This is a genomic window from Polaromonas jejuensis NBRC 106434, assembly GCF_001598235.1.
GTDB classification, from domain to species: domain Bacteria; phylum Pseudomonadota; class Gammaproteobacteria; order Burkholderiales; family Burkholderiaceae_C; genus Polaromonas; species Polaromonas jejuensis.
In genome coordinates this window covers 223,588-279,007 of sequence record NZ_BCYO01000005.1, presented here as the reverse complement: position 1 = coordinate 279,007, position 55,420 = coordinate 223,588, and the positions used below count along the sequence as shown (strand labels likewise).

56 protein-coding genes and 1 pseudogene (2 of these 57 running past the window's edge) are annotated in these 55,420 nt (G+C 63.4%); 25 read left to right on the top strand and 32 right to left on the bottom strand.

All coding sequences use genetic code 11. The annotated features are described in order from the left end of the window. From PJE01S_RS08920 to mltG, 4 genes are all read right to left on the bottom strand, one after another. Window positions 1-302, bottom strand: partial view of a PilZ domain-containing protein gene (locus PJE01S_RS08920; protein WP_068832891.1) — the 5' portion only. It extends 79 nt beyond the left edge of the window; 302 of the gene's 381 nt are visible here — the first part of the coding sequence; its start codon is at window positions 300-302; its stop codon lies beyond the left edge, outside the window. 61 nt (window positions 303-363) lie between these two features. Next, complete coding sequence (locus PJE01S_RS08915; RefSeq protein ID WP_068832890.1) at window positions 364-1,488, bottom strand: DNA polymerase III delta subunit-related protein; 1,125 nt, start codon at window positions 1,486-1,488, stop codon at window positions 364-366. A gap of 1 nt (window position 1,489) precedes the next feature. Beyond that, the gene (gene tmk, locus PJE01S_RS08910) at window positions 1,490-2,191 is read right to left on the bottom strand and encodes a dTMP kinase (protein ID WP_068832888.1); all 702 of its coding nucleotides are present in this window, start codon (window positions 2,189-2,191) and stop codon (window positions 1,490-1,492) included. A 5-nt stretch (window positions 2,192-2,196) separates the two neighbouring features. Further along, on the bottom strand, window positions 2,197-3,210 hold the full coding sequence (gene mltG, locus PJE01S_RS08905; RefSeq protein ID WP_084389439.1) for an endolytic transglycosylase MltG: 1,014 nt from the start codon (window positions 3,208-3,210) through the stop codon (window positions 2,197-2,199). A gap of 86 nt (window positions 3,211-3,296) precedes the next feature. Here mltG and ygfZ point away from each other — a divergent pair, with 86 nt between their 5' ends. Together ygfZ and PJE01S_RS08895 are read left to right on the top strand one after the other, a co-directional pair. Then, entirely contained in the window at window positions 3,297-4,259 is a 963-nt protein-coding gene (gene ygfZ / locus PJE01S_RS08900) for a CAF17-like 4Fe-4S cluster assembly/insertion protein YgfZ (RefSeq protein WP_068832887.1), read from the top strand. 30 nt (window positions 4,260-4,289) lie between these two features. Continuing rightward, window positions 4,290-5,207, top strand: a complete 918-nt coding sequence (locus PJE01S_RS08895; RefSeq protein WP_084389438.1) for an NRDE family protein — start codon at window positions 4,290-4,292, stop codon at window positions 5,205-5,207. A gap of 21 nt (window positions 5,208-5,228) precedes the next feature. On the opposite strand, the gene PJE01S_RS08890 is transcribed toward PJE01S_RS08895, so the two are convergent. The 3 genes from PJE01S_RS08890 to PJE01S_RS26170 are packed head-to-tail and all read right to left on the bottom strand — an operon-like array spanning window position 5,229 to window position 7,191. Next, on the bottom strand, window positions 5,229-6,086 hold the full coding sequence (locus PJE01S_RS08890; protein ID WP_068832885.1) for a YbgC/FadM family acyl-CoA thioesterase: 858 nt from the start codon (window positions 6,084-6,086) through the stop codon (window positions 5,229-5,231). 10 nt (window positions 6,087-6,096) lie between these two features. Next, complete coding sequence (locus tag PJE01S_RS08885; protein WP_068832883.1) at window positions 6,097-7,059, bottom strand: alpha/beta hydrolase; 963 nt, start codon at window positions 7,057-7,059, stop codon at window positions 6,097-6,099. Next, complete coding sequence (locus PJE01S_RS26170; RefSeq protein ID WP_281178583.1) at window positions 7,060-7,191, bottom strand: hypothetical protein; 132 nt, start codon at window positions 7,189-7,191, stop codon at window positions 7,060-7,062. A 71-nt stretch (window positions 7,192-7,262) separates the two neighbouring features. Here PJE01S_RS26170 and gbd point away from each other — a divergent pair, with 71 nt between their 5' ends. Both gbd and PJE01S_RS08875 read left to right on the top strand, forming a co-directional pair. Continuing rightward, complete coding sequence (gbd, locus tag PJE01S_RS08880) at window positions 7,263-8,399, top strand: 4-hydroxybutyrate dehydrogenase (protein WP_068832881.1); 1,137 nt, start codon at window positions 7,263-7,265, stop codon at window positions 8,397-8,399. 76 nt (window positions 8,400-8,475) lie between these two features. Continuing rightward, entirely contained in the window at window positions 8,476-10,581 is a 2,106-nt protein-coding gene (locus tag PJE01S_RS08875; protein WP_068832879.1) for a D-(-)-3-hydroxybutyrate oligomer hydrolase, read from the top strand. A 104-nt stretch (window positions 10,582-10,685) separates the two neighbouring features. On the opposite strand, the gene PJE01S_RS08870 is transcribed toward PJE01S_RS08875, so the two are convergent. Further along, on the bottom strand, window positions 10,686-11,822 hold the full coding sequence (locus PJE01S_RS08870) for a patatin-like phospholipase family protein (protein WP_068832876.1): 1,137 nt from the start codon (window positions 11,820-11,822) through the stop codon (window positions 10,686-10,688). Window positions 11,823-11,996: 174 nt separating this feature from the next. Continuing rightward, a complete protein-coding gene (locus PJE01S_RS08865; protein ID WP_068832874.1) occupies window positions 11,997-14,366 on the bottom strand; it encodes a Tex family protein in 2,370 nt (789 codons plus the stop codon). A gap of 197 nt (window positions 14,367-14,563) precedes the next feature. On the opposite strand from PJE01S_RS08865, the gene PJE01S_RS08860 reads away from it, so the two are divergent. The 3 genes from PJE01S_RS08860 to PJE01S_RS08850 all read left to right on the top strand — a co-directional run bounded on the left by PJE01S_RS08860 (window position 14,564) and on the right by PJE01S_RS08850 (window position 16,146). Beyond that, entirely contained in the window at window positions 14,564-15,070 is a 507-nt protein-coding gene (locus PJE01S_RS08860) for a hypothetical protein (RefSeq protein WP_068832872.1), read from the top strand. Between the two features lie 72 nt (window positions 15,071-15,142). Further along, window positions 15,143-15,634 (top strand): GNAT family N-acetyltransferase, encoded by a 492-nt coding sequence (locus PJE01S_RS08855; protein WP_068832871.1) that lies wholly within the window; start codon window positions 15,143-15,145, stop codon window positions 15,632-15,634. Continuing rightward, complete coding sequence (locus tag PJE01S_RS08850) at window positions 15,634-16,146, top strand: hypothetical protein (RefSeq protein ID WP_068832869.1); 513 nt, start codon at window positions 15,634-15,636, stop codon at window positions 16,144-16,146. Before PJE01S_RS08855 ends, PJE01S_RS08850 begins: the two co-directional genes overlap by 1 nt. 244 nt (window positions 16,147-16,390) lie before the next feature. Here the strand turns inward: PJE01S_RS08850 and PJE01S_RS08845 are convergent, their stop codons facing one another. Beyond that, window positions 16,391-16,951: a methylated-DNA--[protein]-cysteine S-methyltransferase gene (locus PJE01S_RS08845; RefSeq protein ID WP_068832867.1), complete on the bottom strand. Its 561-nt coding sequence runs from the start codon at window positions 16,949-16,951 to the stop codon at window positions 16,391-16,393. Between the two features lie 194 nt (window positions 16,952-17,145). Here PJE01S_RS08845 and serA point away from each other — a divergent pair, with 194 nt between their 5' ends. Further along, window positions 17,146-18,375, top strand: coding sequence for a phosphoglycerate dehydrogenase (gene serA / locus PJE01S_RS08840; RefSeq protein ID WP_068832865.1), 1,230 nt, complete (start codon window positions 17,146-17,148; stop codon window positions 18,373-18,375). Between the two features lie 96 nt (window positions 18,376-18,471). Here the strand turns inward: serA and PJE01S_RS08835 are convergent, their stop codons facing one another. Continuing rightward, the gene (locus PJE01S_RS08835) at window positions 18,472-19,065 is read right to left on the bottom strand and encodes a thioredoxin domain-containing protein (RefSeq protein WP_068832863.1); all 594 of its coding nucleotides are present in this window, start codon (window positions 19,063-19,065) and stop codon (window positions 18,472-18,474) included. Window positions 19,066-19,358: 293 nt separating this feature from the next. Here PJE01S_RS08835 and PJE01S_RS08830 point away from each other — a divergent pair, with 293 nt between their 5' ends. The 6 genes and pseudogenes from PJE01S_RS08830 to PJE01S_RS08815 all read left to right on the top strand — a co-directional run bounded on the left by PJE01S_RS08830 (window position 19,359) and on the right by PJE01S_RS08815 (window position 23,048). After that, entirely contained in the window at window positions 19,359-19,688 is a 330-nt protein-coding gene (locus PJE01S_RS08830) for a P-II family nitrogen regulator (RefSeq protein WP_068832861.1), read from the top strand. Between the two features lie 40 nt (window positions 19,689-19,728). Continuing rightward, on the top strand, window positions 19,729-19,983 hold the full coding sequence (locus PJE01S_RS08825; RefSeq protein WP_084389437.1) for a DUF2933 domain-containing protein: 255 nt from the start codon (window positions 19,729-19,731) through the stop codon (window positions 19,981-19,983). Between the two features lie 20 nt (window positions 19,984-20,003). Further along, window positions 20,004-20,264: pseudogene (locus tag PJE01S_RS24415) on the top strand (Rieske 2Fe-2S domain-containing protein); the annotation flags it as partial. 60 nt (window positions 20,265-20,324) lie between these two features. Next, complete coding sequence (locus PJE01S_RS08820) at window positions 20,325-21,236, top strand: F510_1955 family glycosylhydrolase (protein WP_068832857.1); 912 nt, start codon at window positions 20,325-20,327, stop codon at window positions 21,234-21,236. Then, window positions 21,229-21,360 (top strand): hypothetical protein, encoded by a 132-nt coding sequence (locus PJE01S_RS26165; RefSeq protein WP_281178582.1) that lies wholly within the window; start codon window positions 21,229-21,231, stop codon window positions 21,358-21,360. The genes PJE01S_RS08820 and PJE01S_RS26165 overlap by 8 nt, the downstream gene beginning before the upstream one ends. Before the next feature lie 44 nt (window positions 21,361-21,404). After that, window positions 21,405-23,048 (top strand): multicopper oxidase family protein, encoded by a 1,644-nt coding sequence (locus PJE01S_RS08815; protein ID WP_068832855.1) that lies wholly within the window; start codon window positions 21,405-21,407, stop codon window positions 23,046-23,048. A 33-nt stretch (window positions 23,049-23,081) separates the two neighbouring features. On the opposite strand, the gene PJE01S_RS24410 is transcribed toward PJE01S_RS08815, so the two are convergent. The 3 genes from PJE01S_RS24410 to PJE01S_RS08805 are packed head-to-tail and all read right to left on the bottom strand — an operon-like array spanning window position 23,082 to window position 25,439. Next, a complete protein-coding gene (locus tag PJE01S_RS24410) occupies window positions 23,082-23,270 on the bottom strand; it encodes a copper-binding protein (RefSeq protein ID WP_084389436.1) in 189 nt (62 codons plus the stop codon). A 55-nt stretch (window positions 23,271-23,325) separates the two neighbouring features. After that, window positions 23,326-24,636 (bottom strand): sensor histidine kinase, encoded by a 1,311-nt coding sequence (locus PJE01S_RS08810; protein WP_157090271.1) that lies wholly within the window; start codon window positions 24,634-24,636, stop codon window positions 23,326-23,328. Window positions 24,637-24,647: 11 nt separating this feature from the next. Continuing rightward, complete coding sequence (locus PJE01S_RS08805) at window positions 24,648-25,439, bottom strand: response regulator transcription factor (protein ID WP_068832851.1); 792 nt, start codon at window positions 25,437-25,439, stop codon at window positions 24,648-24,650. Window positions 25,440-25,928: 489 nt separating this feature from the next. On the opposite strand from PJE01S_RS08805, the gene PJE01S_RS08800 reads away from it, so the two are divergent. The 4 genes from PJE01S_RS08800 (at window position 25,929) to PJE01S_RS08785 (ending at window position 30,211) form a co-directional block, all read left to right on the top strand. Beyond that, on the top strand, window positions 25,929-26,651 hold the full coding sequence (locus PJE01S_RS08800; protein ID WP_157090270.1) for a hypothetical protein: 723 nt from the start codon (window positions 25,929-25,931) through the stop codon (window positions 26,649-26,651). Between the two features lie 101 nt (window positions 26,652-26,752). After that, window positions 26,753-27,160 carry a hypothetical protein gene (locus PJE01S_RS08795; RefSeq protein WP_068832847.1) on the top strand — a complete coding sequence of 136 codons (408 nt, stop codon included), beginning with the start codon at window positions 26,753-26,755 and terminating at the stop codon, window positions 27,158-27,160. 91 nt (window positions 27,161-27,251) lie between these two features. Continuing rightward, a complete protein-coding gene (locus tag PJE01S_RS08790) occupies window positions 27,252-28,952 on the top strand; it encodes a DUF4384 domain-containing protein (protein ID WP_084389435.1) in 1,701 nt (566 codons plus the stop codon). A gap of 23 nt (window positions 28,953-28,975) precedes the next feature. Next, the gene (locus PJE01S_RS08785; RefSeq protein WP_068832845.1) at window positions 28,976-30,211 is read left to right on the top strand and encodes a tetratricopeptide repeat protein; all 1,236 of its coding nucleotides are present in this window, start codon (window positions 28,976-28,978) and stop codon (window positions 30,209-30,211) included. A gap of 94 nt (window positions 30,212-30,305) precedes the next feature. On the opposite strand, the gene PJE01S_RS08780 is transcribed toward PJE01S_RS08785, so the two are convergent. The 18 genes from PJE01S_RS08780 to PJE01S_RS08695 all read right to left on the bottom strand — a co-directional run bounded on the left by PJE01S_RS08780 (window position 30,306) and on the right by PJE01S_RS08695 (window position 50,010). Continuing rightward, a complete protein-coding gene (locus PJE01S_RS08780) occupies window positions 30,306-31,208 on the bottom strand; it encodes an SDR family oxidoreductase (protein WP_068832841.1) in 903 nt (300 codons plus the stop codon). Window positions 31,209-31,235: 27 nt separating this feature from the next. Next, window positions 31,236-31,688, bottom strand: coding sequence for a GNAT family N-acetyltransferase (locus tag PJE01S_RS08775; protein WP_068832839.1), 453 nt, complete (start codon window positions 31,686-31,688; stop codon window positions 31,236-31,238). Then, the gene (locus PJE01S_RS08770; protein ID WP_068832837.1) at window positions 31,685-32,632 is read right to left on the bottom strand and encodes a glutathione S-transferase family protein; all 948 of its coding nucleotides are present in this window, start codon (window positions 32,630-32,632) and stop codon (window positions 31,685-31,687) included. Before PJE01S_RS08770 ends, PJE01S_RS08775 begins: the two co-directional genes overlap by 4 nt. A gap of 25 nt (window positions 32,633-32,657) precedes the next feature. Continuing rightward, window positions 32,658-34,376, bottom strand: a complete 1,719-nt coding sequence (locus tag PJE01S_RS08765; RefSeq protein ID WP_068832835.1) for an acyl-CoA dehydrogenase family protein — start codon at window positions 34,374-34,376, stop codon at window positions 32,658-32,660. A 36-nt stretch (window positions 34,377-34,412) separates the two neighbouring features. Continuing rightward, window positions 34,413-35,429, bottom strand: coding sequence for an NADP-dependent oxidoreductase (locus PJE01S_RS08760; protein WP_068832833.1), 1,017 nt, complete (start codon window positions 35,427-35,429; stop codon window positions 34,413-34,415). A gap of 98 nt (window positions 35,430-35,527) precedes the next feature. Further along, window positions 35,528-35,977 (bottom strand): PaaI family thioesterase, encoded by a 450-nt coding sequence (locus PJE01S_RS08755; RefSeq protein WP_068832831.1) that lies wholly within the window; start codon window positions 35,975-35,977, stop codon window positions 35,528-35,530. A 129-nt stretch (window positions 35,978-36,106) separates the two neighbouring features. Next, a complete protein-coding gene (locus PJE01S_RS08750; RefSeq protein ID WP_068832829.1) occupies window positions 36,107-36,898 on the bottom strand; it encodes an SDR family oxidoreductase in 792 nt (263 codons plus the stop codon). Window positions 36,899-36,920: 22 nt separating this feature from the next. Further along, a complete protein-coding gene (locus PJE01S_RS08745) occupies window positions 36,921-37,205 on the bottom strand; it encodes a Dabb family protein (RefSeq protein WP_068832827.1) in 285 nt (94 codons plus the stop codon). Then, entirely contained in the window at window positions 37,202-37,432 is a 231-nt protein-coding gene (locus tag PJE01S_RS08740; protein WP_068832825.1) for a hypothetical protein, read from the bottom strand. The genes PJE01S_RS08745 and PJE01S_RS08740 overlap by 4 nt, the downstream gene beginning before the upstream one ends. After that, entirely contained in the window at window positions 37,432-39,264 is a 1,833-nt protein-coding gene (locus PJE01S_RS08735; RefSeq protein WP_068832823.1) for an acyl-CoA dehydrogenase, read from the bottom strand. Before PJE01S_RS08735 ends, PJE01S_RS08740 begins: the two co-directional genes overlap by 1 nt. A 124-nt stretch (window positions 39,265-39,388) precedes the next feature. After that, a complete protein-coding gene (locus PJE01S_RS08730; protein ID WP_068832821.1) occupies window positions 39,389-40,564 on the bottom strand; it encodes an acetyl-CoA C-acyltransferase in 1,176 nt (391 codons plus the stop codon). Between the two features lie 34 nt (window positions 40,565-40,598). After that, a complete protein-coding gene (locus PJE01S_RS08725) occupies window positions 40,599-42,707 on the bottom strand; it encodes a 3-hydroxyacyl-CoA dehydrogenase NAD-binding domain-containing protein (RefSeq protein WP_068832818.1) in 2,109 nt (702 codons plus the stop codon). A 198-nt stretch (window positions 42,708-42,905) separates the two neighbouring features. Further along, window positions 42,906-43,601, bottom strand: a complete 696-nt coding sequence (locus PJE01S_RS08720) for an ABC transporter ATP-binding protein (protein ID WP_068832816.1) — start codon at window positions 43,599-43,601, stop codon at window positions 42,906-42,908. A 2-nt stretch (window positions 43,602-43,603) separates the two neighbouring features. Further along, the gene (locus PJE01S_RS08715) at window positions 43,604-44,461 is read right to left on the bottom strand and encodes an ABC transporter ATP-binding protein (RefSeq protein ID WP_377372361.1); all 858 of its coding nucleotides are present in this window, start codon (window positions 44,459-44,461) and stop codon (window positions 43,604-43,606) included. After that, on the bottom strand, window positions 44,458-45,750 hold the full coding sequence (locus PJE01S_RS08710) for a branched-chain amino acid ABC transporter permease (RefSeq protein ID WP_068832814.1): 1,293 nt from the start codon (window positions 45,748-45,750) through the stop codon (window positions 44,458-44,460). Before PJE01S_RS08710 ends, PJE01S_RS08715 begins: the two co-directional genes overlap by 4 nt. A 9-nt stretch (window positions 45,751-45,759) precedes the next feature. After that, window positions 45,760-46,713: a branched-chain amino acid ABC transporter permease gene (locus tag PJE01S_RS08705; protein WP_068832812.1), complete on the bottom strand. Its 954-nt coding sequence runs from the start codon at window positions 46,711-46,713 to the stop codon at window positions 45,760-45,762. A 93-nt stretch (window positions 46,714-46,806) separates the two neighbouring features. Further along, a complete protein-coding gene (locus PJE01S_RS08700) occupies window positions 46,807-48,057 on the bottom strand; it encodes a branched-chain amino acid ABC transporter substrate-binding protein (protein ID WP_068832962.1) in 1,251 nt (416 codons plus the stop codon). A 324-nt stretch (window positions 48,058-48,381) separates the two neighbouring features. Further along, the gene (locus PJE01S_RS08695) at window positions 48,382-50,010 is read right to left on the bottom strand and encodes a 3-(methylthio)propionyl-CoA ligase (protein WP_068832810.1); all 1,629 of its coding nucleotides are present in this window, start codon (window positions 50,008-50,010) and stop codon (window positions 48,382-48,384) included. A gap of 247 nt (window positions 50,011-50,257) precedes the next feature. On the opposite strand from PJE01S_RS08695, the gene PJE01S_RS08690 reads away from it, so the two are divergent. The 7 genes from PJE01S_RS08690 to PJE01S_RS08660 form a co-directional block, all read left to right on the top strand. After that, window positions 50,258-50,956 (top strand): Crp/Fnr family transcriptional regulator, encoded by a 699-nt coding sequence (locus PJE01S_RS08690; RefSeq protein ID WP_068832808.1) that lies wholly within the window; start codon window positions 50,258-50,260, stop codon window positions 50,954-50,956. A gap of 43 nt (window positions 50,957-50,999) precedes the next feature. Next, window positions 51,000-52,490 carry a protein adenylyltransferase SelO gene (locus PJE01S_RS08685; RefSeq protein ID WP_068832806.1) on the top strand — a complete coding sequence of 497 codons (1,491 nt, stop codon included), beginning with the start codon at window positions 51,000-51,002 and terminating at the stop codon, window positions 52,488-52,490. Between the two features lie 31 nt (window positions 52,491-52,521). Further along, a complete protein-coding gene (gene msrB, locus PJE01S_RS08680) occupies window positions 52,522-52,932 on the top strand; it encodes a peptide-methionine (R)-S-oxide reductase MsrB (protein ID WP_068832804.1) in 411 nt (136 codons plus the stop codon). A gap of 280 nt (window positions 52,933-53,212) precedes the next feature. Further along, window positions 53,213-53,839 (top strand): septation protein A, encoded by a 627-nt coding sequence (locus PJE01S_RS08675; protein WP_068832803.1) that lies wholly within the window; start codon window positions 53,213-53,215, stop codon window positions 53,837-53,839. A gap of 29 nt (window positions 53,840-53,868) precedes the next feature. Continuing rightward, entirely contained in the window at window positions 53,869-54,147 is a 279-nt protein-coding gene (locus tag PJE01S_RS08670; RefSeq protein ID WP_157090277.1) for a BolA family protein, read from the top strand. 101 nt (window positions 54,148-54,248) lie between these two features. Further along, window positions 54,249-55,034: a foldase protein PrsA gene (locus PJE01S_RS08665; protein ID WP_068832960.1), complete on the top strand. Its 786-nt coding sequence runs from the start codon at window positions 54,249-54,251 to the stop codon at window positions 55,032-55,034. Window positions 55,035-55,094: 60 nt separating this feature from the next. Then, window positions 55,095-55,420, top strand: the 5' portion of a protein-coding gene (locus PJE01S_RS08660; protein WP_157090268.1) for a 5-formyltetrahydrofolate cyclo-ligase family protein. It continues 67 nt past the right edge of the window; the window shows 326 of its 393 coding nt (coding positions 1-326); its start codon is at window positions 55,095-55,097; its stop codon lies off the right edge, out of view.

Sequence of the window (55,420 nt, the reverse complement as noted above, 5' to 3'; positions counted from 1 at the left end):
TTCTCGTCGGATGGAAACCGCACACCGACGCCCTGGGTGCGGTTGCCCGCCGCCCGGGGGGGCGTGACCCAGGCGACTTTGCCGGCCAGCGGATAGCGCTGGATGTCCTCGGGAAGGGTCAGCAACACGTAAATATCATCACCCAGCTGGTACCCGCGCGTCGTGGGAATGAAGACGCCGCCTTCGGTAAACAAGGGAATGTAGGCCGCGTAAAGCGCCGCCTTTTCCTTGATGGCCAGCTGAACAACACTGGGCCGGGCGGAGCTTGCGGCGTGGGAACTGACGGGCGGCGTTGGATTCATGGCGCTAGTTTATCGGTTTGGCCAGCTGGCGGGGATGCATTTGCTGCGCTCGCCCAGCGCCTTATCTGGCATTGAGCGCCAGCCGGGCGCGGCTGACCAGGGATTCCAGCATCAGGCCCGGGTTGTACGGATGCTCCACGGTGCGGGCGATGGCGCTCAGCTCCTTAGCCCAACTGGCCAGCGCATAAAGGCTGCCGCTGGCCCTGCCCGGGGCCGCCGCTGCGGCCGAAGGAAGGTCTTTAGCGCTAAAGAACCGTGGTGACGCGCCCATTCTGACCGCCAGCACGTCGTGGCAAAGCTTTTGCAGGGCATCCACCGCCTGGGCGGGCGCCCAGTCAGCCAGGGCGCTGACATCACCGCGGGCCATGGCTTTGGGCAGGGCCTGCCAGTGCTGGGCGGCGTCCCCCGGGGGGCTGTTTTGGGCCCAGCTCAGCGCGTCAGCGGGGCGCCCGCCGGCCGCCACCAGCAAGGTCTGCAGATCAGCGGGCTCGGGCGCACGGGCCGCCTTTTTGGCGCTGCCTTCCGACTCGCTTTTTGCCATCTCCTGCTGGAGCCAGGCGCGCGCCTGCTCAAAATCGGGCCACAGCATGGTATGGCCCAGGCAACGGCTGCGTATGGTGGGCAGCAGCTGGTGCGCGGCTTCGGTGGCCAGAATGAACTTGACGGCGCCGGGCGGTTCTTCCAGCGTTTTGAGCAAGGTGTTGGCGGTGACGTTGTTCATGCGCTCGGCCGGAAACACCAGCACCACCTTGGTCGTGCCGCGCGAGCGCGTGAACTGGGTGAATGACACGGCTTCGCGCGCCGCATCCACCTTGATTTCCTTGCTGGGCTTGCGTTTTTTGCTGTCCAGTTCGTCCTGGGTTTTTTCGTCCAGCGGCCAGCCGAGCATCAGCGACAGACTCTCGGGCATCAGCATGCAGAGGTCGGCGTGGGTGTGCACGTCCACGGCGTGGCAACTGCCGCAGTGGCCGCAAGCGCCTTGGCGCCTGGGCTGTTCGCACAGCCAGGCACGGGCCAGCGCCAGCGCCAGTTCAAACTGGCCCAGACCCGATGGTCCGCTGAGCAGCCAGGCATGGCCGCGCTGGACCAGCAAGCTCTCCAGCTGGGTTTGCAGCCACGGCGCCAGAGGCGGGTTTGTGCCCGGCCCGTGGCCCGGGGCCACGTTCGGGCCGTTTGCATGGGCCATGTCACTCATGGCAAGCCGGCCCTTCCAGCCAGCCCTTTTCGACGATCACCTGCCGCACGGCCTGCCAGACGTTTTCGCGGGTTTGCGAGGCGGCAATGCGGGCAAAGCGTTCCGGATGGCCCTGCTGGCGATCGGCATAGCCTTGCGCCACGCGGCGGAAAAATTCCACCGGCTGGGCCTCAAATTTGTCTGGCACGCGCGCATCCGCCAGCCGCAGCGCGGCTTCTTCGGGAGGCAGGTCAAACCAGACCGTGAGGTGCGGCTCGATCACGGTTTCGACCTCGGGTCTCATGGGTTTGTTGCCGGCCGGGTCGCCGAGCAAGCCCTCGTCGGACTGCACCCATTGCTCCAGGGTCGACAGCACATTCAGGTCAAAACCGCGCCCCGCGCCCTGGTAGGCAAAGCTGGCATCGGTAAAGCGGTCGCAGAGCACCACATCGCCGCGCAGCAGGGCCGGTGCAATCACGTTCACGAGGTGGTCGCGCCGTGCCGCAAAAATCAGCAGGGCTTCGGTCAGCGGGTCCATGGGGTCGCCCAGCACCATGGCGCGCAGCTTTTCGGCCAGCGGTGTGCCGCCGGGTTCGCGCGTCAGCGTGACCGCCCTGCCCTCGGCCCTGAAGGCGTTGGCCAGACCGGCAATGTGCGTGGACTTGCCCGCGCCGTCTATGCCTTCGAAGCTGATGAAAAGGCCGTGCATGGTCATACTGTTTATTGCCCCCGTATGTATTTGTTGACGGCGCGGTTGTGCTCGTCGAGGCTGGCGCTGAAATGGCTGCTGCCGCTGCCGTCATTGCGCGCCACAAAATAAAGCGCCTTGGTAGGCGCCGGCTGCACGGCTGCCAGCAAGGCGGCTTTGCCCGGCATGGCGATCGGCGTGGGCGGCAGACCGAGGCGGGTGTAGGTGTTGTAAGGCGTGTCGGCCAGCAGGTCGCGTTTGTGCAGGTTGCCATCAAATTTTTCGCCCAGGCCGTAAATCACGGTGGGGTCGGTCTGCAAGGGCATGCCTATGCGCAGCCGGTTGCTGAACACGCCGCCAATTTGGGCGCGGTCGGAAGCCTTGCCGGTTTCTTTTTCCACGATGCTGGCCAGGATCAGCGCCTGTTCCGGCGTTTTCAGCGGCGTATCCGGATTGCGCTGCGCCCAGGCCGCGTCCAGCCGCTTGTCCATGGCGCGCGCGGCGCGCTTGAGGACCGCCAAGTCGCTGGAGCCCTTGGCATAGGTATAGGTGTCGGGGAAAAACCGGCCCTCGGGGTGCTGGCCCGGCCTGCCCAGCTTTTCCATGATGATTTCGGGTCCCAGCCCAGCTGTTTCGGGGGTGAGCTGCTCTGCTTTTTGTAGCGCTGTGCGGACTTGCGTAAATGTCCAGCCCTCCACCAGCGTGACATTTTTAAGGGTCTCCTCGCCGCGCACCAGCATGCTCAGCAGCTTGCGCGGCGTGGTGCCCGGCACCAGTTCATAGCTGCCGGCCTTGATCAGCCGGGCCTGCCCCGAAAAACGGAACCAGGCTTGCAGCAGCGGTGTGGGCACATCGGCGCCGCTGGCCACCACCACCGCGGCAACGCCGCTGGCGGGTGTGCCGGGCTCGATTTCAAGGTCCACCACCTGGCTGCCCGGCTGCAGGCGCAGGGGCATGGGTTGGTGCAGCCACCACAAAGCCGCACCCAATAGCAGGAGGGCGCCGGTAAAAACGAGAGTCAACAAACTTGTAAAGACACGACGCACAACCCAACTACCTTTTCAATGGCGAAACCCGGAACCAGAGGGCTATGATAATTCAGCCCATCTCTACAACGACAGCGGACCAGCCCATGACCACGCCCAGCACTGCCCCCTACATTTCCGGCATCGCCGAGTTGACCCATCTGGGGGTGATTCGCGTGGCCGGCGAGGAGGCCGTGAAGTTTTTGCAGGGCCAGCTGACGCAGGACGTGGCCCTGCTGGGCCTGTCGGAAGCACGCCTGGCGGCTTTTTGCAACGCCAAGGGCCGCATGCAGGCCAGCTTTGTGCTGTTCAAACGCAGCCACGAAGAAATCCTGCTGGTGTGCAGCCGAGACATTCTGGCCGCCACGCTCAAGCGCCTGTCCATGTTCGTGCTGCGCACCAAAGCCAAACTGAGCGATGCCACGGCTGATTTTGCGCTGTACGGCGTGGTTGGAAGTGCGCTGGATGCTATTGAATCAATAGCTGGCAGCGCCCATCCTGCCTGGGCCAAGGCCGATATTGGCGATGCAACTCGGGTGGTTTTATACCCGGGCGCCGGCCAACCGCGCGCCTTGTGGTGTGCGCCTGCCGGCTCGCCGGCGCCGTCTGGTCCGCGGATCGACCTGGCCTTGTGGCACTGGCTCAGCGTGCAGTCCGGCATCGCCCTGATCACCCAGCCGATTTATGAGGCCTTCGTGCCGCAAATGCTCAATTACGAGTCGGTAGGCGGCGTCAACTTCAAAAAAGGTTGCTACCCCGGCCAGGAAATCGTGGCCCGCAGCCAGTTCCGCGGCACGCTCAAGCGCCGCGCCTATCTGGTGCACAGCGAAGCTGCGCCCGCCGTCGGGCAGGAGGTGTTTCACGCGCTGGACGCCGAGCAGCCTTGCGGACTGGTGGCGGCTGCGGCGGCCAACCCCTCTGGCGGCTTTGATGCCATAGTGTCCATGCAAACCTCTGCCGCGGCCGACGCGGCCGCCCATGCCGAAGCGGGGCGGCTGACGCTGGGCAGTGCCACGGGCGCGGCCCTGGCGCTGCGGCCCCTGCCCTACGCCCTGATCGAAGACATCTGAGCCTTAAGCCAAGTATTCGGAGGCTTCATCGTGTGCCTGATTGCGTTTGCCATCAGCGCCTCGGCGCGCTGGCCGCTGGTGATTGCGGCCAACCGGGATGAGTTTTTGAACCGTCCGACCCTGCCGCTGGGCCGCTGGCAAAGCGCATCGGGTCAGCACATCATTTCCGGCCGCGACCTGCGCGCCGGCGGCACCTGGCTGGGCATGACGCCGGGCGGGCGGGTGGCGTTTCTCACCAATGTGCGTGAGGCGAATCCACAAGCCGCGCCGCGTTCCCGGGGCCAACTGGTCACACGCTGGCTGGAAGCGGACGGTGACGCCGCCAGCTTTGTTGCGGCGCTGGAAGCGGACGGCGCGGCCTACGGCGGCTTCAACCTGGTGCTCGGCGACTTTCAGCGCCATGCCTGGAGCTGGGTCACGAACAGATTCGCCGGCCAACCAGCGGCGGCGCCGACCTTGCACAGCCAGCCATTGGCGGCCGGTGTTTACGGCTTGTCCAACGCCGCGCTGAATACGCCCTGGCCCAAAACGGCGGCGCTGAAAGACGTGCTGGCCCATGCGCTGGCTTCAAGCCCCAACGGGCCCGGGCCCGAGCCAGACGCATTGCAGGCGCCGCTGTGGGCCGCACTGGCCAGCCGCGAACGCGCCGCTCGCCGGCAGCTGCCAGCGACTGGCGTGCCTCTGGCCCTGGAAGAGGCCTTGTCCAGTGCCTTTGTGGATGTTCCGGAGTACGCCTACGGCACGCGCAGCAGCACCGTGCTGCTGGCCAGTCCTCAGGGCGCTGGCCACCCGCGCTGCTGGGAGGTGCGGGTGGAGGAAAGAACCCACGGGCAGGCGCAAACGCAGCAAGAGGCCAGCGCAACGCCCGACCCCGACCTGGGGAGGCCACAGGTCAATTGCCAGCGTTTTTTTTGGCAGGAAGTAGCAGAGAAAGCGCCAGCACTTTAGCCCGGTGCTGCCGGGCCAGGCTCAAAGCCGTCGAAACATTTCAATATGCGGGATGCCCACTTCGTCAAAGGGCTCGCCGCGCGGCGCAAACCCCAGGCGCTGGTAAAAGCCTTCGGCACTGCACTGGGCGTAAAGCATGACCTCGGCATCGCCGCGCTGTCTGGCGGCATCGAGCAGCGCCTCCAGGATGCTCTGCCCTGTATGTGAACCCCGCAGCGCGCGGTGGACTGCCATGCGGCCTATTTTTCCGACCCCGCTGGCGTGCCGGATCAGCCGCCCGGTGGCAATGCCCTGCCCCAGGCCGTTGTAGGCGACGGCATGGATGGCCGTGCCGTCTGCCTCGTCCCACTCCATCTCCAGCAGGATGCCCTGCTCTTCTACAAACACGGCGGTCCGCACTTTGGCGGCGTCTTTGCCCAGCGCGGCCCAATCCCCGGTTTTGAGGCTCAGCACGGCCTGGCCCGCCTCAAAGCGGCTCAGCAGGCTGCGCAAGGCATCCGGCACGGCTTTGGAAGTTTGCGTGGCCGGGTCGGCAAACACATAAACCAGCTCACCGGTGACGAGCAACGCATCGGCCCGGAAAATGGCGCCCGTAAAAACAAGGGACGAATTGCCGACGCGCTCGCATTTCAGCGCCACCTCGAGCCGGTCATCAAAACGTGCCGAGCCGTGGTATTCGACGCTGGCCTTCTTGAGGTAAAGGTCGCCGCCCAGCTGATGCATGGCCTCTTCAAACGGCAGGCCCAGCGCACGCCAGTAGTCCGTGCTGGCCGTGTCGAAATACATCAGGTAGTGGGCGTTGAAGACGATCTTCTGCATGTCCACTTCGGCCCAGCGGACACGCAGGCGGTGAAAAAAGCGAAAGTCCTGTTGTTTCATGGTGGCGAAGTCAGTTGGCATGTTTGCCGAAAGCCTGCCGCAGCGCCCGCGCCGCGTCCGCATGGGCATGCCGCGCCTCGGGAATGATACGGCCCATCTTGATGAATTCGTGCGTCACGCCGCGGTAGATTTCCAGGTCCACCGGCACGCCGGCGGCGCGCAGCTTGTCGGCATACATCACGCCTTCATCCACCAGCGGGTCGCACTCCGCCAGGCCAAACCAGGCCGGCGCCACGCCGTCCACGTCGGGGGCATTAAGCGGCGCAAAGCGCCAGTCCTCACGGTCGGCCGGGCCGCGCACATAGTGGCCGAAAAACCAGCTGATGTCGGCTTCTCCAAGCACAAAGCCCTGCGCAAATTCGCGGTGCGAGGGCGTGTCCTGGTGTGCCGCGCAGCCTGGATAAAACAGGAGCTGCAGCGCCAACGGCAGGCCGGCGTCGCGAGCCAGCACGGCGCACAGGGTGGCCAGCGTGCCGCCCGCGCTGTCCCCGCCCACGGCCAGGCGTGCCGCGTCCAGGCCTTGGCTGGCCGCATGGGTGCCCAGCCATTGCAAGGCATCCCAGGCGTCGTTGGCGGCCGTGGGGAACTTGTGCTCGGGCGCCAGGCGGTAGTCCACCGAGACCACGGCGCAGTCAGCCAGATGGCAGAGCTGGCGGCACAGCACGTCGTGCGTGGCGATGCTGCCAATCGTGAAGCCACCACCGTGAAAGTACAGCAGCACCGGCAGGCCTTGGGTCGATGGCGCGTACAAGCGGGCGGGCAAGGCATGACCGTCACGCGCCGGGATGCTGAAGTCCTCCACCCGCGCCAGCGCGGGTTTGGGAATTTCAAGCACGCCCGATCCGGCCTCGTAGGCGGCGCGGGCCTGGCTGGGCGTGAGCGTGTGAAACGGCGGGCGATCGGCTCGCGCCATGCGGCTGAGCACGTCGCGCATGGCGGGGGTCAGCAGGGTTTGCGGTGATTTGAAATGCATTTATTTGAAAGACACGGAAACTGACACGGTTTGCGGCGGCGCTGCGGACTGGCCCAGGCCGATGGTGCTCGCGTGTAAACCCGGCTTGGGCGGCAGCAAGCTGGCCGCCATCAGGGTTTGCTTGCAGTTCATGGGGGCCTCCAACGGGTAAAGTCGGTGAGCGTCAACCGCCCTGCATCGTACAACGCAGAAAGACCCCAGCCATGGCCTTCATCTACTACGTCACCCAGATCCAGTTTGAATTCGGCGCCATCCAGCTGCTCAGGCAGGAATGCGAGCGTGTCGGCATCAGCCGGCCCCTGATCGTGACCGACCCCGGCGTCAAGGCGGCCGGCATTTTGCAAAAGGCGCTGGACGCCCTGCCCGGCATGACAGCAGCCGTGTTTGACCAGACGCCCTCCAACCCGACCGAAGCCGCGGTGCGCGCAGCCGCCGCCCTGTACCGGGCCGGCGGCTGCGACGGCCTGATCGCGGTGGGCGGCGGCTCGGCGATTGACTGTGCCAAGGGCGTGGCGATTGCCGCCACGCACGAAGGACCGCTCACCGCCTACGCCACCATCGAAGGCGGTTCGGCGAAGATCACCGGGCGCGTCGCGCCGCTGATCGCCGTGCCCACTACCAGCGGCACCGGCAGCGAGGTGGCGCGCGGCGCCATCATCATCGTGGACGATCACCGCAAGCTGGGCTTTCATTCCTGGCACATCGTGCCGAAAGCGGCGATTTGCGACCCCGAACTCACGCTGGGCCTGCCCGCCAGCCTGACGGCCGCCACCGGCATGGACGCGATTGCGCACTGCATGGAAACCTTCATGTCGGCCGCCTTCAATCCGCCGGCCGATGGCATTGCGCTGGACGGCCTGGAGCGCGGCTGGGGCCACATCGAGCGCGCCACGCGCAACGGCGGCGACCGCGAAGCGCGCCTGAACATGATGAGCGCCTCGATGCAGGGCTCCATGGCCTTCCAGAAAGGCCTGGGCTGCGTGCATTCGCTGAGCCACAGCCTGGGCGGCGTGGACCCGCGCCTGCACCACGGCACGCTGAACGCCATGTTTTTGCCGGCCGTGGTGCGCTTTAACGCCGGCGCCGAATCGGTGCAGAAAGAGCATAGGCTGGACCGCATGGCGCGCGCCATGGGTTTGGCCTCAGGCAGCGACATCCCCGAAGCCATCAAAGACATGAACGCCCGCCTCGGCCTGCCCACGGGCCTGGCGGCCATGGGCGTGCGGCGTGAGCAGTTCAGCCAGATTATTGAAGGGGCGCTGGCCGATCACTGCCACAAGACGAATCCGCGGATTGCCAGTGCGGACGAGTACGAGGCGATGCTGGAGGCGTCGCTTTAAAGCTGCCGGCATTTGAAAAGCCCGGGGCTTGACGGCTCACGGGGGCGCGTTTGATACCCATAAAAAAGGAGCACCCGTGAAGTTCTTTTCCCACACGCTGGCCATCTCGTCACTGTCTGTGCTGGCGGCTTGCGCCAGCGGCAGCGGTTCCCCGCTTGCCGACAATACCAAGCCCGGCTTTATCCAAGGCAGCATCACCAAAACCGTGTACGACGGCGTCAGCAACGACCTGCTGACGGCCGGCCTGGGCAAAAGCGGCCTGCAGGCCGCCAGCCCGCCCGCCTTTGCCGATCCAAACAATCCCACTGCCAATGAGCTGCGCACGCGCGCCATCTACAACAACTACCGCGCGCTGGTAGACGTCACGCCCCAGGGCGGCTATGGGGTGCTGTACGGCCCCAACGTCAATGCCGTGGGCGTGGCCGGCACCGGTGAGGGCCGTATTGCCGGCGAAGAATATTTGAGCTACGCGGACGACGGCACGGGCAGGCTGAATGTGACGCTGATGGTGCAGATTCCCGGCACGTTCAACCCCGCGGCCCCCTGCATCATCACCGCCACCTCCAGCGGTTCGCGCGGGGTGTACGGCGCCATCGCCACCGCCGGCGAATGGGGCCTGAAAAATGGCTGCGCCGTGGCCTACACCGACAAGGGCAGCGGCAATGGCGCCCATGATCTGCAGAACAACCGCGTCAGCCTGATGGACGGCCGCATGGCGCCGGCAGACGCGGCCGGCAAGGCATCGCAATTCACCAGCGAGCTGGGTGTGGCCGAACTCGCCGCCTTCAACACGGCAACGCCCAACCGCTTTGCCTTCAAGCACGCCCATTCGCGGCAAAACCCCGAAAAGGACTGGGGGCTCAATACCTTGCAGGCCGTGCAGTTTGCGTTCTATGTGCTGAACGAGAAATTTGGCCCGCTCAAGGGTGACGGCCGCCGGCAACAAAGCCTGGTGCCCGGCAACACCATCGTGATCGCTTCGAGCGTCTCCAACGGCGCGGGTGCCGCCCTGGCCGCCGCCGAGCAGGACACCGAGGGATGGATTGGCGGCGTTGCCGTTGCCGAGCCGCAGATACAAGTCACGCCGAACGCGGCACTCACCATACGGCGCGGCGCCACCATCCAGGCCTCCACCGGCCTCGGTTTGCTCGACATGGTGACGATTGCCAACCTGTACCAGCCTTGTGCCGCTCTGTCGGCAGCGGTTGCGGCAGCGCCGGCGCTGTCATTTGTCAACGCCACGCGTGCCCAGGCCCGCTGCACCAGCCTGCGGGCCAAGGGCCTGCTGGCCGGCAACACCCTGCCCGAACAAGCCGATGAGTCGCTGGCACGGCTGCGCGCCAATGGCTGGGAGCCTGAAAGCGACCTCTTCCATGCGTCCCACTACGCCTTTGCCGTACCGGCGGTGGCCGTGACCTATGCGCAGGCCTATGCCAAGGCCAGCGTGCGCGACAACCTGTGCGGCCTGAGTTTTGGGGCGACGGATGCCGCAGGCCTGCCCACGACGCCGGCTGCGGCCTCAGCCGTGCAGCTGTTTGCCAGCGGCAACGGCATTCCGGCCACCGGGGGCGTCAACATCATCAACAACCACTCGGTGGGTGGCCCGCTGCTGGACGGTGCCTCGACGTCCGTATCAACAGGCGCAAAAGACTTCAACATCGACGCGGCCCTCTGCATGCGCAGTCTGCTCACCGGTGCGGATTCGGCCAGTGTCACCACGCAGAACAGCATCCGGCAGGTGCGCCGCAGCGGCAACCTGCACGGCAAACCGGCCGTCATCGTGCATGGCCGGTCCGATACGCTGGAACCGGTGAACCACACCTCGCGCCCTTATTACGGCATCAACCAGCTGGTGGAAGGCGCGGCCAGCAAGCTTCGCTACTACGAGGTGACCAACGCCCAGCACTTTGACGCCTTCATCGGCAATGCCGCATTTGCCGGATATGACACCCGCCTCGTGCCCCTGCATGTTTACCTGGGCCGCGCCCTGGACCTCATGCTGGCCCACCTGCGCAGCGGCACCCCCCTGCCCCCCTCCCAGGTGGTGCGCACGATGCCGCGCGGCGGCACACCGGGCGCCGCACCGGCCATCACCGCAGCCAACGTGCCGCCCATCGCCGTCAACCCGGCCGGCAACAACACCATCGGCTTTGCCAGCGGAGTGCTGTCGATTCCTGATTGAGATTGATTGGGTGTCCCGGTGACGGGATGCAGCCCAGGCGCGCATCCGCTTGAAGTAACAGACCCTGGTCCGGGATATTGCCGACCTTCTATCGGCGTTGCTTTTTAAAGGCTGGACAGGCTTCCCATATCCGGCCGCGCCAACCACCCTTGCAATTCCTCGGCCAGTTGCGTACTCGCCGCCGTCGCGGCGCTCCAGGCCTTCACCCTGCCCTGCAAATCCGCGCCATAACGCATGAAGTCGCTGCGGTCGGGCAACTTGCCGTTGGGCAGGGTCTTGACCCAGTCCGGGTCGGGGGCCAGCAGCACCATGTTGTCCAGGAAATGCGTGGCGCCATGCCGCCATTTGAGGCCCTTGTCCAGCCAGCCGGGCACCACAGCCTTCTGGAAGTGGGGGTAGAGCACCAAACCCGGTGCGGCTGATTTTTCAGCATCAAAATCGTCTGTGGCCGGCGTCCCATCGGCGTGACCAGCTATCAAATTGGAAGCGTAATTCAAATGCAGGTGGTAGTCGGTGATGCCGCCGTCCCAGTAGGCGCCCGGTGGCGCGCCGGGAATGTTGTGCACGGCCTTGAGCATGAAGGGAATCGAGCAGCTGGCTTGCAGTGCGGGATTGAAGTTGGCTTCGCTGAGTGCCACCTGGCGCGTGCGCAGGTCGTGGGTGGCGAACGGAAGCGGCGCATTTCTGGAGGAAAACACCACCCGCTCCAGCCAGGCGCCCATGGCCTTGCGGTGCATGCTGTTGCTCAGGAACGCGCCCAGATAGCCCAGCGGGGTGGCAATCCTGTGCTCCCGGCCCAGCAGGTGGCGGCCGCGCGAGGTGATGATGTGCAGCCGAAAGCGCGGGTGATTCAGCACCTCATGCACCCGGCCGCCGTAAAAGTCTTTCAGGCTCTGGCCGAACTGCTCGCTGACAAGTTCGGCACTGGGTCGCTTCTGGCCCGGTTGCAGCTCGTAATGCTGGTGGATGTAGTCGTGCTCCAGCCGTTCAAACGCCGCCACCGGATCGTTCAGACAGGCCGTGGCCATGCGCCAGGCCCCAATCGAGGCGCCTGCCAGGTGCACCGGCTGCGTGGTTTGCGCCAGCCAGTCGCCAAAGATGAAGCGGTCCAGCGCGCCCAGCATCAAGCCCTTGGGGCCGCCCGCCGCCCCGGGCACCACGCCAATGTCCTGCGGCCGCAGGCCGTTTTTCTCGATGTGCCGGCGGGCCTGGGGGCCGGCGTAAATGCGCAGGGCTTTCATGAAGGGACTGCTCGGGTTGGCTGTGGGGATAACGGCATTGGCTATCTATTTGATAGCTACTTACACCCGTAATATCTGGGCTAGCGGCCTATTTTGTCACCAATCCTTCCGCAAAACAGTCTTTTGCGAGACGCGGGCCGCTGCCCGCTCTGCTCGGCCTTGCGCCCCTTGCTCTTACTTCTTGAGCGCCGCCAGCTTGCTGAAGGCCGATTCCATGGCCGTCGCCGCCGCGGGCTGGGGCGTGCCCGGGCGTGCGCCGCCGTAGCCGCCACGGTTTTGCCCCCCGCGCTGGTCGCGGCCCGCGCCCTCAAAGCGGTTGTCGCGCGGGCCGTCGCGGCGCGGCGGCGCGGCGTCCAGCTTCATGGTCAGGCCAATGCGCTTGCGCGCCACGTCGACCTCGGTCACGCGCACCTTGACGATGTCGCCGGTCTTCACGACTTCGCGGGCGTCGGTGACGAACTTGTTGGCGAGCTGGCTCACATGCACCAGGCCGTCCTGGTGCACACCAATGTCCACGAACGCGCCAAAGGCCGCGACGTTGCTGACCGTGCCTTCCAGCGTCATGCCTTCCTTCAAATCCTTGATGTCTTCCACACCGTCGTTGAAACGTGCCACCTTGAAGTCGGGGCGCGGGTCGCGCCCGGGCTTTTCAAGCTCGGCGATGATGTCCTTGACGGTGATCACGCCGAACTGCTCGTTGGCAAACAGCTCGGGCTTGAGCGTCTTGAGCATCTCGGCGCGCCCCATGATCTCGGCCACGGGCTTGCCGGTGTGCGCCATGATTTTCTCCACCACCGGGTAGGTTTCGGGGTGCACGCCGGTCATGTCCAGCGGGTTGCTGCCGGAGCGCAGGCGCAGGAATCCGGCGCTCTGCTCAAAGGTCTTGGCGCCCAGGCCGGTCACCTTCAGCAAGTCGGCACGGCTGGCAAAGGCGCCGTTGGCATCGCGCCAGCGCACCACCGACTTGGCCACCGTCTGGGAGAGGCCCGACACGCGCGCCAGCAGCGGCACGCTGGCGGTGTTGAGGTCCACGCCCACGCTGTTCACGCAGTCTTCGACCACGGTGTCCAGGCTGCGCGCCAGGTCGCTCTGGTTGACGTCGTGCTGGTACTGGCCCACACCAATTGATTTCGGGTCTATCTTGACCAGCTCGGCCAGGGGGTCCTGCAGGCGGCGCGCAATGCTGGCAGCGCCGCGCAGGCTCACGTCCACATCGGGCATCTCCTGCGAAGCGAACTCGCTGGCCGAATACACCGAGGCGCCGGCCTCGCTGACCACGACTTTTTCAATGGCCTGTTCCACCTTGGCCATGAGCTTGATCAGGTCCGCCGCCAGCTTGTCGGTTTCACGGCTGGCCGTGCCGTTGCCAATGGCGATGAGGTTCACGCCGTGCTTTTCGCAAAGCCTGGCCAGCGTGTACAGCGAGCCGTCCCAATCCTTGCGCGGCTCGTGTGGATAAACCGTGGCCGTTTCCACCAGCTTGCCGGTGGCATCGACCACCGCCACCTTCACGCCGGTGCGTATGCCCGGGTCCAGACCCATCACCACGCGCGGGCCCGCGGGCGCGGCCAGCAGCAGGTCGCGCAGGTTGTCGGCAAACACCTTGATGGCGACTTTTTCGGCATCTTCGCGCAGGCGGGTGAACAGGTCGCGCTCCAGCGACAGGCTGAGCTTGACGCGCCAGGTCCAGGCTACGGCCTTGCGGATCAAATCATCGGCCGGCCGCGCCTTGTGGCTCCAGCCCAGGTGCAGCGCAATCTTGCCCTCGGCGATGCTGGGTTTGCCCGGCTCGGCCTGCTCGGGCAGCAGCAGCTTGGCATCCAGTATCTCCAGCCCACGGCCGCGGAACACGGCCAGCGCGCGATGCGAAGGCACGCGGCCGATCGGCTCGTCGTAGTCGAAGTAATCGCGGAACTTGGCGTGATCGGCGTTGTTCTCGTCCTTGCTGCTCACCAGCTTGGACGAGAACAGGCCCTCACTCCAGAGCCAGTTGCGCAGCGACTGCACCAGGGACGCATCCTCGGCCCAGCGCTCGCTCAAGATGTCGCGCACGCCGTCGAGCACGGCCTGCACCGTGGTGAAGTCGTCGCCGCTTTCGTTCTTCTCGGCCTTCACAAAGGGCGCGGCCTCATCGGCCGGCACCAGGGACGGGTCGGCAAACAGCTTGTCGGCCAGCGGCTCTATGCCGGCTTCACGTGCAATCTGGCCCTTGGTGCGGCGCTTGGGCTTGTACGGCAGGTACAGGTCTTCCAGGTCCTGCTTGGTCGCGGCCAATTCAATCGCCGCACGCAGTTCGGGCGTGAGCTTGCCCTGCTCTTCAATGCTTTTGAGGACGGCCTCGCGGCGCTCTTCCAGCTCGCGCAGGTAACCCAGCCGGTATTCGAGTTCACGCAGCTGGATGTCGTCGAGCCCGCCGGTGGCTTCCTTGCGGTAGCGCGCGATGAAGGGCACGGTGGCGCCGCCATCGAGCAGTTCCACGGCGGTCTTGATCTGGTGCTCCTGAACTTTGATTTCTGCGGCGATCTGGCGGATGATTTTTTGCATTTTGAAAAAAGTGGGTCGACTGAAAGCTTTATAAAGGTGCCAGTGCCAGGCAGGGCGGCCTGGGGCCTGCAGGAAGCCATGGCCCCTGCAACCTGACGCCAAAGCTCGGGATTGTCCCACAGCGAAAACAGGTCGCTGGCCCGAAAATGGCCCGGCAAGTCCAAAGCAATTTCTTACATTTTTTCGGGGAGCCAGGCATGCGTTTTCGCACCATTCTTTTCCTTCTGGCCATTGTGCTGCTCGCCGCCTTCGTGGCGCTGAATGTGGACGAATTCACACGCCTCAGCCTGCTGAGCCTGGGCTTTACCACCATCCAGGCCTCGCTGGGCCTGGTGATGCTGGTGCTGCTGGTGGTGGCCACGGTGTTTTTTCTGGCCAGCACGCTGTACCTGCAAAGCAGCAACCTGCTTGAAACGCGAAAATACGCCCGCGAGCTGAATGCCCAACGCGAACTGGCCGACAAGGCGGAGGCCTCCCGCTTTACCGAACTGCGCGGTTTCATGGAGGTGCAGGCCCTGGCCGCGCAGCAGCGCGAGGCGGCCGCCAGCACCGTGCTGGCCGAGCGCTTTGAGCGGCATCAGCAGGCCTTTCTGGCCCGCATCGAACAGTCCGACAACACCCTGGCCGCCTACATGGGCCAATTGAGTGACAGCCTGGAACGCCGCGGCGCCACCCACGACGGTTTCAAGCCGCCGCCGGTTTAAGGCCGCAGTATGCAAGCGCAGGGCTTTTGCGGTACCGACTAGCGCCCTTCCTGTCTTTTTTTCACTTTGACAATGACACAGCTGAGCTTGCGCGCCCCGGTAGCCGCTGACTATGTGACGCTGGCGTCCTGGATTCCCGATGCGGCGAGCTGTCTGCGCTGGGCCGGGCCCAAACTCAGTTTTCCCTTTACCCCGGCCCAGCTCGCCGAACAGCTGTCCAGTTCCGCACCGAATGCGCACAGCATCGTGATGAGCCTGGGCCATGGCGAGGCCTTGGGGTTTGCGCAGTTCTGGGTACGCCAGGCCGGCACCGTGCATCTGGGCCGCATCATCGTGGCCCCCACTGCTCGCGGCCAAGGCCTCGGCCTGGCGCTGTGCCGGCTGCTGATGGCCGAGGCCAGCCGCAGCAGGCCCGTGCAGGCATTCACCCTGCGCGTTTACCGGGACAACCCGGCCGCGCTGGACATCTACACCGGCCTCGGCTTTGCGGTCGTTCCCGGTTTGTCGGATGACAAGGTGCTGGCCATGCGCATGGTGCCCGCCGCCCCACTGCGTGGCACTTGATGACGCTGCTTAAAAGACTGCTCCGCGGCCTCCTGCTGGCGCCGGTTGCGCTGTTCCTGCTGTTCGAGGAGTGGGGCTGGGAGCCGCTGGCGGCCTACTTTGCCGCGCTGGGCCGCTTGCCGCTGTGGGGCCGGCTGGAGCGCTGGATTGCCGGCCTGCCGCCGCGGGCCGCATTGCTGGTATTTGGCGTGCCGGTGCTGGCGCTCGTCCCCATCAAGCTGTTGGCGCTTTATTTATTTGGCCAGGGCCATGTGACGCTGGGCCTGGGGCTGATCGTGGCTGCCAAGCTGGCCGGAACGGCCGTGGCGGCACGCCTGTTTCAGCTCACCCATCCGGCGCTGATGACCATGCCCTGGTTCGCACGCCTTTATGGGCGCTGGAAAATCTGGAAAGATCGCATCCTGGCGCAGGTGCGCGACACCTGGGCCTGGCACATGGGGCGCCGACTTAAAAGACGAGCCAGGTTCTGGGGGGCCCGCCTCTTGGCGGCCCTCAAGTCGGCGAGGTTCTGAGAAATAAGTAGTTAATGACGACCGTCGTCATTGGGCTTTCGGCTGTTCTTATCAACATCCAATCCCAATTCAACTCCTGCCAGGGCGCCCACGCCGTTATTTTTTCTCAAGCGTCCGCTTCATCATTTCGGCTCCCTGCGTCATCGTTGCATCGATGAAGCCGGCGAACTCGTTGGGCAGCACATCGGTGATCCAGACAAAGGTGGCCGTGAGCATGTTGCGTTCCGCCTGAGGCCTGTTAAGGCTAAAGCGCCCTGCCGTCATCGAACAGGCCCGGCGCCTCGCCGAACTGGGCGCCTTCGATCTGCAGCATGCGCAGCTTGGTCGCCACCCCGCCGCCGGCCGAGAATCCACCCGAGCGGGCGCCGGCCGCCAGCACCCGGTGACAGGGCACCACGGGTGCAAACGGATTGTGGCCCAGCGCCTGGCCCACGGCGCGGGCGGCGCCCGGCTCGCCGATCCGGGCCGCGACTTCGCCATAGGTCAGCGTGCGCCCCGGCGGGATGGCCCGCGCCACTTCGTACACGCGCTGGTGGAACGGTGGCACCCCGCTCATGTCGAGCGCAATATCAAGCAGGTCGTCCCGCGTGCCGTCCAGCAGGGCCGTGATTCGCTGGATCGCCGCCTGGGCTTCGGGCGGTGGTGGCACTTCATCGACCTGTGGGAACAGCCGCCTCATGCGGGCGCGGGTCTGCGCCACACTGGGCTCGGGCAACAGCAGGCCGGCCAGCCCGCGTTCACCCCAGGCGATGCCGCAGTGGCCAATGGCGGTTTCAAACAGGGAAAAGCCCAGCGCTGTTGCCATGGGCCGATGCTATCACCGGCCATCCCGACGACAAGCGGCTTTCCGGGGCAAACCACCCTGTGGCCGAGGCTTTATCTTTACGGGCCCGGTGAAGCAAACCGGCTGCTGGCAGGGGCAAGCGGATGCCGGCAGCATGAAGGGCCCGCTTTCCTTCATACTGGCATCCGAACTACTTCCTGACCCGGCAACTTCCCATGACCAAAACCTCCATCGACAAAAACAAGATCAAGTTCCTCCTGCTGGAGGGCATTCACCCTTCCGCCGTTGACGTGCTCAAGGCGGCGGGTTACACGCAGATTGAAAGCCTGTCCGGCGCGCTGCCCGACGATGAGCTCAAGGCCAAAATCGCGGATGCGCATTTTGTCGGCATCCGTTCCCGCACCCAGCTCACGGCCGAGGTGTTTGCCCATGCGGCCAAGCTGGCCGCCGTCGGCTGTTTTTGCATAGGCACCAACCAGGTCGACCTGGAAGCCGCCCGCGAGCGCGGCATTGCGGTGTTCAATGCGCCGTTTTCCAACACGCGCTCGGTGGCCGAGCTGGTGCTGGCCGAGGCGATCCTGCTGCTGCGCGGCGTGCCCGAGAAAAGCGCCGTGGCGCACCGCGGCGGCTGGCTCAAGTCGGCTGAAAATGCCTATGAAATCCGCGGCAAGACCCTGGGCATCGTGGGTTATGGCTCCATAGGCACGCAGCTGTCGGTGCTGGCCGAGGCGCTGGGCATGCAGGTGGTGTTTTTCGACGTGGTCACCAAGCTGCCGCTGGGCAATGCCCGGCAGGTGGCCCAGCTGAACGATTTGCTGGCGCAATCCGATGTGGTCAGCCTGCATGTGCCCGAAACCCAGGCCACGCAATGGATGATGGGCCAGGCCCAGATCGCCGCGATGAAGCCCGGCAGCGTGCTGATCAACGCCTCGCGCGGCACGGTGGTCGAGATCGAGCCGCTGGCCGAAGCCCTGCGCCAGAAAAAATTATTGGGCGCGGCGATTGATGTGTTCCCGGTGGAGCCGCGCAGCAACAAGGACATGTTCGAGTCACCCCTGCGCGGCCTGGACAACGTGATCCTGACGCCGCATGTCGGTGGCTCGACCATGGAGGCGCAGGAAAACATCGGCATCGAGGTGGCCGAAAAGCTGGTGAAGTACAGCGACAACGGCACCTCGACCTCCTCCGTCAACTTTCCCGAGGTGGCGTTGCCCGCCCACCCCGGCAAACACCGGCTGCTGCACATTCACCGCAACGTGCCGGGCGTGCTGTCGGAAATCAACCGGGTGTTTTCTGACAACCACATCAATATCGCCTCGCAGTTCCTGCAGACCAATGAAGCCATAGGCTATGTGGTGATAGACATCGATGCGGCGCACTCCGACATGGCGCTGGCCAAACTCGCGGCCGTTCCGGGAACCATCCGCAGCCGCGTTCTTTTTTGAGCACCGCCTGCGGCGGCGGGCGAAGATGCTATCGAATTGAGAGCTACCTATTCCCGTCCTGATTGGGCTGGAGTCACTTTTTTATAATAAACATGCCTAGTTGGCCGGCGCCTGCAGACCCAGCAGGCCCGCCAGTGCAGCTGTCGAGGAAGCGCCCTCCTGCGTCACCAGCGCGCCGGTCTGGGCGTGCGTTCCCACAATGGTCGGGATGGAAGCGAAGCCAAACCGGGTCATCAGTGCCGTATTCCTGGCGACGGCCGCCTTCTGCGCCTCGATGTTGCTGCCGGTGCTGATGCCGCCCTGCTTTGCCAGCAGGGAGGCTTCGTGCGCGTCCATCGCGGCGACCGGGTCGGGGGCGGCCAACAAAGTGGCGCCCTGGGAGGTGCTGGCCGGGTTCAGGATGCCCACGGGAATCCAGATGAATTTGGCCTGCGACTTCAGCGGCTTGGCCGCCTCCCACAGCGCGCCGCAATGCGGGCACTGGGCATCGAAGAAGACGTAAACGGTGCGGGTGCTCATGGCCTGGCCCGCCGTGAAGCCCGTGGCTTCGGCGGCAATGGCGGCCATCGACACCGGTGTGGATGCCGCCTTCGCGGGCGCGGTGCTGGGCGCTTCGTTGCAACCGGCAAGGAGCAGGCCGGCCGCGATGAGCGTGGCGGGAATGAATTTGCGGACGAGTTTGAAGGTCATGGCGCCTGGAAATTGGGCAAGCAGAGAAGGTTGATGGAAAGGAACTGAAAGGATAGCGCAGACAGCTGCTGTGGGGGTCTTGTCGTACTCGATCTTCCCAGGTTGCACCATGCGGGCTTGCGCGCCGCGGAACTGTTTATCGTGCCGATGCATCGAATCACCATGATGGCGGCCCCTGCCTTAAGGCAGATGGGACACCGCGGCTCGGGCCTGCGAGTGTCGATTCGCTCGACTGAAATGCCCTCCCGCCGACTCTGCCTGCCAATTGAACTACGGAAGACAGCGAGGAAATCATGAACTTCAAGTATGTCGTCGCAATTGTCCCGTCAGAGGCTGTGGAGTCCCTGGAAAGGCAACTCAGGATCATGGGTGTTGGAGGTATCACGCTGACCAGGGTCAAGGGCTTCGGCGAGTACAAGAATTTTTTTACCAGTGACTGGCTCAGCGAACACACCAAGATCGAGATCTTCACGGAGGAATCGAAAGTGGAGGCGCTTCTCAACGCCTTGCTGGAGACCGCTCTTTCCGATGTTCCTGGAGCCGGAATCGCGGCGGTGATGTCCGTGGAAAAGTTTCTCCATCTTCGTTGCGGAGCAGAGGTTTTACCTGACCCGTCGGTCTAGCGATTCCTTTGCGAGGCCCCTAATTTCAAAGCAGAACAACATGAAGTGCGATTCGAAAATGATGGTGAAGACGGCTGTCTGGTTGGGCGTTGCTCTCGCGGTTGCCTACTTCGCACTGCCTGCGGCCCAGGCGTTCATTCAGGCCAGCGCACCCTTCTTGGTGGCGCTCATCTGCCCTGTGGCGATGCTCTTGATGATGAAGGGCATGAACGGCGACAAGCAGGACGAGAACGCCAAGTCCGGTGAAAGCAGAGCGAAATCCGGGGTCCGAGATGCCGATCCGGACAAAGCCTAGCGAGCAACGCCCGCGTCAGGCGTTCGCGCGCGGCCGACGGCCCATCACTGGTGGCGATCTGCACCCACCTGGGGTGCATCCCGACCTTCAGGCCAGAGCCGGGTGCCGCCGACATAGGCGCATCATGGCCGGGTGGCTTCTATTGCCCATGCCATGGATCGAAGTTCGATCTCGCCGGCCGGGTCTTCAAGAACGTACCCGCTCCCGGCAACCTCGAAGTGCCCCCGCACCATTACTCTGGGGAATCGACGCTGCATATTGGCGTTGGACCCGAGGTCTGATCCCCCACCAGGAGACACCCGTCCGCTCATGCGCTTTACCACCCACCACAAAGAATAGCCATGCTCAATAAAAAAAGTACTCTTCAAGCCTGCATGCTCGCGTTGGCACTTGGCATCCTCGCCGCGTCCCCGGTTCACGCCGGCGAGCCAGTCACACTGATGCATGTCCACGGGCTGTCCTACAGCACCGACGGCAAACAGCTTTTGATTCCCAGCCATCACGGCCTGGCCGTGTACTCGGACGGGCATTGGTCCAAGGCCGCGGGGCCGGCGCATGACTACATGGGGTACTCGGCCACGCGCGACGCGTTGTACAGCAGCGGGCACCCGGCACCGGGTTCCGGACTGACCAACCCCTTCGGTTTGATCAAGAGCCGCGACGGCGGCAAGACCTGGCAGCAGCTCGGGCTCACGGGCGAGTCGGACTTCCATATGCTGGCGACCAGCTACGCGACCAACGCGGTATACGTGCTCAACCACCAGCCGAACTCCCGCATGAGCCAGGCCGGCATCTACTACACGCTAAACGACGGCCTGAAGTGGACGCGCGCCGCCGCCAAGGGGCTGGGTCCCAAGCTCAACAGCCTGGCTGTGCATCCCACTAACGCGGCACTCGTCGCCGCCGGCACGGACGACGGGCTGTATTTGTCCCGGAACTCGGCCGAGAGCTTCGAGCGGCTGGCTGGCGGCCGGCGGGTACTCGCCCAAAGCTTCGACCTGGACGGGCAGCATCTGTGGTTCAGCACCCATGCAGGCAAGGCGGCACTGGCGAGGATTGCATTGAAGGCCGGAGCCAAAGCCGAGGAGGTGCCGATCCCGGCACTGACGGAAGATGCCGTGGCCTACATCGCGCAGAACCCTGCCCGGCCGGCAGAAATCGCCATCGCGACCTTCCAGCGAAGCGTGTTTCTCAGCAAGGACCAGGGGCGAACCTGGACGCAGATCGCGAAGGAGGGAACGACCCATGAGTGACTTAAACGGCAATGCACTCAGGATCGTTGTGATCGTGCTCGCGGTCATTGGCGGCATTGCGATCCTGGGTGCCATCGGCATGGCAGTGATGCATTTCGGGATGATGGGTCGCTGGCGCTGCTGACGGGTCTCATTCCCCGCACCCAAACCAGAATGAGGACTTCTCACATGAACCATCAAAGGCGCCGCATCCTGATCCGATCCGCCGCTACTGCGGCGGCGCTCGCCGCGCTCGGCCTGCCGGCGTTGAGCGCAAGGGCCGGCAACGAGGAGAGCGCCGCTGCCGGCGTCGATGTCCACATTGAACTGCATGCGGTTCAAGATAAGGTTGCCATCCGCCCGGGTGAGCAGACGCAGGTGTGGCGCTACCGGGGCAAGCTGCTGCGCGGCGATGCGAGCGCGCTCGAGGCGTGGGCCGGCAACTACCTGGGGCCCATCATCCGCGTGCGCCGGGGTCAGCGCGTGCGCATCGACCTGATCAACGCGCTGCCGGAGTCGACCATCATTCATTGGCACGGGCTGCATGTCCCGGAACCCATGGATGGCCATCCGCGCTACGCGATCGCGCCGGGCGAGCGCTATGTCTACGAGTTCACGGTCGTGGATAGGGCCGGTAGCTACTGGTTCCACCCGCACCCCCATGGCCGAACGGGCAAGCAGATCTACTTCGGCCTGGCCGGCCTGTTCCTCGTCAGCGACGAGGAGGAGGCGACCCTTGATTTGCCCACCGGTCCGCATGATCTCCCGCTGGTCATACAGGATAGGACATTCGACGGTGACAACCAGTTCGTCTACTTGTCGGAGCGTGCGACCGGCGCGGCATCGCAGAACCCTGAACGAGGCGGCATGGGCCACGGGATGATGGGCGGTGACATGGGCGACATGATGGGCGCTATGGGTGGCATGAGCCAGATGATGGCCCGCATGATGGGCGTGCTCGGGGACCAGATCCTCGTCAACGGCAGGCCAGGTGCGAGCCTGGAGGTCGAGCGCCGCCCCCATCGCCTGCGCTTGCTCAATGCCTCGAACACACGCATGTACAAGCTGGCGTGGCATGACCGGTCGCCGCTGACGGTGATTGGGAGCGATGGCGGCTTGCTGGCGGCACCGCTGCAACGCGACTACGTCATGCTCGCGCCCGCCGAGCGCGTCGACCTGTGGGTGGATTTCGGCCGCTGGACTGCGGGCACCGAACTGACGCTGCAAAGCCTCGCCTTCGAGGGCGGCATGGCCATGGGCGGGATGATGGGTGGAACGGCGCTGCCCGATGGCGCGCCATTCCCGGTGCTCAAGCTGCGGCTCGAGGGTGGCACCAGACGCAGCGTCATGCCGCCACAACGACTGTCCCAGCTGCAGCAGCCGCAACCGCGCGCTGCCGTCAACTTCAATCGCCCCAAGGTGTTCAACCTCACCATGGGCATGATGGTCTGGGGCATCAACGGCCAAAGCTTTGACATGCTCGGTGCCAGCCCGCTTGAAACCGTCAGGCTGGGCACCCACGAGGTCTGGGAGTTCCGCAACGATGCCGCGACCGGGATGATGGGCATGTCGATGCCCCACTCGATGCACGTGCATGGGCTGCAATTCCGCGTCATCGGGCGCTCCGTTGCCGGCGAGTTCTCGCGGCAGCACGACACGGTGAAGGCCGGCTTCGTCGACGAAGGGTGGAAGGACACGGTGCTGGTGATGCCGGGCGAGCGTGTGCGCATCCTGCTGGGCTTCGCCGACTACCCGGGGCTGTTTCCCTACCACTGCCACATGCTGGAGCACGGGGACACCGGGATGATGCGCAACTATCTGGTCAAGGCATAGAGTCAGGGCAGCGACCTGGCTGTTGTCATTGCGTCATCCTCGCCCTCCTTCAAAAATCCGAAATCTGCCTTCTTGCCGATCGCCAGCTTGTCGAGCAGGTTCCTTGTCTCTGACCTTGAAGCTCATGGTCATGGCGGGCCCGCTCATGCTGTTGACGGGCCCCTGGGCCATGAGCACCCAGCCCGTCTTGCCGTTGATTTTCTTGACCGTGCCTTTCGTCATATGACGTGGAACGCGTCGATGCAGGGCGGTGGGTGCCCCTGCGAACGGGTGCCGCTCAGGCGCTTGTGTGGGGTGCCGGCATGGGCACGATCAATACCACCCGGGTGCCTTCCTGGGCCTTGGTGGTAATTTGCAAATGGGCGCCCAGCTCACGGGCACGCCGCTGCATGCCTTCCATGCCCTTGCCTTTGGGCCGGCCGCCCTCGCGGCTGGCGATTCCGCGGCCGTTGTCGCGCACTTCCAGCAGCAGGCATTTGTTTTCCGGCAAGTAGCAGCAGATCACTTCGATCACACTGGCCTGGGCATGGCGCATGATGTTCGAAAGGCATTCCTGGGTGATGCGCAGCACCTGCAGCGCCCGCTCTCCGCGAAAGGACTGAAGCGGCCCATCTGTATCCACCGTCCACACCATTTGAATGCCCAGCTTGTCCAGCGAATGCTGGACGCGGTAGCGCAGGCAGCCCAGCACGTCAACCACGCAGGCGTCTGTGCTGTCTACGGTGTCCACCATGATTTTGAGGTCCATGAGGCACTGCTCCAGGGCCAATGCGACCGCCTGCTGCTGCGGGGCACGGGTGTCAAGCGTGGCCAGGATGTTCACCAGCTGCGAGCCCACGCCATCATGCAGATCCTGTGCAATGCGACGACGTTCGTTGGCAACCGCGGTAGCGGCAAAGCCCGTTTCGGGGTCGAACCCCGTGACGGTGGCCCAGGCTGAATCGACGGGGGGCCTGGCGTGCGCCGGCCGGTTGGTGAGCAGCAACCACAACAGCAGCATTAGCGCGGGGTAAAAATACTGCGCCGGCGCGGTTCCCGGGTGCAGGTGGCTAAAGGTGAGAAGGCCATGGAAACACAGGCCAAGCCCCAGCAGGCCGCCGCCAAGCACCAGCCAGCGGTAGTCAGTGTCGCCGCGCAAGACCTCGCGCGCCAGAACCACAAACAGGGCGCTCGCGCAAACCAGGTTCAGCACCACCCAGAGTTCGTAGGCCAGGTCTTGCAGGAAGAAACCCCAGGCATTCCAGACCAGCAGCAGCAGCCCGACCAGGCCCTGGAGCATCCAGACCGTATGGACTTCGAAGCGGATAACCGAAACGCCAATCAGGAGAAAAAACGACGCCGCCAGGATGGTGAGCTGGTACCCCAGGCGGGCAAAAAAAACTACCAGCGGATTTTCGTCGTACAGCGCGCTGGCGCTGCTGCTCAACAGGTACAACAGCCAGCCGCCCGTGGCAACGGCATAAGCCAGGTCCAGTGGGTTGCGCCGCCTTTGCCAGGCCAGCCCGGCCACCGTCATGGTTGCCGCCATCGCCGCTGCGCTCAACACGGCGCCGGTATGTCCAGCCCAGCTGTTGGCGAGGGACAGCACGATCAGCCGCTCTAGAACAATCCGCGATGGGCCGCAAAGTTCACGGCTTGCGCGCGGGTTCGTACGTTGAGTTTGCGGTAGATGTTCTTGATGTGGGTGTTGACCGTGTGGCCGCTGAGCAGCATACGGGTACCAATTTCCTGGCTGGTGTAGCCTGAGGCCACCATTTTCAGCACTTCCTTTTCACGGTCAGACAACCTGTCCTTGGTTCCGCAGGCGTGCTCGACGCAATGCTCACTGTGCCGGGAATGGTCCATTTTTTGCAGCAGGCGCCGTGCAAGGTTAGGGGTGATGGAGGCCCCGCCGTTGACCACCTGCAAGACAGCCTGAGAAAAATTGCCAAACCAGGAGTTTTTGACCAGGTAACCGGTCGCCCCGAGTTCAAAGGCATGCAGGGCGTGTTCTTCATCCTCCATGGCGGAGATGACGATGGCCTCGGCCATGGGGCGCAGGGTTTTCATGTGTTCGATCAGGTCAAAACCCGTGCCGTCGCCCAGATTGAGGTCCACCATCATGACGTCAAACTCATGCAGGCCGATCAGGCGCCGCCCTTCCCGCAGGCTGCAGGCCTGCGCCAGAAGGTTAATCCGGGTGTCCGCCAGGAGTTCCTGCGCAATCACCCGTCGCATATGGGGATCATCATCCACCAGCAAGACGCGCACCGGCTGGCCTGGCTGGCCGGTCAGAAAGTCCGGCCACACGGAAAACCCATTGCCATGTCTGTAAAGGCTGGATTCAGTGGTGACTTTGTCAACGCTGATCACTGATTTTGACGTGACGCCAAATTCGATACCGTTGTCCATGACTCCTCCCAAACTCTTCTTCATCTCAGCAGGTGCAGCTCAATGACCCATGAGGGCGGCTGGAACTGCAGGTCTTGCCCTGCATATGAACGATTAATTTTTATCCCACGCTTACACCGTAGGGCAAATTGATACGTTTAGCCACCGTGAATACCTCAAAAGCACAAAATGTTACGTGGGTTGTATTGCGTAACTACCCAAAGCAAGCGCGGCAAGCAGTGCAGAAAAGATAGCTGCCTGGTTTGATCGCCGCTGAGGGAAGTGGGAAACCTCATGCGGCAGATGGCGAGCAGCCTGACCAGAATGCAGTAACCCAATGTAGCGATTGGTCGCGCCCACTGGCCGGATGAAACTGGCCCCAGACAAAGCCGGACGTCACGCAAGCCCCACAGGACTGCCGCGGCGCCAGGCGATGTCGACCAGGCTGGTGTGCCGGACAGGTCCGGCGCTCCGGAAAAATGTGAGCCCACCTTTTTTGAGGAGATCATCATGAAAACGATCGCATTCTTTGCGTTGAGCGCCCTCGCAACCGCAGCCATGGCTGTTCAGCCAACCAGTCCGTCTTCCATCACCATTGCCGCGGGCGCTACGTCGGTTCAAACGGCGTCCATCATCGGCACCACGGTGGCCAACCAGTCCAATACGCAGAACACGGCGCTGCAGAACCTGGCCAGCAATTCCGGCAAGATTGACATCAAGGGCAATTCCTACCAGACCGTCATCACCAACGGCGGCTCCGTCAAGAACGAAGCCAAGGACCGGTATGACTTTGCGAACCAGAACATCTCTTCCAACGCCGGCGACGTGGAAGTGGCCCGTGGCGCAACATCCAGCCAGTTCACCAGCCTGACCGATTCCACGGTAGGCAACAAGGCCAGCGGCGGCAATGCCAATGCCCTGCAAAACCTGGCCAGCAACAACGGCACGATTGACATCACGGGGAGCTCCAGCCAGGGCGTGAGCGCCAGCCACAGTACCGTGAAAAATGAAGCTAGTGGCAGCGGCGCGCTGGCTTCACAAAACCTGTCGTCCAACTTTGGCAAAGTGCTGGTGGCCGGCTATTCATCCCAGTCCACGTCCCTCAACTATGCCACTGTGACCAACATGGCCAACGGATACAACAGCCATGCGGCACAGAACATCGCCTCCAACGATGCCTGCAACGAGCCGCGTGACCCCTGCCCGAACGGCCATTGCGGCCGCAACGACTAGCAAGCCCCCGGAAGTGAGGTTGGACTTAACCTGACGGGAAGGAGCCGCGACGCCATCGGGCGACCGGACTCCTTCCCGCCTGAAAGATTGGAGGCCACACCATGGTCACACGTATCAAGGTCTGCTTGCTGATGGGTGTCGGTGCGCTGGGCTGCCTGCAGGCGGCGGCACAGAATGCACCGGGAGAGGACCCCGTCCGGCTGGACAAGAAAATCACGATCCAGATGCTGCCGCTGGGCGCTGCGCCCCGTTCGGGCAACATCAATCCCTCAACCGACATGCCTGCCTGGCAAAGAGCGCGCGTGGCGCGCTATGAGGCCAAGGCCTTCTCGGGCAACCCGGGAGACATCCTGAGCAAAAAGGATGTCGTGTCCACCGCCACGTCGGACGGGTTCAAAACCACCTGTACGCAGACGATTGGAAGCAACGTCGCCACCACAACCCCCGCAGGCTCTCCGAAGGAGCAGATTGTGGTGCTTCGGGGCGATCTGGTGAACATTTGCAATTAAACGGGTTTGCGCCCTCAGGTTTTACGGGGCGGCCCAACCCCGGCAGATCGTGCGGCGCTGTTTTCTTGGCTGCCCAACAGGAAACATCATCATGGACCAGAACAACAAGCTCTTACGCCGTACCGCAGTTGGGCGCTGCCGGCACTTTGCGGCCCTGTCCGCCCTGGCTGGCACCGTGCTGCTGGCAGCATGCAGCACACCGATGGACGCCCGAAACGACGCAGCGTTCCAGTCTTACGGCTATGCCATGGACCGCCCGGTCGTGCGACCGACGCGCTCCATTTCCAGTTTCTCGGACTCCCTGATGTGCATGGACCACATGCTGCGGGAAGCCCAGCTTGCCCCCACGCTGATCACCAGCAAGCAGATTCAGGACTTCTCCAGCCGGGTGCCCGTCGCGGCCAAGGACATGGTCATCACGGCGCTGTCGCAGATGTCGCGCCTGAGCAATGCCTTTCGCTACGTGGACTATGAGGTGGACATCGCCAGGCAGGACACCGTGCAGAACCTCACGACCATTCTGCTGAACAACAACCAGATGCAGTTGCAGCGCCCTGCCCTGTACATCTCGGGGGCCATTGCCTTTGTGGACCAGAACGTGGTCAACAACCGCTTTGACGTGGCCACTTCGGCCGCCCGGCTCGACACCGCCTACAGCCAGAACCGCAATGCCACGGTGATCGGACTGGAGATGCACCTGGGCGATTTTCGCACCCGGACCCTGATCCCCGGGCTCGACTCGGCCAATGAAGTCATCATAGGCGGCGCCGGTCAGGGGGTGGATGTGGCGGGCCGAATCGGCAACTACGGCGTGAAGTTCAACGTCGGCCGGGACTATGCCCAGGGCGCAGGCGGCGCCATGCGCACGCTGATTGACCTGGCCACCATCGAGCTGGTGGGCAAATGGGCCCGGGTTCCCTACTGGCAATGCCTGACCCTGGACCAGACCCACCCGGACTTCCAGCGCCAGATGCGCGACTGGTATGACGACAGCGGCCCCGCGGCGCAGGCCAGGTTGATCCAGAGCTCACTGGTCAGGCACGGCTATCTGCCTGCGGGCTCGGACCTGCTGGCCAGCAACGACCCCAACCTGCGTTCGGCCCTGGCCCGATTCCAGGCGGACAACGGCATGGTCGTCTCGGGCGTGCTGGACTTCAACACCTATGAGCGGTCCCTGCGAAACTTTGTGGGCCTGGCGCCCGACGGCACGCTCGCGCGCGTGGGCTGGAGCGGCGGCGGGATGATGCAGGCCACCAGCGCCATGGCTGCAAGCACGGGAACACCAGCCGCCGGCACCATCGACCTGCAGATTGAAAATCCCCTGCCCGCCGGCGAGCGTCCGGCCTTTGAGGAAGGCGAGCAGGTGTTCCTGTCGGCCACCGTGTCGCGGGCCTCCCACCTGTACTGCTACTTTGCCGATGCGAGCGGCGGTGTGATGCGTTTGCTGCCCAACTCGATCACCCCCAACTCCCTGGTGTCGGCCAACCTGGCGGTGCGCATTCCGGACTGGATGACCCCCAACCCCGCCTTTATCATGGATGCCGGCAAGCCGGGAACGGAGGCGGTGGGCTGCTTTGCGTCCGAAACCGACCCGCTAAGCAAGCTGCCCGCCCCCCTGCAAGGCCCGGCCCTAAAATCACTGGACGGCTACAAGTCACTGGCAGACGTCAATGCCGGCTTTGCCAGTGGCCTGGGCCCCGAGGGCTATGTGAGGAGTGAGATCAAATGGACCGTGAAACCCAAGCGTGCCGCTCCTGCCGCCGCGGCTTCAACGGCCACCCAGCCCCGTTAAGCCGTCAAAAACACAAGGTGCCCATGACCTGCAGCCCTGCCCGGCGCCAATGGACGGTCTGGCGCTCGCTTGCCTGCTGGACGATCCTGGCGATTTCAGCCATGAGCGTGAACGCCCGGGTGGCGGCGCAGCCGGTGCAGACCTTCAAGCTCAATCCGGTTTACCCGACGACCATAGAAACCTCCGGGCCGGCGGCGCAGGCACCGCTGCTGCCTGCGGGCTCCGTCACCGCAGAACCGATCCAGCCTTCCGGTTCGGTGGGTGCGGAGGCGCTGCGCATGCCCGAGCCGCTGGACCCGGCACTGGAAGCCGAGGTGACGCGTCTGCGGGCGACCGCCATGCGGCAGGCAGGCCGCGGCAGCGCGACGGAAAGAACTGCGGCCAACGCCTCATGGATGCTGGGCCTGCTGTACCTGCATGGACGGGGCGTGGCCAAAGACCTTGCCCAGGCGCAAATGTGGTTTGAACGCGCCCGCTCCCTAGGCGAACCCCTGGCCAACGCGGGGCTGGCCTGGTGCGAGATCGACGGCTGCGCGACGGCGCCCAATCCGGCAGCGGCCCGGCCGTGGATTGCGCAACTCCGGCAAGTGGACCGGCCCCGTGCCGACTACCTGGAGTGGCTCATGGAGTCTCGCCTGGCGCCTCTGCAGATCGCCTCACCGACTTTGCGCGAACCCGCGCCGGCCAGCCTGAAAAACCGGGACCTGTTGCTGCGCGCCTCCAACGGCGGAAATGTGCATGCCCGGATCGAACTGGGGCTGGAAAGCGTGACGGCCAATCGCCAGATCGAGGCCATGGCCTACTTCCGCTCCGTGGCGGCGCGCTCGGAGGCCGCCGCCGCCAACCTGGCGCTGCTGGCAAGCACCACCCAGACCAACCCGGACACCGGGGCCCGCATTCGCAGCGGGCCGCTCGTGGCCAGCGCCAGTGCCGAGCAGTTTCTGGCCAGCGCCAGGCGCTACCACCGCGGCGAAGGTGTGCCGGCCAACTATGTCGAGGCCATCCGGCTGTATCGCCTTGCGGAGGCCAAAGGCAGCAAGGAAGCCCACCGGATGCTGGCGCTGATCGCCTCCCGCCCCCGGCCCGACGGCAGCATTGACGTGGCCTGGATGCAGCAATTGGGCCAGATCGATCTCTCGCACGAGGTGCCGCAGGTCGACGGCCCCAGCCTCACGCGGACCTTGCATCGCGAACCCACGGCACTCTACGACCTGCTGCCCGCCCGGTGGCGCGACAAGCCCAGGCAGATCATGCGGTGAAAACGCCATCGAGGCATAAACCGCTATGTTTTTGATAGCTTTAGGCACCCGGCTATCAAGGGCTTGATGCCGATTTGATGCCCAACTCCGGGTTTCAGGCCCGCAAAGCCGCCTTCAACTCGCGGCCGATCTCGGGGCGATCCGCAAAGGGGTCGATCGGGTTCTTCTGCTGCACGATGCATTCCATGCGGGCCTGCACATTGCCCAGCGCCTGGGGATGGCTGTAGATGTAAAACTGGTCCGCCACCATGGCGTCAAACACCTTTTGGGCCACCTGCGCCGCCGTCACCTTGCCGGCGCCGACCGCCTTGTCGGTCATGGCCTGGCCTATGCGCTGGCTGCGGGTCGGTTTTTCCGTGGACAACTCCGTTGGCCGGTTGCGGTGACTTTGGCTGATGCCGGTCGGCACGAAATACGGGCATAACACGCTGGCGCCAATCTGGTCGCTGACAAGGCGCAAATCCTGGTACAGCGTTTCGCTCAAGGAGACCACGGCAGTTTTGCTGACGTTGTAAACCCCCATGTTGGGCGGGTTCAGCAGCCCGGCCATGCTGGCGGTGTTGACGATGTGGCCCTGCCAAGCGGGGTCCTTGGCCGCGGCTGCCAGCATCATGGGCGTGAATATGCGCACGCCGTGCACCACGCCCATCACGTTGACGCCCAGCACCCATTCCCAGTCCTTGACGGTGTTTTCCCAGATCAGGCCGCCGGAGCCGACGCCGGCGTTGTTGAACACAAAGTGCGGCGCACCAAAGCGCTCAAACACGGCGCGCCCCATGGCTTCCATCTGTTCGGCATTCGATACATCGAGCCTGAAAGACAGGACCTCGGCCCCTGTGGCCTTGATTTCGGCGCTGGCCTGGTCCAGTGCGTCCTGCTGCACGTCCACCAGCACCAGCTTCATGCCCAGCCTGGCGCCTATGCGCGCGCACTCCAGGCCAAAGCCCGAGCCGGCACCGGTCAGAACCGCTGTTTTATCCTTGAAATTCGTGATCATCAATGACTCCTTGGTACTTTCCTCAAACTAGGCGGGGCGCAGCATTTCGATATGGGGAATGCCGTCTTCGCTGTAGGGCGCGCCCGATGCCGTGAAACCATGCTGCCGGTAAAAGGGCTCCAGTCGCGCCTGGGCGCCAATCCGTATGGCCTGCGGGCCCCAGTACTGCGTGAGGCACGCTATCGCCTGCTTCATCAGCACGTGGCCCGCGCCGCTGCCCCGCACGGCGTCCCGCGTGACAACCCGGCCTATGCTGGCTTCGGCAAATTTCACGCCGGCGGCGAAGCAGCGCGCATAGGCCGCCAGCCGGCCTTCTGCCGTGCCCAGCAAATGCATGGCTTGCGTATCGGCGCCGTCCATGTCCTGGAACACGCAGGCCTGCTCGACCACAAAAACCTCGCTGCGAAGCTGCAGCAATTCATAAAGCTCCCGGCTCGTCAGCGCATCAAAGGGAACAAAGCGCCAGGTGATGACGCTCATGCTGGTGCCACGGCCTTCAGCTGGTAACCAATGCGCGGAAAGTGCACATGCAGCAGGCCGGCCCGCTCATCGCTGCGGCTCAGGGTGTAGTGCATGCGGGTGGCGGCGATCAGCTCGCCTTCGCTGGGCTCGGGGCCGAAGCTTTCGCCACAGACCTGCACGCGGCTGCCCAGCGGGATGCCGTGCTCATCCTGAAAAACATTGTCATGCGCATCATGCAAGGGGGCTGGCGTTGACGCAGCCGCTACCGCAATGGCTTCAGCGGCGCTGAATTTTTCCATGCTGCCGTGGCCAATCGCGGCCATGCGGTCCATCCACTCGAGTACGGCGGGTGTGGCGTCCAGGATGCCCGCCAGCACGGAGGTGCGCACGCGCGTGAACCACAGCGGGTGGTACATCGCAAAGTCGGCGATGCACGGCGCATCGCCCAGCAAAAAAGGCCAGTCGTCCAGCATGTCGGATAGGCGGCGCAGGTAGGATTTGTACGCCGCGGCGGCATCGGCCGGACGCAGGCGCGCCATGCCGACGCTCATGGCCTTGCGGTCTTCAATGAAGGCGCGGGCCATCTCGGGCGGTGCATTTTCAAACATCTGCGCCATGCCTTTGGGCTGGGTGTTGAAGGCCATGGAAGTCCAGAACAGCGTGTTGTCGGCCCAATGCGCAAGGATGCGCTCCAGGCCCTTGCCGGGTGCGGGGTAGAGAGTGGGCGTGGGCTGGAGGTGCTCCAGCACGTCGCAAATCAATGCCGTGTCGCAGTAAATGTCGGCGCCGATTTGCAGCACTGGTGTTTTGCGGTAGCCGCCCGTGAGCGCCACCACATCGGGCTTGGGCATGACCATTGGAATGATGACCGACTTCCAGGGCAGGTTTTTGTACCCCAGGATCAACCGGATTTTCTCGGAAAAGGGCGAGGTGGGGTAATGGTGAAGAATCAGCTCGGTCATGAAGGTCTCCTCGATGTCTCCGCGTTCATTGGGGCATGGCCCTGGCGATGATGCTGTCGAAATCAGTGCCCGCACCCAGCGTGCCAAAGGCCTGGCCCCAGTTGCCTGCAATGCGCGAATCGCAAAACGCGCTGAACACCGCCGCCGGTGCGGTCTGCAGCAGCAGCGCGGCTTGCACCGCCAGCGCCACGTCCTGCGCCAGGCGGCGCGCTTCCAGTTCGGTGGCCATCTCCTCCACACGCTCCGGCAGGCTTGCGGCCAGCCGGTCCAGGGCCGGGTGCGCACCCTTGGCTGGCAAAAGCTCCTGGGCCAGCGCCGCCACGGCATCGGCCTTGCGCAAGGCGCGCAGCAGGTCCAGTGCCATGATGTTGCCCGCCCCCTCCCAGATGGAATTGAGCGGCATTTCACGGTAGATGCGCGCCATGACGCCCTCGCCGCCCTCCTCCACATAGCCGTTGCCGCCCAGGCATTCCATGGCTTCCTGCGCAAAATGGCTGCCGCGCTTGCAAATCCAGAACTTGGCGATGGGCGTCAGCAGGCGTGCCATGCCGGCTTCATGCGCGTCGCCGGCGTGGTCGAAGGCGCGGGCCAGGCGCATCGCCAGCGCGGTGGCGGCTTCGGACTCCAGTGCCAGGTCGGCCAATACATTGCGCATCAGCGGCTGCTCTATCAGCCGCTTGCCAAAGGCCTGGCGTTGCGCGGTGTGGTTCAGGGCCAGGCTCAAGGCCTGGCGCATCAGGCCGCTGGTGCCCAGGGCGCAGTCCAGGCGCGTCATGGTGCCCATCTCAAGAATCTGCGGAATGCCGCGGCCCTCGTCGCCGACCAGCCAGGCCTGGGCGTTCTCGAATTCAACTTCCGAACTCGCGTTGGCCCTGTTGCCCAGCTTGTCCTTCAGGCGCTGGATGCGGATGGCGTTCAGCTTGCCGTCCTCCAGCACGCGCGGCAGGAAAAAGCAGCTCAAACCGCTTGGCGTTTGCGCCAGCACCAGAAAGGCATCGCACATGGGCGCCGAGAAAAACCATTTGTGGCCGGTGATGGCGTAGCGTGTGCCCCATCCATCCTGGCCCAGCGGCTCGGCCCGCGTGGTGTTGGCCCGCACATCCGAACCGCCCTGCTTTTCAGTCATGCCCATGCCCATGGTCAGGCCCGGCTTGTCGCGCCAGTGCTTGAGGGCCGGGTCGTAGGCGCGGCTGGTGAGTCTGGGGCTCCAGTCGGCATAAATGGCGGCATTGCTGCGCAGCGCGGGCGTGACCGCATAGGTCATGGAGATCGGGCACAGCACCGAAGGCTCCAGCTCGGTGAACAGCATGAAGCCTGCAGCGCGTTCGACGTGCGGGGAGCCCTCACCCCTGCCCTCTCCCAAAGGGAGAGGGAGAAAGGCCGGGGGAGTTGTCCCCTCTCCCTTTGGGAGAGGGCTAGGGTGAGGGCTGGCCCAAGGCGTGCCGTGCAGGCCGGCGCCGATGGCGAGTTTCATCAACTCGTGATAGCTCGGGTGAAACTCGACCTGGTCCATGCGCCGGCCAAAGCGGTCATGGGTGTGCAGCTCGGGTGGGTGGACGTTGGCCAGGCGCGCATGCGCCTGCATCCCGGCGCTACCCAGCGTTGCGCCCAGGCTTGTCAGCTCGGCGGTATCCAGTGCCGGTGCGTTGAACTTCAGCGCATCGCGCAGCGGCCGGTTGGAGGCAAACAGGTTGTAATTGACCAGCGGCTCGGGCTGGTTGAAGACCTCATGGGTGCTGTCCACGGCGACCTCCTGTGGCTGTTGACGCCTGGCTGCCCGCTAAATCAGTTTGACCAGCTGCTTGCCAAAATTCCTGCCCTTGAGCAAGCCCAAAAAGGCCTCGGGCGCGCTTTCGAGGCCTTGCGCCACGCTTTCGCGCGGCCGGAGCTTGCCGGTAGCGACCAGCGTGCCCAGTTCCTTGAGCGCTTCGGGCCAGACTTCCATGTGTTCGCTGACGATAAATCCCTGCACCTTGAGGCGGTTGGTCAGGATCAGCGCCGGGTAACTCAAGGGCAGCGGCTGGCCGTCGTAGCCGGCAATCATGCCGCACAGCGCAATGCGGCCAAAGGCATTCATGCGCGGCAGCACGGCGTCCAGCACCATGCCGCCCACGTTTTCAAAATAGCCGTCAATGCCGTCGGGACAGGCCTCTTTCAGCGCTTTGGAGAGCGAGGCGGCGTCCTTGTGCAGCTTGTAGTCGATGCAGGCGTCAAAGCCCAGTTCGTCGACCGCATACTTGCATTTGTCCGGGCCGCCGGCAATCCCTACCGCGCGGCAACCGCGTGCTTTTGCCAGGGCCCCGAAAGCACTGCCCACGGCGCCGGTGGCGGCGCTGACCACCACGGTCTGGCCGGACTTCGGCGCGATGATTTTCACCAGACCATACCAGGCGGTGACGCCGGGCATGCCCACGGCACCCAGGTAGTGCGAGAGCGGCACATGCGTGGTGTCGACCTTGCGCAAGGCGCCGGGCTGGTCGGCATTGACCACGCTGTATTGCTGCCAGCCGCCCATGCCGACCACCTTGTCGCCGGGCTGGAACTTGGGCGAGCGGCTTTCCACGACCTCGCCGGCGGTGCCGCCCTGCATGACTTCGCCCAGTGGCTGCGGCGCTGCATAGCTTTTGGCGTCGTTCATGCGGCCGCGCATGTAGGGGTCCAGGCTCAAGAAGTGGTGGCGCACCAGCACCTGGCCGTCCTGCAGGGCCGGCGTCTCACTGCTGACCAGCCTGAAGTTGCTGGCCACGGCTTCGCCCGTGGGGCGGTTGTCCAGCAGGATTTGTGGATTGAGCGGCATGTGAATCTCCTGTGATGACGGTAATTGCTATCTATTCAGTAGCTAATGGCGCCCGTCCATATTGGGCTAGCGCATGATTTACTCATTGAAAGATGGTTTTAGTCGGTGGAAATGGTGCTGACCGGCACATTCAGCGCATGGGCGCTCCTGGGGCCGACGGGCAGGCGCTTGACATATTTGAACGTTCCGGTGGCGTGCGCGCAAGCCTGTCCCTGCGCGTCGTAAAGAGTGGCTTCCGTGAACGCCATCGTGGCGGTACGGTGCATCAGCCGGCCCTTGCCCGTGAGCTTGCTGCCGTCACCGGGGGCGGGACGCATGAAGCTGGTTTTCATCTCTATGGTGACCACGCCCATGTCTTTTTGCACGCTGCGCGCGGACGTGGCCATGGTCACATCCAGCAAGGTCATGATGGCGCCGCCATGCGTGACCAGAAAGGAGTTCAGGTGCTCCGGATGGGGGGTGTAGCCCAGGGTTGATTCGCCCCCTTCAAACCGCTCCAGGGTGAAGCCGAGGTGGTTGACGAAAGGGATGTCTGCGCCGAAATTCATTGTTTCTCCGTAGGTTGCGACAAGCCTGGCACCCGGCGCACACCGCGCCCGGCCGCCCCAAGTGCGTGCCGGCCAGGGATGAGCATGAAAGGCCTGTGCATCACTCGAAATAAAAAGCAGGGGCCGATGTTAGCCGCCCGTCACCACCGACACGCCGCCGTCCACCGCCAGCCACTGGCCGGTGATGTGCTTGCCCGCGTCCGACGCGTACAGCACGCACAGACCCTTGAGGTCTTCGTCATCGCCCAGGCGGCCCAGCGGGGCATGCGAGGCGAGCTTTTCCTCGCCCATGGCCTTGAGCGTGCCCACGGTCATCCTGCTGGGGAAAAAGCCCGGGCAGATGGCGTTGACGGTGATGTTGTGGGCGCCCCATTCGCAGCCCAGGGCGCGCGTGAAGTTGATCACCGCACCCTTGGAGGTGTTGTAGGCAATCGTGGTCATCTCGCGCGGGTTGCCGCCCAGGCCGGCAATCGAGGCCACGTTGATGATGCGGCCCGACTTGCGCGGAATCATGCTGTGCTTGGCGATGTGCTGCGACAGGATGAAGTAGCCGCGGATGTTGAGGTTCATCACCTTGTCCCAGGCCTCCACCGGGTGGTCCTCCGCCGGCGCGCCCCAGGCAGCGCCGGCGTTGTTGACCAGGATGTCGACATGGCCGAAACGCTTGATGGTTTCATCGGCCAGGGCGCGGATGTCAGCCTCCTTGGCGCAGTCGGCGGCGATCCAGTCGACATCAATGCCTGCGGCCTTCAGTTCGGCGGCCGACTCCCTCAGGTCCTCGGCCTTGCGTGAACTCAGCATCACCCTGGCGCCGGCCTCGCCCAGCGCCTGGGCCAGTTGCAGGCCCAGGCCGCGCGAGCCGCCGGTGACGAGGGCAGTTTTGCCTTTGAGGTCAAACAATTGCTGGATGGTACGGGTCACGGTTTGTCTCCTGATTTTGAGGTCATTGAATTTCGTAATCCAGCACACTGCGGGTCTCGCGCAAGGCGCCCAGGCCGCGGCTGATGTGCTGGTGATGCGGATGGTTCTGGTAGGCCGCCAGTGCGGCGCTATCCTGAAACACGGAGTAAAGCACAACATCGCAGTTGGCTTCCAGATCGGCTGTCCGGATGGCGACTTCAAAGCCCAGCATGCCCGGCACCAGTTCGCGGCAGCTGTCCAGCTGGGCCTTGAAGTGCGGGGCATCCGCCGCGTCCTTGAGCCGCCACATGACGATGTGTTTGATCATGGACCCGCCTTGATCCTGGAGCGCACGTAGATCAGGAAAAAGCCCACGGCAGCGACGATTCCGCCGCCCACCACCATGGCCCAGCCGGTGTCCTCGTCAAGGCGCTCTACCGACAGGCCGAGTACCAGCGTCAGCAGGCCGCCGTAAATCAGCACCCAGATGAGGGCCTGCAGGCGTGCCACCGTTTTGCTGGAAGCCGTTGTGGCGGATGGTTTGAAAAAAGACATTAGAAAGATTCCTCGGCGAGATCGGCACAGGTCAGATCACGCGTTTCAACCACTTTGAGCCAGGCGTCTATTTTGGGCAATTCGTAATGATAAAAATAACGTGCAGCCCCCAGTTTCCCTGCGGTAGCGGCTATCGATTTTGTAGCGTCAGCCTGCAGCGCCGCCAGCGCCACATCGAGCCAGATCCAGGCCAGCACGGTATGGCCGAACGCCTGCATATAGGGTACCGCATTGGCCAGCGCCTCGCCGGGCTGGCCGGTGGCCCAGGCGGCCTTGGTGGCGCTGCCCACATGCTGCAGGGCCTTGCCCAGCGCGTTGGCATGGGCCGCCAGCTCGGGCACCTGGCTGGCGCGATCAATCGTGGCGTTGATGCGTGCCGCCAGCAGCTCAAGCCCCCTGCCCCCTTCCATCAGCACCTTGCGGCCCAGCAGGTCCATGGCCTGTATGCCGTGCGTGCCTTCGTGAATCATGTTCAGGCGGTTGTCGCGCCAGTACTGCTCCACCGGGAAGTCGCGGGTGTAGCCGTAGCCGCCATGCACCTGGATCGCCAGCGAGTTGGCCTCCAGGCACCATTCGCTGGGCCAGCTCTTGGCAATCGGCGTCAGCACTTCGAGCAGCAGGCGCGCCTCGTCGGCGGCGGCGGCTTCGCCGGTGTGGTGTTCGTCGACCAGGCGGGCGCAATACAGTTCGAGCGCCAGCGCGCCTTCGCAGTACGACTTTTGCGCCAGCAGCATGCGCTTGACGTCGGCGTGCTCGATGATGCGGCTTTGCGGCGCGGAGGCGTCTTTGCCGGCGCCGGTGATGGGCCGGCCCTGCGGCCGGTTCTTCGCATAGTCCAGGCTGGCGTAATACCCCGCCATGCCCAGCATGGTGGCCGCCGTGCCCACGCCAATGCGCGCCTCGTTCATCATGTGGAACATGCAGCGCAGGCCTTCGTGCGGCTTGCCGACCAGGTAACCCACAGCGCCGGCCTCGCCGTTTACCGGGTACTTGCCTTCCCCGAAGTTCAGCAAGGTATTGGTGGTGCCGCGCCAGCCCAGCTTGTGGTTCAGGCCCGCCAGCGCCACATCGTTGCGAACGCCGGTGAGCCGGCCTTCCGTGTCCACCATTTTCTTGGGCACGATGAACAGCGAAATGCCGCGCGTGCCCGGAATCAGCTTGCCATCGGGACCGGGTATCTTGGCCAGCACCAGGTGGATGATGTTGTCGGTCAGCTCGTGCTCGCCGGCCGAAATCCACATCTTGTTGCCCTTGAGGCGGTAGCGCGGGCCCAGCGGGTCGGCCTCAAAATCGGCACCGTCGGGCACGGCCCGGGTCACCACATCGCTGAGCGAGGAGCCGGCCTGCGGCTCCGAAAGGCACATGGTGCCCGAAAAGCGGCCGGAAAATTCGTTCTTGGCGAAGACGTCTTTTTGTGCCTCGGTGCCGTGCACCATGAGCAAGTTGGCATTGCCGACCGTCAGCAGGCCCGACCCCATGCTGACCGACGCCATCGCAAAAAAGGCGTTGGCTGCGGCTTCCACGGTGTAAGGCAGCTGCATGCCGCCGACTTCGTAGTCCTGCGCGGCGCTGAGCATGCCGGATGCCGCATAGGCTTTTTGCGCATCGTGCGTGGCCTGCGGCAGGATGACTTTTTCGCCATCGAAATGCGGCTCCTGCGTGTCGACGGTCCGGTTGAAAGGCGCGTATTTTTCACGGGCGATGCGCTCGCAGGTGTCCAGCACAGCGTCAAACGTTTCCCGCGAATGGTCGGCAAAGCGCGCACGCTGGTTCAGCGATTCGGCGCCCAGCCACTGGTAAAGCAGAAAATCGAGGGTGGGCCTGAGGCTCATGACGTCTTCCCCGGCGCTGGCGCATGCGGCTCGTCGCCCATCGGAACACTGAAAGGCGTCAAGGCAGGAAACGCCTGCCCTTTCTGAAGGAGCAGGGTTTCGTTCATGGCGCTGGCAATCCTTTTTAAAGGACTTCGAAAATACCCGCAGCGCCCATGCCGCCGCCAATGCACATGGTCACGCAGACGCGCTTGGCGCCGCGGCGCTTGCCTTCAATCAGGGCGTGGCCCGTCAGGCGCTGGCCGGTCACGCCATAGGGATGGCCCACCGCAATCGCGCCGCCGTTGACATTGAGCTTGTCCATCGGGATGCCCAGCTTGTCGGCGCAGTACAGCACCTGCACTGCAAAGGCTTCGTTCAGTTCCCACAAGTCGATGTCGCCGATCTTCAGGCCCAGTTTGGCCAGCACCTTGGGGATGGCGAAGACTGGGCCAATGCCCATTTCATCGGGCTCGCAGCCGGCCACCGCAAAGCCGAGGAAACGGCCCAGGGGCTTGAGGCCCTTGCGTTCGGCGGTCTTTTCGTCCATGACCACCACGGCGCCGCCGCCGTCGGAGAACTGGCTGGCATTGCCGGCCGCGATCACGCCACCCGGAATGGCGGGCTTGATGCCGCTGATGCCTTCCTTGGTCGTGCCTTCGCGAATGCCTTCATCCTTGCTCACGGTGACCTTCTTCGTGATCAGGCCCATCACCGGGTCGACCACGCCGGCCGTCACGGTGATCGGTGCGATCTCGGCCTCAAACCGGCCGGCGGCCAGCGCGGCCGTGGCCTTTTGCTGGCTGAGCGCGCCGTATTCGTCCATGCGGTCGCGCGAGATGTTGTAGCGCTTGGCCACCTGCTCGGCCGTTTGCAGCATGTTCCAGTAAATCTCGGGCTTGTTTTGGGCCAGCCAGTTCTCCTGCAGCATGTGGGTGTTCATCTCCTGCTGCACGCAGGAAATGCTTTCCACGCCGCCGGCCACGTAGATGTCGGCCTCGCCGGCAATCACGCGCTGGGCCGCCAGGGCGATGGTCTGCAGGCCGGAGGAGCAAAAACGGTTGACGGTCATGCCCGACACGGTGACCGGGCAGCCGGCGCGCAGCGCGATCTGGCGTGCGATGTTGGCGCCGGTGGCGCCTTCCGGTGTAGCGCAGCCCATGATCACGTCATCGACTTCGGCGGCTTCAATGCCGGCGCGCTTCAGGGCGTGCTCGACGGCATGGCCCCCCAGGGTGGCGCCGTGCGTCATGTTGAAGGAACCCTTCCAGCTTTTGGCCAGGGGGGTGCGGGCGGTGGAAACAATTACAGCTGAGGACATGGAAATCTCCGGAATCAGTAACGATCAGTGACGTTTAAGTGGACAGGTTGAAGGTTTTTCCTTCGGCGGCGAGCCTGGCCAGCAGCGGCGCGGGCTTCCAGAAGCTGGCGTCGTCCAGCGGATTCTGTGCAAAGCGGTTCATGCTCTGCACCACGTTGAAGAGGCCGACCTGGTCGGCGTACAGCATGGGGCCGCCACGGTGGATGGGAAAGCCGTAGCCCGTCAGGTAAACCATGTCGATGTCGCTGGCCTTGGAGGCAATGCCTTCTTCCAGAATATGCGCGGCTTCATTGACCAGCGAATACACCAGGCGCTGGACGATTTCTTCGTCGGAAATCTTGCGCGGCGCCACCCCGATGTCCTTGCGGTGTTTTTCAATCATGTCCACCACCACCTGGGAAGGGATGGCGTCGCGCTTGCCCGGCACATAGTCGTACCAGCCCGCGCCGGTTTTCTGGCCAAAGCGGCCCATTTCACAGAGCAGGTCAGCCGTCTTGCTGTATTTCATGCCCGGTTTTTCCTGGTAGCGGCGCTTGCGGATGGCCCAGCCAATGTCGTTGCCGGCCAGGTCGCCCATGCGGAACGGGCCCATGGCAAAGCCGAACTTCTCGACGGCCTTGTCGACCTGCTCAGGCGTGGCGCCCTCTTCCAGCAGGAAACCGGCCTGGCGGCTGTACTGCTCGATCATGCGGTTGCCGATGAAGCCGTCGCACACGCCAGACACCACGGAGGTCTTGCGGATCTTTTTGCCGAGCGCCATCACGGTGGCCAGCACATCCTTGGCGGTTTTCTCGGCGCGCACCACTTCCAGCAGCTTCATGACGTTGGCCGGGCTGAAGAAGTGGGTGCCGATCACGTCCTGCGGGCGCTGGGTGAAGCCGGCGATCTTGTTCATGTCCAGCGTGGAGGTGTTGGAGGCCAGGATGGCACCGGGCTTCATGACGCGGTCCAGTTCCTTGAAAACCTTTTCCTTGACGCCCATTTCCTCGAACACGGCCTCTATCACCATGTCGGCGTCTTTCAGGTCGTCGTAGCTCAGCGTGGTGCTGAGCAGGCTCATGCGCTGCTCGTACTTGTCCTGTTTCAGCTTACCCTTCTTGACCTGCGCCTCGTAGTTTTTACGGATGGTGGCAATGCCGCGGTCCAGCGCTTCCTGCTTCATCTCCAGCATCTTGACCGGGATGCCGGCGTTGAGGAAGTTCATGGAGATGCCGCCGCCCATGGTGCCTGCGCCAATCACGGCGATAGACTTGATCTCGCGTTTTGGCGTGTCTTCAGGCACATCGGGAATCTTGGAGGCGGCGCGTTCGGCCATGAAAATATGGCGCAGCGCGCGGCTTTCAGGCGTCCACATCAGGTTGATGAAGATCTCGCGTTCAAACAGCAAGCCATCTTCAAATTTGCGCTTGGTCGCGGCTTCGACGGCATCCACGCATTTGAGCGGTGCCGGGAAGTCTTTGGACATGCCCTTGACCATGTTGCGGGCAAACTGGAAGTAGGCATCGCCGTTGGGATGTTTGCAAGGCAGGTCGCGCACCAGCGGCAAGGGACGCGTGTCGGCAATCGACTGGGCAAAGGCCAGCGCCTCTTCGGCCAGCGATTCGGGCGACTGGGCCATTTTGTCGAACAGCTTCTGGCCGGGAATCTGGGCCAGCAGCTCGCTCTTGACGGGCTCGCCGCTCACGATCATGTTCAGGGCCGGCTCGACACCGAGCACGCGCGGCAGACGCTGGGTACCGCCCGCGCCAGGCAGCAGGCCCAGCTTGACCTCGGGCAGCGCCACACTGCAGCCGGGCGCCGCAATGCGGTAGTGGCAACCCAGTGCCAGCTCCAGCCCGCCGCCCATGCAGACCGAGTGAATGGCGGCCACCACGGGTTTGGATGAGTTTTCAATCGCCAGGATGACGCTATGCAGGTTGGGCTCGGACAGCGCCTTGGGCGTGCCAAATTCCTTGATGTCGGCGCCGCCTGAAAAAGCCTTGCCGGCGCCGGTGATCACGATGGATTTGACCGTAGCGTCGGCATTGGCCTTTTGCAGGTTGTCGGTGATGCTTGAACGGGTGGCATGGCCGAGGCCATTGACGGGCGGGTTGCTCAGGGTGATGAGCGCCACCGTGCCGTGAACTTCGTAGAGGGTAGTCATTGAGGTGTCTCTTTCCTTGAATTGAATTTCAGTTTTTGACGTTTCAGTTGCCTCGGCCCCGGGTGCACGGGCTTGCCGTTACCGGATAAATAGTACGACCGTTCTTTTCTCATTGTAGGGGGGCGTCGCGCCAGCACAAGTGCCTCGCGGCCCCGATTCGCCCATACTTGTCCCAGCGGTGACAAGCCTCGGCGCCTTTTACACTTCGAGCCACTCTTTCCGCGTGTAGGCGTCGGCCCGCAGGCTGTCGGGCGTGCCGTCAAACACAATGCTGCCGTGCCCCATCACCAGCGCCCGGTCGGAAATGGCCATCGCAATGGTCAGTTTCTGCTCAATCAGCAGCACCGAGATGCCCCTGGCTTTGAGTGTCTGCAGGTATTGCCCCACCAGTTCCACGATCTTGGGGGCCAGGCCTTCGGTGGGTTCGTCAATGATGATGAGGTCCGGGTCGCCCATGAGGGTGCGGCACAAGGTAAGCATCTGCTGCTCACCACCCGATAACACCCCGGCTTCGGTGTGCTGGCGCTCCAGCAGCCGGGGAAACATGTTGTACATGTCCTTGAAGGACCAGCGTGAACCTTTGCCCGAGCCCTTCTGGCCGAGCAGCAGGTTCTGATGCACGGTCAGCTTGGGGAAAATATCGCGGTTCTCGGGCACGTAGCCAAGCCCCAAGTGGGCGATCTGGTAGGCCTTCTTGCCCACGACCTCCGTATCTTTCCAGCTGATGGAACCCTGGCAATCGACCAGGCCCATGATGGCCTTGGCGGTGGTGGAGCGACCCGAACCGTTGCGGCCCAGCAAGGCCACAATTTGGCCCGCGTGCACATCAAACGAGACGCCATGCAGCACGTGGCTCTTGCCGTAGAAGGCGTGGAGGTTTTTCACCTGAAGCATATTCAGTGCCCTCCTGCCTGCTGGTCCGCAACAGACGACCCCAAGTAAGCCTCCTGAACCCGCTGGTCCGCGCGCACGGCTTCGGGGCTGTCGTAAGCAATGATTTCGCCGTAAACCACCACCGCGATCTTGTCGGCCAGGCCGAACACCACGCCCATGTCATGTTCTACGGTCAGCAAGGTCTTGCCCACGGTGACTTCCTTGATCAGGCTGATGAAACGGCTGGTTTCCGAGCGGCTCATGCCGGCCGTGGGTTCGTCCAGCAGGATCACGCTGGCGCCACCGGCAATGGTGATGCCGATCTCCAGGGCGCGCTGCTCCGCATAGGTCAGGTTGATCGCAAGCACGTCGCGCTTTTTGTCGAGCTTGATCATGGCCATCAACGCTTCAGCCCGCGCGTTGGCGTCATCGAGGTCGGCCAGAAACCTGAAGAAGGTGTACTTGTAGCCCAGGCTCCAGAGCACCCCGCAGCGCAGGTTTTCAAACACGCTGAGCTTGGGAAAGATGTTGGTGATCTGGAAGCTGCGCGACAAACCCAGCCGGTTGATTTCAAACGGCTTTTTGCCGTTGATGCGCTGGCCATTGAGCAGCACGTCGCCGCTGCTGGGCTCAAAGCGGCCGCTGATCAGGTTGAACAGCGTGGACTTGCCGGCGCCGTTCGGTCCAATGATGGCCACGCGCTCCCCGGCGCGCACGGCCAGGTTGGCGCCGCGAATGATCTCGGTCTTGCCAAAGCTTTTCCGGATATCCTTGAGTTCAAGTGAGTATTTAGCCCCCACGCTTGTCACTTCGTGTACTACGCTGCCCCCCGAGGGGGCGTTCGCTGGCTCGGGGCGGCCCATCGCTGCGCTCAAGTTCATAGCAGCTCCCTACGCTTGATTTCCGTTTCAATTTCACCCTGCACCGCGCTCCATTGCGCCAAAAATTGCCGGCGCGTGAGCTCAAACAGGCCCAGCCCGGTGAGCAATACCAGGCCGGCGCCAAACCAGCTGTTAAAGTTCAGGGCATTGAGCCTGACGCCCATGAAACCCAGCTCGGGGCCCAGCGCCGCATTGAGTTGCAGGTGGTACACCATCTCCACCATGGCGGCGGCACCGCTCAAGGCCACCAGCGCGGTGGCCGCCAGGGCCAGATAGCCCACCCACAGGGCCTTCAACTTGCCAAAGGAGGCCACGCGCAGATTCATCATGATCAGGCTGGCAATGCCGCCAGGCGCATACATCACCATGAACAGGAAGATCAGGCCGACGTACAGCAGCCAGGCCATGGTCAGTTCCGACAGCAGTATCAAGGCCAGAACCAGCAGACCGGCGCCGATGATGGGGCCAAAGAAGAAGGTCGCTCCGCCCAGAAAGGTGAACAGCAGCAAACTGCCGGAGCGCACGCCGCTGACGACTTCGGCCGTGACGATTTCGGAGTTGATGGCCGCCAGGCCACCGCCGATACCGGCAAAAAAGCCGGCAATGATGAAGGCGTAGTAGCGCACGCGCTGGGTGTTGTAGCCAATGAATTCCACCCGCTCCGGGTTGTCGCGCACGGCGTTCAAAATGCGGCCCAGGGGGGTACGGGTAAAGGCAAACATGGCTGCGGTGCAGATGAAGCAATAGGCGGCAATCAGGTAGTACACCTGAATCTGCGGCCCGAAGTTGATGCCCCAGACCGGCTTGCCGTAGGCCCGATTGGTGGTGATGCCGCCCTCGCCGCCAAAAAACTCCGGGAACATGAGCGACATGGCAAATACCAGCTCGCCCACGCCCAGGGTAATCATGCCGAAGGTCGTGCCGGCCTTCTTGGTGGTGACATAGCCCAGCAGGACAGCAAAAAAAAGTCCCGCCAGGCCGCCAACCAGGGGAATCAGCGGCAAGGGAATATAAAACGCGCCCTTAGCGGCCAGGTTCATGGCATGAACGGCCAGGAAGGAGCCCAGCCCGGCGTAAACCGCATGGCCAAAACTCAGCATGCCGCCCTGCCCCAGCAGGATGTTGTAGCTCAGGCAAATGATGACAAGGTAGCCGGCCTGCGACAGCATGGTGAGCGCCAGGCTGCTCTTGAACAGCAGCGGTGCCACGATGAGCAGCAGCGCGTAGAGCGACCAGACCAGCCAGCGGCCGATGTTATAGGGTTTGAATTCGTAAAACTGCTTCGTCATGGTCTGGCCTTAACCTTCCCGCGTGCCAAGAAGGCCCTTGGGCCGGAAGATCAGGATCAGCACCAGGAACAGGAAAGGCAAAATGGGCGCCACCTGCGAAATGGTGAGTTTGAACAAGGGATAGCCGAAGGTCTCGGGTGTCACGGCATAGCTGAAGTGGCCCAGCAGGGTGATCAGCGACTGGTCCATGGCCACGGCAAAGGTCTGGATCAGGCCTATCAGCAGCGACGCCAGAAAGGCGCCGCTGAGCGAGCCCATGCCGCCCACCACCACGACCACAAAAATAATGGCGCCGACCGAACCGGCCATGGCGGGCTCGGTCACAAAGGTATTGCCGCCAATCACGCCGGCCAGGCCCGCCAGCGCCGCGCCGCCCCCAAACACCAGCATGAATACCCGGGGCACGTTGTGGCCCAGCGATTCAACTGCTTCCGGGTGCGTCAGCGCGGCCTGAATCACCAGCCCTATGCGCGTGCGCGTCAACAGCAGCCAGATGCTGACCAGCATGACGACGGAAATCAGCATGATGAAGGCTCGAGACCTGGGGAAATTGGTGCCGAACACCGTGAACAGCGGTCCCTGAAGGCCGCTGGGCAGCACGTAGTTCACGGCCGAGCGGCCCCACACCAGTTGCACCAGTTCCAGCAGCAGGTAAGACAGGCCAAACGTGATCAGCAGCTCCGGTACATGGCCAAACTTGTGCACCCTGCGCAGGCAAAAGCGCTCGAAGGCCGCGCCCAGGGCAAACACCAGCAAGGGGGCGACCAGCAACGACCACCAGAAGCCGATGACCTGCGAGGTGCTGTAGGCGATGTAGGCCCCGACCATGTAGAACGACGCATGGGCGAAATTGAGCACGCCCATCATGCTGAAGATCAGCGTCAGCCCGGAGCTGAGCATGAACAGCAGCAGCCCGTAGCTGAGGCCGTTCAGCATCGAAATGGTGAAGAATTCCAAATTCATCAATAACCGCCTGAAGCTGGAAAGGAAAAGGTCAAGAAAAAGGCCCGAGAGCTGATCGGGCCTTGCGCCTGTTGTACGCCGCCTGTCAGTACATCAGGACGGACGCTTCATCTGGCACGAGGTCGGCGTGCTGGCCACATAGGGCTCATAGTATTTGACCGGGACAAAGGTATAGCCGGTATTTTCCGAGTCGTAGGAATACTTGCCGCCGGCTTTTTCCCATTTGTCGATGTAAAGCCCCTGCTGCAGCTGGTGGTCGGTCTTGCGCATTTCGACGTCGCCGTTAAAGCTCTTGAAGCGCAGGCCTTCCATGGCCTTGGCGACCGCGGCGGGCTCGGTCGTTTTGGCCTGCGCCATGGCTTCGGTCAGGATGGTGAAGGCATGGTAGATCGCGCCGGTATAGAAATCGTCGTTGAATTTCTTCTTGTAATCGGCCTGAAGCTGCTGGATCTCGCCGCCCAGGTTGAGATGGTTGTAGGCCACCATGTAAACGCGCCCGGCAGAGGCTGCGCCCAATGCGGTAGGCGTTCCAGTGACACCGCCGTAGTAGGTGTAGAACTTCACGTTGTTCAGGCCCGCCTCGTTCGCGGCCTTGATCAGCAGCGTCAGGTCGGACCCCCAGTTGCCCGTGATGACCGAGTCTGCGCCAGACTGCTTGATCTTGGCGACATAGGGCGCGAAATCACGCACCTGGGCCAGCGGATGCAGGTCGTCCCCCACGATCTGGATGTCGGGACGCTTGGCCGCCAGGTTCAGTTTGGCAAACTTTGAAACCTGCTGCCCGTGCGAGTAGTTCTGGTTGATCAGGTAGACCTTTTTGATCTCGGGCTGGTCTTTCATGAAGGCGGTGAGCGCTTCCATTTTCATGGAGGTGTCGGCGTCCAGGCGGAAATGCCAGTAGTCGCATTTGCTGTTGGTGAGATCCGGGTCGACAGCGGCGTAATTGAGGTAGACGACTTCCTTGCCGGGGTTGCGCTCGTTGTACTTGGACAGCGCGTCGATGATGGCCAGCGCCGGACCGGAGCCATTGCCCTGCACCACGTAGCGCGCGCCCTGGTCAATCGCGGATTTGAGCGCATTGGTCGTCTCTTGCGGACTCAGCTTGTTGTCGATGCCGATGATCTCGAACTTCACACCCGCCTTGTTCTTCTGGCTGAAACGCTCGGCCAGAAACTGAAAGCTCTTGAGCTGGTTCGTGCCGACCGCCGCCATCAGGCCCGACAAAGGGTCCAGCCAGGCAATTTTCACCGTCTGGTTCAGGTTGACAGCGCCACCCGGCGCCGGGGCGGCGGCCTTGGCGGGCGCTGCGGCCGCCGCTTTGGCAGGCGCCTGGGCCAGCGTCATGCCGGTGGACAGCAGGGCCGAGGCGGCCACCGCCACACCGAAATACCGGCGGTAAAAATAGGTCTGGGTGGTCATCCCTTGTCTCCTGAAGATTTATGGAATTGCGAGCGAAATGAGCAGCGGACCGGCAAAGGTTAGGTTAAAAAATGTTGCACTGCGTCAGGGAATGCCCTACTGATGTCACGGACGTGACCGGAACTGGAGCCCCCACGTTCGCTCACTGCGTGTAGCTCTCTGCCCCCCCGAGGGGCGCTGCGCCTGCGGCCCGGCAAGGCCGGTTCCGCGGCCCCTGCTTGGTTGAATCCGGGCTCCCCGGGCTTTGTCTTATGACTGCGGCAATTTGTAATCCTTCAGCATCTCGCGCAGCTTGGTCTTGAGCATCTTGCCGGTCGCACCCAGCGGGATGGCTTCGACAAACACCACGTCGTCCGGGATTTGCCATTTCGCGGTCTTGCCTTCGTAGAACTTGATGAGTTCGTCACGCGTGACATCCATGCCGGGCTTCTTGACCACCACAATGATGGGGCGCTCGTCCCACTTGGGGTGGGGAACGCCGATACACGCGGCCATGGCCACGGCCGGGTGCGCAACCGCTATGTTTTCCACTTCAATCGAGCTGATCCATTCGCCGCCCGATTTGATCACGTCCTTGCTGCGGTCGGTAATCTGCATATAGCCATCCGCATCGATGGTCGCCACATCACCGGTCGGGAACCAGCCGTCCACCAGCGGATTGCCGCCCTCGCCCTTGAAATACTCACGCACCACCCAGGGGCCTTTGACGTAAAGATCGCCAAAGGTCCTGCCGTCCCAGGGCAGTTCCTTGCCAGCCTCGTCGACGATTTTCATGTCGACACCGTAAATGGCCCGTCCCTGCTTGAGGCGGATTTTCATTTTCTCCTCGGCGGGCAATGCGTCATGCTTGTTTTTGAGGGTACACAGCGTGCCCAGCGGGCTCATTTCCGTCATGCCCCAGGCGTGCAGCACCTCCACGCCATAGTCGTCGTTGAAGGCCTTGATCATGGCCGGCGGGCAGGCCGAGCCGCCAATAACCGTGCGGCGCAGCGTGGAGAACCTCAGGCCCGCGGGCTTCATGTGCGCCAGCAGCATCTGCCACACCGTGGGCACGCCAGCGGCATAAGTGACTTTTTCGGCCTCGATCAATTCGTACACCGACTTGCCATCGAGTGCCGGGCCGGGAAACACCAGTTTGGCGCCGGTGAGCGCCGCCGAGTAGGGAATGCCCCAGGCATTGACGTGAAACATGGGCACGACCGGCAGGATGGCATCGCGCGCCGACATGCACATCACGTCGGGCAGGGCCGCCGCGTAAGCGTGCAGCGTGCTGGAGCGGTGGCTGTAAAGCGCTGCCTTGGGGTTGCCCGTGGTGCCGCTGGTGTAGCACATGCTGGAAGCCGTGTTCTCGTCAAAACTGGGCCAGGTGTAGTCGTCGGACTGCGCGCCTATCCAGCTCTCATAGCTCTGCAAGTCGGGAATACCGGAGTCTGCGGGAAGCTTGTCGGCATCGCACAGCGCGATGTAGTGCTTGATGGTGCTGCATTTGCCGTGCACGGCCTGCACCAGCGGCAAGAAGCTCAAATCAAAACACAACACCTGGTCTTCGGCGTGGTTGGCCATCCAGGCAATCTGGTCAGGATGCAGGCGCGGGTTCAGGGTGTGCAAGACCCTGCCCGAGCCGCTCACGCCGTAGTAAAGCTCGAAGTGCCGGTAGCCATTCCACGCCAGCGTGGCCACGCGGTCGCTGAAACCCAGTTTCAGGCCGTCCAGCGCCTTGGCCACCTGACGGGATCGCCGGCCGGCGTCCTTGTAGGTATAGCGGTGCAGGTCGCCTTCCACGCGGCGCGAGACAATTTCCGCATCGCCATGATGGCGTTCCGCAAACTCGATCAGTGATGAGATCAGCAGTGGCTGGCTTTGCATCAAACCTAACATCGTCGGTCTCCTTCTCTGCCCGGCGGGGCGTTCTTTTCAATTCGAATGTCTCGTTCGTGGATAGTACAGCGCACGCTGCTCAGCCAGACCCGGGGAAATCCGCAGCTGCGTTACCCTGGCGACACCGGCAAACCCTCACGGCGAGGCCATACTGTCTGCCTGCAGAACAAAGGGCGCAAAGCTTGTCGCCTCACCGACAAGTCCTAGGGACATACCCGATGTCAAGCGCCGTAGGACAATCCATGCCATGCCCCTTGAAGCCGCTTTTCCGCACCACCGCTTCCTGCGCGGCCAGCCCTGGTTTTCCGCTCTGTCCGCCGAAATCCAGACCCGCGTCCTGGAGCGCACGTTTACCGTGGCCGGGCGAAAAGGCGAGGTCATGCTGGCCGCCGGCGCACCGGTCAAAGGCTGGTACGCCGTGCTGTCGGGACTGGTGAAACTGCAAAGCGCATCGCCCGAGGGGCGGGTGTCGGCTTTTCTGGGCGTACCCGACGGCGAATGGTTTGGCGAAGGCTCGGCACTAAAAACCGAGCCGCGCCGCTATGACGTGATCGCGCTGCGCGACACCACGCTGCTGTGCCTGCCGCGCGCCCAGTTCCATGAACTGCTGGCCGACAGCCTGCCTTTCAACCACTACCTGGTGGCGCACCTGAACCGGCGCCTTGGACAGGCCATGACCATCATCGAAGCGGGCCGCCTGCGCGCACCCGAGCAGCGCGTGGCGCTGTATTTAAGCCGTGTTTTCTGGCAGGGCCGGCGCAAGCTGCTGCTTTCGCAGGAAGAACTGGGGCATCTGGCAGGCTTGTCACGGCAAACCGTCAACCGGGCGCTGCAGACCCTGGAAGCGCTGGGGCTGGTGTCTTTGGAGTTCGGCCGCGTCGCCCTGCTGGACGAGCAGGCGCTGGCCTCCTTCGCCGCCAGCGGGGCCGTCGCCGGGCCAGTTTGACCTTGGCCGCACAGGGCGGTTGGCGCCATAGCACAATGAGGCCATGACCTCTGCGACAGCTGCCATATCCGCCCAGCAGGCCCGAGCCGAATCGGGCCTGAAATGGGTGAACAGTTTTGCCGGGCTGGGCCCGGATTTCTATACCGAACTCCAACCCACGCCCCTGCCTTCGCCCTACTGGGTTGGACGCAGCCGCGCGCTGGCCCGTGAGCTTGGCCTTGAAGACCACTGGCTGGAAACCGGCGAGGCGCTGGCGGCGCTGGCCGGCAACCAGCTGCTGCCCGGCGTCCGGTCGCTGGCCAGTGTCTACAGCGGCCACCAGTTCGGCGTGTGGGCCGGGCAATTGGGGGATGGCCGGGCGATCCTGCTGGGGGAGCTGGATACCGCCGCTGGCCCACAGGAAATCCAGCTCAAGGGCGCGGGCCGCACGCCCTACTCGCGCATGGGCGATGGCCGGGCCGTGCTGCGCAGTTCCATCCGCGAGTTTTTGTGCTCCGAAGCCATGCACGGTCTGGGCATACCGACCACCCGCGCCCTGTGCGTGACAGGTTCCGACGCCCCGGTGCGGCGCGAGGAAATCGAAACCGCCGCCGTGGTCACCCGCACGGCGCCCAGCTTCATTCGCTTTGGCCATTTTGAGCACTTTTGCTACAGCAACCAGCACGCGCAACTCAAGCGGCTGGCCGACTACGTCATCGACAGGTTTTACCCCGCCTGCCGTGAGGCCAAGCAACCTTATGCGGCCTTGCTCGAAGCGGTGAGCGAGCGCACGGCGCACCTGATGGCCGCCTGGCAGGCCGTGGGTTTTTGCCACGGCGTCATGAACACCGACAACATGAGCATTCTGGGCCTGACCATAGACTACGGCCCCTTCCAGTTCCTCGATGCGTTTGACCCCGGCCACATCTGCAATCACTCCGACACGCAAGGCCGCTATGCCTACAACAAGCAGCCCAATATCGCTTACTGGAACCTGTTTTGCCTGGGCCAGGCCTTGCTGCCGCTCATTGAAGACCAGGAACTGGCGCTGGCCGCGCTGGAGCCCTACAAGACGATCTTCCCGGCGGCGCTGGAGGCAAAAATGCATGCCAAGCTGGGGCTGCCTGATGCGCAGGCCGAAGACAGGGCGCTGATTGACAATACTTTCCGCCTGCTGGCCGGCAATCAGGTGGACTACACCATTTTCTGGCGCCGCTTGTGCGGCTTCATGCCACAAGCAGGTCACGAGCCGGTGCGGGACCTGTTCTTCGACCGCGAATCCTTCAACGCCTGGGCGCTACAGTATTCAGAGCGGCTGGCCCAGGTGGATCAAGGGCTACGGGCCAATTTAATGCTTAAAAACAACCCGAAATTCGTGCTGCGCAACCATCTGGGCGAAGAGACCATACGCGCCGCGAAACTAAAAGACTTTTCCGGGGTCGATACCTTGCTCAAGGTGCTGCAGACCCCATTTGATGAGCATCCTGGTCACGACAGCCTTGCCGGCTTCCCGCCAGACTGGGCGGCTTCCATAGAAATCAGTTGCAGCTCGTAACACCCACCCTCCACACATCAGGACCCAGACCATGAGCGCCAAGATCCAGAAAACCGATGCCGAGTGGCAGGCCTTGCTGGCCGAAAAAGGCGCGGAACCCGTCGCCTTTCAAGTTACCCGCCATGCCGCCACCGAGCGTCCGTTTACCGGCAAGTACGAAGACAACTACGCCCAGGGCACCTACCGCTGTATTTGCTGCGACGCCGAGCTTTTTGATTCGTCCACCAAGTTTGATGCCGGTTGCGGCTGGCCCAGCTTTTCCCAGGAAGTCAGGGAAGGCGCCATTGAGGAGCATGTGGACCATACCCATGGCATGACACGCACCGAGACCGTTTGCGCCAATTGCGGCGCACACCTCGGCCATGTCTTTCCCGATGGCCCGACGCCTACCGGCCTGCGCTACTGCATGAACTCGGCCTCGCTGGACTTCAAACCGCGTTAAGGATGTGGCCCCCACGCTTGTGGCTACGCCGCTCTTCGAGAACACTTCGCGTACTGCGCGAGGCCTTGCAGGCCGCGGCTCGCGAGACGCTTCGCCTCTGTCGCCCGTCCAAAGCTGCGCAGGCAGCTTTGGAGCCGCGGGCTCCAGCCCCTCGGGGGCTGCTGCGCCTGCGGCCCGGCAAAGCCGGTTCCGCGACCCCTGCTTGGTTTTTGAAGCCTCCTCGGTCACTGTGAGCGGCTTCTTGCGCTGGCTCTGCTGATCACTCTACGATAATCACCTCATGAAAATTTTGTTCGATTTCTTGCCGATTGCACTTTTCTTCGGCATGTTCAAGTACGCCGAAAGCAGCCGGGACTGGGCCGCCAGCACCGCCACCGAATGGCTGGGATTCATGGTGGCTGGCGGTGTCGTCGGCCCGACCGAAGCCCCGGTGCTGCTGGCCACGGTGGTCGTGATCGTGGCAACCCTGGCACAGATTCTGTGGCTCAAGGCCCGCGGCAAAAAAATCGATGCCATGCTGTGGGTCAGCCTCGGCCTGGTCACGGTACTGGGCAGCGCCACCATTTATTTTCACAGCGAAAGCTTCATCAAATGGAAGCCGACGGTGCTGTATTGGGTGATGGGCGGCTCGCTGCTGCTGGGCCAGCTGGTGTTCAAGAAAAACGGCATCAAGTCATTGATGAGCGCACAGATGACGCTGCCCGATGCTGTCTGGCGCACCGTGAATTTCAGCTGGGTCGGATTTTTTGCCGTGATGGGTTTCCTCAACCTGTGGGTGGCCTTCAACTTCCCCACCAGCACCTGGGTCAACTTCAAGCTGTTCGGTGGCCTGGGCCTGATGCTGGTGTTTGTGCTGGTACAGGCGATTTACCTGAACAAGCACATCAAGACGGACACGACGCCATGAGCGCCCCTGGCAGCGCCGATGCCGCTGGCATGATGCCGCGGCCCGTCCGCGTGAGCGAGATTGAGCAGCAGCTCCAGGCGCGCCTTCATCCCACCCATCTGGAGGTGCTGGATGAAAGCGCTGCGCATGCCGGTCATTCGGGCGCCAATGCACAAGGCTTTGGCAGCCACTTTCGCATCCGCATTGCCAGCCCGGCGTTTGCGGGCAAGAGCCGGGTGGCGCGCCACCGGCTTGTGTATGATGCAATGCAAAATTTCATTGATCAGGGCTTGCATGCCCTGGCCATTGAGATTATCGATTCACCCTGAGACCTGTTGATTTGCCAATGGTGGTGACAAGCCGGCAAATACCTGACAACAACTCAAGCAGACAAGCCTTTTCAAGCATTACCAAGGATTACAAGGAAATCATGAAGAAACATTTTTTACTCGCGACCGCCGTTGCAGGCCTGCTGGCCATGGGCGCACAAGGCGCCTTCGCCCAGAATGTCGCCATCGTCAATGGCAAGGCCGTGCCCAAGTCACGCCTTGATTTGCTGGCCCTGCAATTGGCCCGCTCCGGCCGCCAGGTCACCCCTGAAATGGAAGGCCAGCTGCGCGAAGAAGTCATCGCACGCGAAGTGTTCATGCAGGAAGCCGAGAAGCAGGGCCTGTCGACCAGCGACGAAGTCAAGGGGCAGATGGAGCTGGCGCGCCAGACCATCCTGATCCGTGAGCTCTTTGCCGACTACCAGAAGAAAAACCCGGTGACCGAGGCCGACATGAAGGCCGAATACGACAAGTTCGCCGCGGCCAATGGCGGCAAGGAATACAAGGCACGCCACATCCTGGTCGAAAAGGAAGCCGATGCCAAGGCCATCGTTGCCAGCCTGAAAAAAGGCGGCAAGTTTGAAGACATCGCCAAGAAGCAATCGAAAGACCCGGGCTCCGGCGCCAAGGGCGGCGACCTCGACTGGGCCAACCCCGCCAGCTACGTGCCTGAATTCGCCGAAGCCCTGCTCAAGCTGAACAAGGGCCAGACGACCGATACCCCGGTGAAGTCGCAATTCGGCTATCACATCATCCGCGTGGATGACATCCGCACCGCCCAGCTGCCCGCGTTTGAAGAGGTCAAGCAGCAAATTTCCCAGCAGTTGCAGCAGCAAAAGCTGGCGGCCTTCCAGGAAGACCTGCGCAAAAAAGCCAAGGTGGAATAAGCCATCGGCTTTCCCCCAAAAACGCGGCCCCGGCCGCGTTTTTTTATGGACGCAACTCCTTTGTCGTGGCGCTTCCTGCCTGCAAAGGATGGGCTGGCGCGCTGCCCCGACTCAGCGCCTGGGCAGCGGCATGCGCCGGCATCAGTGGATACGGGTTTGCGGCTGCAGGAGTTATCCCTGCTTCATGTGGACAACTTTGTTGATGACGCCATGGACAAGTCCGCAAAGCAAGGCAGGACGGGGCTTGCCTTAGGCTGCCTGCGTTTTAAGCGCAACCCTGAAGAGCTGAGAAAGTTTCGCCAGGAGACATTCGCGCCCCTTGGGACGCATTCGCCGGCCGTGATGAAGCATGGCCTGAGGTTGCGGCTGACAATCCGGATTCACAG

Coding starts and splice junctions, on each gene's coding strand:
- PJE01S_RS08915 (WP_068832890.1), bottom strand. CDS start 1,488: ATGGCCCATGCAAACGGCCCGAACGTGGCCCCGGGCCACGGGCCGGGC.
- tmk (WP_068832888.1), bottom strand. CDS start 2,191: ATGACCATGCACGGCCTTTTCATCAGCTTCGAAGGCATAGACGGCGCG.
- ygfZ (WP_068832887.1), top strand. CDS start 3,297: ATGACCACGCCCAGCACTGCCCCCTACATTTCCGGCATCGCCGAGTTG.
- PJE01S_RS08890 (WP_068832885.1), bottom strand. CDS start 6,086: ATGAAACAACAGGACTTTCGCTTTTTTCACCGCCTGCGTGTCCGCTGG.
- PJE01S_RS08885 (WP_068832883.1), bottom strand. CDS start 7,059: ATGCATTTCAAATCACCGCAAACCCTGCTGACCCCCGCCATGCGCGAC.
- PJE01S_RS26170 (WP_281178583.1), bottom strand. CDS start 7,191: ATGAACTGCAAGCAAACCCTGATGGCGGCCAGCTTGCTGCCGCCCAAG.
- gbd (WP_068832881.1), top strand. CDS start 7,263: ATGGCCTTCATCTACTACGTCACCCAGATCCAGTTTGAATTCGGCGCC.
- PJE01S_RS08870 (WP_068832876.1), bottom strand. CDS start 11,822: ATGAAAGCCCTGCGCATTTACGCCGGCCCCCAGGCCCGCCGGCACATC.
- PJE01S_RS08865 (WP_068832874.1), bottom strand. CDS start 14,366: ATGCAAAAAATCATCCGCCAGATCGCCGCAGAAATCAAAGTTCAGGAG.
- PJE01S_RS08860 (WP_068832872.1), top strand. CDS start 14,564: ATGCGTTTTCGCACCATTCTTTTCCTTCTGGCCATTGTGCTGCTCGCC.
- PJE01S_RS08855 (WP_068832871.1), top strand. CDS start 15,143: ATGACACAGCTGAGCTTGCGCGCCCCGGTAGCCGCTGACTATGTGACG.
- PJE01S_RS08850 (WP_068832869.1), top strand. CDS start 15,634: ATGACGCTGCTTAAAAGACTGCTCCGCGGCCTCCTGCTGGCGCCGGTT.
- PJE01S_RS08845 (WP_068832867.1), bottom strand. CDS start 16,951: ATGGCAACAGCGCTGGGCTTTTCCCTGTTTGAAACCGCCATTGGCCAC.
- serA (WP_068832865.1), top strand. CDS start 17,146: ATGACCAAAACCTCCATCGACAAAAACAAGATCAAGTTCCTCCTGCTG.
- PJE01S_RS08835 (WP_068832863.1), bottom strand. CDS start 19,065: ATGACCTTCAAACTCGTCCGCAAATTCATTCCCGCCACGCTCATCGCG.
- PJE01S_RS08830 (WP_068832861.1), top strand. CDS start 19,359: ATGAACTTCAAGTATGTCGTCGCAATTGTCCCGTCAGAGGCTGTGGAG.
- PJE01S_RS08825 (WP_084389437.1), top strand. CDS start 19,729: ATGAAGTGCGATTCGAAAATGATGGTGAAGACGGCTGTCTGGTTGGGC.
- PJE01S_RS08820 (WP_068832857.1), top strand. CDS start 20,325: ATGCTCAATAAAAAAAGTACTCTTCAAGCCTGCATGCTCGCGTTGGCA.
- PJE01S_RS26165 (WP_281178582.1), top strand. CDS start 21,229: ATGAGTGACTTAAACGGCAATGCACTCAGGATCGTTGTGATCGTGCTC.
- PJE01S_RS08815 (WP_068832855.1), top strand. CDS start 21,405: ATGAACCATCAAAGGCGCCGCATCCTGATCCGATCCGCCGCTACTGCG.
- PJE01S_RS24410 (WP_084389436.1), bottom strand. CDS start 23,270: ATGACGAAAGGCACGGTCAAGAAAATCAACGGCAAGACGGGCTGGGTG.
- PJE01S_RS08805 (WP_068832851.1), bottom strand. CDS start 25,439: ATGGACAACGGTATCGAATTTGGCGTCACGTCAAAATCAGTGATCAGC.
- PJE01S_RS08800 (WP_157090270.1), top strand. CDS start 25,929: ATGAAAACGATCGCATTCTTTGCGTTGAGCGCCCTCGCAACCGCAGCC.
- PJE01S_RS08795 (WP_068832847.1), top strand. CDS start 26,753: ATGGTCACACGTATCAAGGTCTGCTTGCTGATGGGTGTCGGTGCGCTG.
- PJE01S_RS08790 (WP_084389435.1), top strand. CDS start 27,252: ATGGACCAGAACAACAAGCTCTTACGCCGTACCGCAGTTGGGCGCTGC.
- PJE01S_RS08785 (WP_068832845.1), top strand. CDS start 28,976: ATGACCTGCAGCCCTGCCCGGCGCCAATGGACGGTCTGGCGCTCGCTT.
- PJE01S_RS08780 (WP_068832841.1), bottom strand. CDS start 31,208: ATGATCACGAATTTCAAGGATAAAACAGCGGTTCTGACCGGTGCCGGC.
- PJE01S_RS08775 (WP_068832839.1), bottom strand. CDS start 31,688: ATGAGCGTCATCACCTGGCGCTTTGTTCCCTTTGATGCGCTGACGAGC.
- PJE01S_RS08770 (WP_068832837.1), bottom strand. CDS start 32,632: ATGACCGAGCTGATTCTTCACCATTACCCCACCTCGCCCTTTTCCGAG.
- PJE01S_RS08760 (WP_068832833.1), bottom strand. CDS start 35,429: ATGCCGCTCAATCCACAAATCCTGCTGGACAACCGCCCCACGGGCGAA.
- PJE01S_RS08755 (WP_068832831.1), bottom strand. CDS start 35,977: ATGAATTTCGGCGCAGACATCCCTTTCGTCAACCACCTCGGCTTCACC.
- PJE01S_RS08745 (WP_068832827.1), bottom strand. CDS start 37,205: ATGATCAAACACATCGTCATGTGGCGGCTCAAGGACGCGGCGGATGCC.
- PJE01S_RS08740 (WP_068832825.1), bottom strand. CDS start 37,432: ATGTCTTTTTTCAAACCATCCGCCACAACGGCTTCCAGCAAAACGGTG.
- PJE01S_RS08735 (WP_068832823.1), bottom strand. CDS start 39,264: ATGAGCCTCAGGCCCACCCTCGATTTTCTGCTTTACCAGTGGCTGGGC.
- PJE01S_RS08730 (WP_068832821.1), bottom strand. CDS start 40,564: ATGTCCTCAGCTGTAATTGTTTCCACCGCCCGCACCCCCCTGGCCAAA.
- PJE01S_RS08725 (WP_068832818.1), bottom strand. CDS start 42,707: ATGACTACCCTCTACGAAGTTCACGGCACGGTGGCGCTCATCACCCTG.
- PJE01S_RS08720 (WP_068832816.1), bottom strand. CDS start 43,601: ATGCTTCAGGTGAAAAACCTCCACGCCTTCTACGGCAAGAGCCACGTG.
- PJE01S_RS08715 (WP_377372361.1), bottom strand. CDS start 44,461: ATGAACTTGAGCGCAGCGATGGGCCGCCCCGAGCCAGCGAACGCCCCC.
- PJE01S_RS08710 (WP_068832814.1), bottom strand. CDS start 45,750: ATGACGAAGCAGTTTTACGAATTCAAACCCTATAACATCGGCCGCTGG.
- PJE01S_RS08705 (WP_068832812.1), bottom strand. CDS start 46,713: ATGAATTTGGAATTCTTCACCATTTCGATGCTGAACGGCCTCAGCTAC.
- PJE01S_RS08700 (WP_068832962.1), bottom strand. CDS start 48,057: ATGACGCTGGCCCAGGCGCCTGCCAAAGCGGCGGCCGCAGCGCCCGCC.
- PJE01S_RS08695 (WP_068832810.1), bottom strand. CDS start 50,010: ATGTTAGGTTTGATGCAAAGCCAGCCACTGCTGATCTCATCACTGATC.
- PJE01S_RS08690 (WP_068832808.1), top strand. CDS start 50,258: ATGCCCCTTGAAGCCGCTTTTCCGCACCACCGCTTCCTGCGCGGCCAG.
- PJE01S_RS08685 (WP_068832806.1), top strand. CDS start 51,000: ATGACCTCTGCGACAGCTGCCATATCCGCCCAGCAGGCCCGAGCCGAA.
- msrB (WP_068832804.1), top strand. CDS start 52,522: ATGAGCGCCAAGATCCAGAAAACCGATGCCGAGTGGCAGGCCTTGCTG.
- PJE01S_RS08675 (WP_068832803.1), top strand. CDS start 53,213: ATGAAAATTTTGTTCGATTTCTTGCCGATTGCACTTTTCTTCGGCATG.
- PJE01S_RS08670 (WP_157090277.1), top strand. CDS start 53,869: ATGATGCCGCGGCCCGTCCGCGTGAGCGAGATTGAGCAGCAGCTCCAG.
- PJE01S_RS08665 (WP_068832960.1), top strand. CDS start 54,249: ATGAAGAAACATTTTTTACTCGCGACCGCCGTTGCAGGCCTGCTGGCC.